The 56,445-nt window shown below is 69.7% G+C and carries 51 protein-coding genes (2 of these 51 cut by a window edge); 29 read left to right on the forward strand and 22 right to left on the reverse strand.

The genetic code is table 11. The annotated features are described in order from the left end of the window. A protein-coding gene (locus HBB12_RS27970; RefSeq protein WP_236992356.1) for an alpha/beta hydrolase crosses the window boundary here: on the forward strand, positions 1-348 show its 3' portion. It extends 309 nt beyond the left edge of the window; only the last 348 of its 657 coding nucleotides appear in the window; its start codon lies off the left edge, out of view; its stop codon occupies positions 346-348. A 137-nt stretch (positions 349-485) separates the two neighbouring features. Here HBB12_RS27970 and HBB12_RS27975 read toward each other — a convergent pair whose 3' ends face one another. From HBB12_RS27975 to HBB12_RS28000, 6 genes are all read right to left on the reverse strand, one after another. Further along, positions 486-968 carry a nucleoside deaminase gene (locus tag HBB12_RS27975; RefSeq protein ID WP_236992357.1) on the reverse strand — a complete coding sequence of 161 codons (483 nt, stop codon included), beginning with the start codon at positions 966-968 and terminating at the stop codon, positions 486-488. Positions 969-1,000: 32 nt separating this feature from the next. After that, positions 1,001-1,939 (reverse strand): antibiotic biosynthesis monooxygenase, encoded by a 939-nt coding sequence (locus HBB12_RS27980; protein WP_236992358.1) that lies wholly within the window; start codon positions 1,937-1,939, stop codon positions 1,001-1,003. A 207-nt stretch (positions 1,940-2,146) separates the two neighbouring features. Further along, positions 2,147-2,506, reverse strand: a complete 360-nt coding sequence (locus HBB12_RS27985) for a hypothetical protein (RefSeq protein WP_236992359.1) — start codon at positions 2,504-2,506, stop codon at positions 2,147-2,149. After that, positions 2,506-4,074 carry a GMC family oxidoreductase gene (locus HBB12_RS27990; RefSeq protein ID WP_236992360.1) on the reverse strand — a complete coding sequence of 523 codons (1,569 nt, stop codon included), beginning with the start codon at positions 4,072-4,074 and terminating at the stop codon, positions 2,506-2,508. The genes HBB12_RS27985 and HBB12_RS27990 overlap by 1 nt, the downstream gene beginning before the upstream one ends. A 100-nt stretch (positions 4,075-4,174) precedes the next feature. Next, positions 4,175-4,723, reverse strand: a complete 549-nt coding sequence (locus HBB12_RS27995; protein WP_236992361.1) for a twin-arginine translocation signal domain-containing protein — start codon at positions 4,721-4,723, stop codon at positions 4,175-4,177. 93 nt (positions 4,724-4,816) lie between these two features. Beyond that, complete coding sequence (locus HBB12_RS28000) at positions 4,817-5,212, reverse strand: VOC family protein (protein WP_236992362.1); 396 nt, start codon at positions 5,210-5,212, stop codon at positions 4,817-4,819. A gap of 311 nt (positions 5,213-5,523) precedes the next feature. On the opposite strand from HBB12_RS28000, the gene HBB12_RS28005 reads away from it, so the two are divergent. From HBB12_RS28005 to HBB12_RS28025, 5 genes are all read left to right on the forward strand, one after another. Further along, a complete protein-coding gene (locus tag HBB12_RS28005; RefSeq protein ID WP_236992363.1) occupies positions 5,524-5,787 on the forward strand; it encodes a hypothetical protein in 264 nt (87 codons plus the stop codon). Between the two features lie 261 nt (positions 5,788-6,048). Beyond that, complete coding sequence (locus tag HBB12_RS28010) at positions 6,049-6,345, forward strand: hypothetical protein (RefSeq protein ID WP_236992364.1); 297 nt, start codon at positions 6,049-6,051, stop codon at positions 6,343-6,345. Between the two features lie 61 nt (positions 6,346-6,406). Further along, on the forward strand, positions 6,407-7,123 hold the full coding sequence (locus HBB12_RS28015) for a YidB family protein (protein WP_236992365.1): 717 nt from the start codon (positions 6,407-6,409) through the stop codon (positions 7,121-7,123). Positions 7,124-7,170: 47 nt separating this feature from the next. After that, positions 7,171-7,878 carry a glutathione S-transferase gene (locus HBB12_RS28020; RefSeq protein WP_236992366.1) on the forward strand — a complete coding sequence of 236 codons (708 nt, stop codon included), beginning with the start codon at positions 7,171-7,173 and terminating at the stop codon, positions 7,876-7,878. Positions 7,879-8,348: 470 nt separating this feature from the next. After that, positions 8,349-9,032 carry a response regulator transcription factor gene (locus HBB12_RS28025; protein WP_236992367.1) on the forward strand — a complete coding sequence of 228 codons (684 nt, stop codon included), beginning with the start codon at positions 8,349-8,351 and terminating at the stop codon, positions 9,030-9,032. A 111-nt stretch (positions 9,033-9,143) separates the two neighbouring features. Here the strand turns inward: HBB12_RS28025 and HBB12_RS28030 are convergent, their stop codons facing one another. Together HBB12_RS28030 and HBB12_RS28035 are read right to left on the reverse strand one after the other, a co-directional pair. Continuing rightward, the gene (locus HBB12_RS28030) at positions 9,144-10,910 is read right to left on the reverse strand and encodes a flagellin N-terminal helical domain-containing protein (RefSeq protein WP_236992368.1); all 1,767 of its coding nucleotides are present in this window, start codon (positions 10,908-10,910) and stop codon (positions 9,144-9,146) included. 561 nt (positions 10,911-11,471) lie between these two features. Further along, a complete protein-coding gene (locus HBB12_RS28035; protein WP_236992369.1) occupies positions 11,472-13,238 on the reverse strand; it encodes a flagellin N-terminal helical domain-containing protein in 1,767 nt (588 codons plus the stop codon). A gap of 378 nt (positions 13,239-13,616) precedes the next feature. Between HBB12_RS28035 and HBB12_RS28040 the strand changes: the two genes are divergently transcribed. The 9 genes from HBB12_RS28040 to HBB12_RS28080 all read left to right on the forward strand — a co-directional run bounded on the left by HBB12_RS28040 (position 13,617) and on the right by HBB12_RS28080 (position 20,832). After that, positions 13,617-14,048 (forward strand): flagellar biosynthesis repressor FlbT, encoded by a 432-nt coding sequence (locus HBB12_RS28040; protein WP_236992370.1) that lies wholly within the window; start codon positions 13,617-13,619, stop codon positions 14,046-14,048. Between the two features lie 186 nt (positions 14,049-14,234). Then, positions 14,235-15,107, forward strand: a complete 873-nt coding sequence (gene motA / locus HBB12_RS28045) for a flagellar motor stator protein MotA (RefSeq protein ID WP_060848193.1) — start codon at positions 14,235-14,237, stop codon at positions 15,105-15,107. 19 nt (positions 15,108-15,126) lie between these two features. Next, positions 15,127-16,074, forward strand: coding sequence for a flagellar motor switch protein FliM (locus tag HBB12_RS28050; protein WP_236992371.1), 948 nt, complete (start codon positions 15,127-15,129; stop codon positions 16,072-16,074). Next, positions 16,058-16,363 (forward strand): hypothetical protein, encoded by a 306-nt coding sequence (locus HBB12_RS28055; RefSeq protein ID WP_236992372.1) that lies wholly within the window; start codon positions 16,058-16,060, stop codon positions 16,361-16,363. Before HBB12_RS28050 ends, HBB12_RS28055 begins: the two co-directional genes overlap by 17 nt. A gap of 324 nt (positions 16,364-16,687) precedes the next feature. Beyond that, the gene (fliN, locus tag HBB12_RS28060; RefSeq protein ID WP_236992373.1) at positions 16,688-17,035 is read left to right on the forward strand and encodes a flagellar motor switch protein FliN; all 348 of its coding nucleotides are present in this window, start codon (positions 16,688-16,690) and stop codon (positions 17,033-17,035) included. Between the two features lie 4 nt (positions 17,036-17,039). After that, entirely contained in the window at positions 17,040-18,077 is a 1,038-nt protein-coding gene (locus HBB12_RS28065) for a flagellar motor switch protein FliG (RefSeq protein ID WP_236992374.1), read from the forward strand. 83 nt (positions 18,078-18,160) lie between these two features. Beyond that, positions 18,161-19,225 carry a flagellar biosynthesis protein FlhB gene (flhB, locus tag HBB12_RS28070; protein WP_236992375.1) on the forward strand — a complete coding sequence of 355 codons (1,065 nt, stop codon included), beginning with the start codon at positions 18,161-18,163 and terminating at the stop codon, positions 19,223-19,225. Further along, positions 19,222-19,662: a BspJ family T4SS effector nucleomodulin gene (locus tag HBB12_RS28075; RefSeq protein WP_236992376.1), complete on the forward strand. Its 441-nt coding sequence runs from the start codon at positions 19,222-19,224 to the stop codon at positions 19,660-19,662. Before flhB ends, HBB12_RS28075 begins: the two co-directional genes overlap by 4 nt. A gap of 441 nt (positions 19,663-20,103) precedes the next feature. Continuing rightward, complete coding sequence (locus HBB12_RS28080; RefSeq protein WP_236992377.1) at positions 20,104-20,832, forward strand: response regulator transcription factor; 729 nt, start codon at positions 20,104-20,106, stop codon at positions 20,830-20,832. Between the two features lie 175 nt (positions 20,833-21,007). On the opposite strand, the gene HBB12_RS28085 is transcribed toward HBB12_RS28080, so the two are convergent. The 6 genes from HBB12_RS28085 to fliF are packed head-to-tail and all read right to left on the reverse strand — an operon-like array spanning position 21,008 to position 29,751. Next, positions 21,008-21,622: a transglycosylase SLT domain-containing protein gene (locus HBB12_RS28085; RefSeq protein WP_236992378.1), complete on the reverse strand. Its 615-nt coding sequence runs from the start codon at positions 21,620-21,622 to the stop codon at positions 21,008-21,010. Next, positions 21,576-24,428: a flagellar hook-length control protein FliK gene (locus tag HBB12_RS34330; RefSeq protein WP_272913304.1), complete on the reverse strand. Its 2,853-nt coding sequence runs from the start codon at positions 24,426-24,428 to the stop codon at positions 21,576-21,578. The genes HBB12_RS28085 and HBB12_RS34330 overlap by 47 nt, the downstream gene beginning before the upstream one ends. Then, a complete protein-coding gene (locus HBB12_RS28100; protein ID WP_236992379.1) occupies positions 24,425-25,753 on the reverse strand; it encodes a chemotaxis protein in 1,329 nt (442 codons plus the stop codon). The genes HBB12_RS34330 and HBB12_RS28100 overlap by 4 nt, the downstream gene beginning before the upstream one ends. Further along, a complete protein-coding gene (locus HBB12_RS28105) occupies positions 25,750-27,075 on the reverse strand; it encodes a MotB family protein (protein WP_236992380.1) in 1,326 nt (441 codons plus the stop codon). The genes HBB12_RS28100 and HBB12_RS28105 overlap by 4 nt, the downstream gene beginning before the upstream one ends. A 1-nt stretch (position 27,076) precedes the next feature. After that, complete coding sequence (locus HBB12_RS28110; protein ID WP_236992381.1) at positions 27,077-28,039, reverse strand: hypothetical protein; 963 nt, start codon at positions 28,037-28,039, stop codon at positions 27,077-27,079. Next, positions 28,039-29,751 carry a flagellar basal-body MS-ring/collar protein FliF gene (gene fliF, locus HBB12_RS28115; RefSeq protein ID WP_236992382.1) on the reverse strand — a complete coding sequence of 571 codons (1,713 nt, stop codon included), beginning with the start codon at positions 29,749-29,751 and terminating at the stop codon, positions 28,039-28,041. The genes HBB12_RS28110 and fliF overlap by 1 nt, the downstream gene beginning before the upstream one ends. Positions 29,752-29,963: 212 nt before the next feature. Here fliF and HBB12_RS28120 point away from each other — a divergent pair, with 212 nt between their 5' ends. After that, the gene (locus HBB12_RS28120; RefSeq protein ID WP_236992383.1) at positions 29,964-30,749 is read left to right on the forward strand and encodes an SDR family NAD(P)-dependent oxidoreductase; all 786 of its coding nucleotides are present in this window, start codon (positions 29,964-29,966) and stop codon (positions 30,747-30,749) included. A gap of 250 nt (positions 30,750-30,999) precedes the next feature. Then, entirely contained in the window at positions 31,000-33,015 is a 2,016-nt protein-coding gene (locus tag HBB12_RS28125) for a methyl-accepting chemotaxis protein (protein ID WP_236992384.1), read from the forward strand. Between the two features lie 254 nt (positions 33,016-33,269). Here the strand turns inward: HBB12_RS28125 and HBB12_RS28130 are convergent, their stop codons facing one another. The 3 genes from HBB12_RS28130 to HBB12_RS28140 all read right to left on the reverse strand — a co-directional run bounded on the left by HBB12_RS28130 (position 33,270) and on the right by HBB12_RS28140 (position 36,288). Then, complete coding sequence (locus HBB12_RS28130; protein WP_236992385.1) at positions 33,270-34,595, reverse strand: hypothetical protein; 1,326 nt, start codon at positions 34,593-34,595, stop codon at positions 33,270-33,272. Between the two features lie 461 nt (positions 34,596-35,056). Further along, positions 35,057-35,755: an SDR family NAD(P)-dependent oxidoreductase gene (locus tag HBB12_RS28135; RefSeq protein ID WP_236992386.1), complete on the reverse strand. Its 699-nt coding sequence runs from the start codon at positions 35,753-35,755 to the stop codon at positions 35,057-35,059. Next, on the reverse strand, positions 35,752-36,288 hold the full coding sequence (locus HBB12_RS28140) for a PaaI family thioesterase (protein WP_236992387.1): 537 nt from the start codon (positions 36,286-36,288) through the stop codon (positions 35,752-35,754). Before HBB12_RS28140 ends, HBB12_RS28135 begins: the two co-directional genes overlap by 4 nt. 85 nt (positions 36,289-36,373) lie before the next feature. Here HBB12_RS28140 and HBB12_RS28145 point away from each other — a divergent pair, with 85 nt between their 5' ends. Next, entirely contained in the window at positions 36,374-36,940 is a 567-nt protein-coding gene (locus tag HBB12_RS28145) for a TetR family transcriptional regulator (protein WP_236992388.1), read from the forward strand. 69 nt (positions 36,941-37,009) lie between these two features. Further along, positions 37,010-38,773 carry a L,D-transpeptidase family protein gene (locus tag HBB12_RS28150; RefSeq protein WP_236992389.1) on the forward strand — a complete coding sequence of 588 codons (1,764 nt, stop codon included), beginning with the start codon at positions 37,010-37,012 and terminating at the stop codon, positions 38,771-38,773. Between the two features lie 364 nt (positions 38,774-39,137). Here HBB12_RS28150 and HBB12_RS28155 read toward each other — a convergent pair whose 3' ends face one another. Both HBB12_RS28155 and HBB12_RS28160 read right to left on the reverse strand, forming a co-directional pair. Next, positions 39,138-40,184 carry a YeiH family protein gene (locus tag HBB12_RS28155; protein ID WP_236992390.1) on the reverse strand — a complete coding sequence of 349 codons (1,047 nt, stop codon included), beginning with the start codon at positions 40,182-40,184 and terminating at the stop codon, positions 39,138-39,140. Positions 40,185-40,259: 75 nt separating this feature from the next. Then, positions 40,260-40,580, reverse strand: a complete 321-nt coding sequence (locus tag HBB12_RS28160) for a PetM family of cytochrome b6f complex subunit 7 (RefSeq protein ID WP_236992391.1) — start codon at positions 40,578-40,580, stop codon at positions 40,260-40,262. A gap of 166 nt (positions 40,581-40,746) precedes the next feature. On the opposite strand from HBB12_RS28160, the gene HBB12_RS28165 reads away from it, so the two are divergent. From HBB12_RS28165 to HBB12_RS28180, 4 genes are all read left to right on the forward strand, one after another. Then, a complete protein-coding gene (locus HBB12_RS28165) occupies positions 40,747-41,442 on the forward strand; it encodes an HAD family hydrolase (protein WP_236992392.1) in 696 nt (231 codons plus the stop codon). A 151-nt stretch (positions 41,443-41,593) separates the two neighbouring features. Further along, positions 41,594-42,172, forward strand: a complete 579-nt coding sequence (msuE, locus tag HBB12_RS28170) for an FMN reductase (protein WP_236992393.1) — start codon at positions 41,594-41,596, stop codon at positions 42,170-42,172. A 904-nt stretch (positions 42,173-43,076) separates the two neighbouring features. Next, positions 43,077-44,756 carry a methyl-accepting chemotaxis protein gene (locus tag HBB12_RS28175; RefSeq protein WP_236992394.1) on the forward strand — a complete coding sequence of 560 codons (1,680 nt, stop codon included), beginning with the start codon at positions 43,077-43,079 and terminating at the stop codon, positions 44,754-44,756. 308 nt (positions 44,757-45,064) lie between these two features. Next, positions 45,065-46,582 (forward strand): sensor domain-containing diguanylate cyclase, encoded by a 1,518-nt coding sequence (locus HBB12_RS28180; RefSeq protein WP_236992395.1) that lies wholly within the window; start codon positions 45,065-45,067, stop codon positions 46,580-46,582. 147 nt (positions 46,583-46,729) lie between these two features. Here HBB12_RS28180 and HBB12_RS28185 read toward each other — a convergent pair whose 3' ends face one another. Further along, positions 46,730-47,776, reverse strand: coding sequence for a gamma carbonic anhydrase family protein (locus HBB12_RS28185; protein WP_236992396.1), 1,047 nt, complete (start codon positions 47,774-47,776; stop codon positions 46,730-46,732). Between the two features lie 143 nt (positions 47,777-47,919). Here HBB12_RS28185 and HBB12_RS28190 point away from each other — a divergent pair, with 143 nt between their 5' ends. The 3 genes from HBB12_RS28190 (at position 47,920) to HBB12_RS28200 (ending at position 50,108) form a co-directional block, all read left to right on the forward strand. After that, positions 47,920-48,375, forward strand: a complete 456-nt coding sequence (locus HBB12_RS28190; protein WP_236992397.1) for a molybdenum cofactor biosynthesis protein MoaE — start codon at positions 47,920-47,922, stop codon at positions 48,373-48,375. A 79-nt stretch (positions 48,376-48,454) separates the two neighbouring features. Continuing rightward, positions 48,455-48,859, forward strand: coding sequence for a hypothetical protein (locus HBB12_RS28195; protein WP_236992398.1), 405 nt, complete (start codon positions 48,455-48,457; stop codon positions 48,857-48,859). 94 nt (positions 48,860-48,953) lie between these two features. After that, a complete protein-coding gene (locus HBB12_RS28200) occupies positions 48,954-50,108 on the forward strand; it encodes an AI-2E family transporter (RefSeq protein ID WP_236992399.1) in 1,155 nt (384 codons plus the stop codon). A gap of 21 nt (positions 50,109-50,129) precedes the next feature. On the opposite strand, the gene gshB is transcribed toward HBB12_RS28200, so the two are convergent. Both gshB and HBB12_RS28210 read right to left on the reverse strand, forming a co-directional pair. Further along, a complete protein-coding gene (gene gshB, locus HBB12_RS28205; RefSeq protein WP_236992400.1) occupies positions 50,130-51,086 on the reverse strand; it encodes a glutathione synthase in 957 nt (318 codons plus the stop codon). Positions 51,087-51,311: 225 nt separating this feature from the next. Further along, positions 51,312-51,854: a YcgN family cysteine cluster protein gene (locus tag HBB12_RS28210; RefSeq protein ID WP_236992401.1), complete on the reverse strand. Its 543-nt coding sequence runs from the start codon at positions 51,852-51,854 to the stop codon at positions 51,312-51,314. A 312-nt stretch (positions 51,855-52,166) separates the two neighbouring features. Here HBB12_RS28210 and HBB12_RS28215 point away from each other — a divergent pair, with 312 nt between their 5' ends. The 3 genes from HBB12_RS28215 to HBB12_RS28225 form a co-directional block, all read left to right on the forward strand. Next, positions 52,167-54,332, forward strand: a complete 2,166-nt coding sequence (locus HBB12_RS28215; RefSeq protein WP_236992926.1) for a transglycosylase domain-containing protein — start codon at positions 52,167-52,169, stop codon at positions 54,330-54,332. Positions 54,333-54,561: 229 nt separating this feature from the next. Then, positions 54,562-55,293, forward strand: a complete 732-nt coding sequence (locus tag HBB12_RS28220) for a class I SAM-dependent methyltransferase (RefSeq protein ID WP_236992402.1) — start codon at positions 54,562-54,564, stop codon at positions 55,291-55,293. Between the two features lie 234 nt (positions 55,294-55,527). Next, a protein-coding gene (locus tag HBB12_RS28225; RefSeq protein ID WP_236992403.1) for a glycosyltransferase family 61 protein crosses the window boundary here: on the forward strand, positions 55,528-56,445 show its 5' portion. The gene runs 633 nt beyond the window's last position; 918 of the gene's 1,551 nt are visible here — the first part of the coding sequence; the start codon lies at positions 55,528-55,530; its stop codon lies beyond the right edge, outside the window.

Consider the following 56,445-nt stretch of genomic DNA (forward strand, 5'->3'; position numbering starts at 1 on the left):
ATCGCCGGCGTTTCGTTCGGCTCCTGGATCGGCATGCAGCTCCTGATGCGCCGCCCGGAGATCGAGGGCTTCATCTCGATCGCCGCGATGGCCAACCGCTACGATTTCAGCTTCCTCGCCCCCTGCCCGTCCTCGGGCCTGTTCGTGCACGGCTCCGAGGACCGGGTCGCGCCGGCCCGCGAGGTGATGCCGGTGATCGAGAAGGTGAAGACCCAGAAGGGCGTCATCATCGAGCACCAGATCGTCGACGGTGCCAACCACTTCTTCGACGGCAAGGTCGACGAGCTGACCCAGACGGTGGACACCTACCTCGACAAGCGGCTGGGCAAGCGCGACGAGGCGGCGTGAGGAAGAGGGCATCCCGGAGCCCGAAACCTCGGAGTCCATGATACTGCTTCGACACTCTTCGTCATCCCGGGCCCGGCGCAGCCGGGAACCCGGGACGACGAAGAGGATGTCAGGATCGTGGAGCAGGTCGGACCGGCTCAGTACGGCACGCGGTCGGCCTTGTCGTGGTACTTCTTCCAGACCTCGACGGCCTCGACCCGCATGATCTGGCGGGTCGGGATCGAGCGCTCGTCGACCGGCTTCTTCAGCTCGCCGTAGATCATGCTGTCGTCGAAGTCGCCGTAGCGCAGCGCATCCTCGTTGGTCGAGGCGTAATAGATCTCCTTGATGCCGGCCCAGTAGGCCGCCGCCATGCACATCGGGCACGGTTCGGCGCTGGTATAGAGCGTGGCGTCGCGGAGCTTGAAGCTGCCTTGCGCCTTGCAGGCCTTGCGGATCGCCTCCATCTCGCCGTGCCAGGTCGGGTCGTTCTCGGCGACGACGCGGTTCGCACCCTCGGCCAGGATTTGGCCGTCCTGCACGATCACGCAGCCGAACACCCCGCCGGCGCTCTCGACGAGCGAGGTCTTCTCCGACAATTCGATGGCACGGGCCATGAACGTCCTGTGGTCGTCCGTCATCGTGAAGTCCTTTCGCCTTTCGGGCGGGAGCGCTACGGCAGGAAGGTGAACAGGGCGATCTCGGCCGCGTACAGCCCCAGCATGACGCAGGCGCCGAGAAACTCAATCCGCCGTCGCGCTTGCGGCGCCGGGGTCAGCCACCAGCCGAGGGCGGCGGTGGCGAGCCCCATCAGCAGCCAGGAGACCAGGGCCACGCTGATCGCGTTGCCGATGAAGGTCGCGACCGCCACCGGCAGCCCGGCGGTGAGCGGGCTGAGGAAGCGGATCTCCAGCATCACCACCGGAAACAGCACGAGCAGCACCAGGGCCGTCTGCTTCCAGGCCGGCGGGGTCGCGCCGCCCTCCTCCGGGAACCAGCCGGCGAAGGGCGCGGCAAGGCGTCGGCTGGTCCAGGTCGCGACCGCCGGATCGGCCTGGCGGAGCAGCGCCCGGCGCTCGGGCGAGGCGAGCCAGGCATCGAGCTCGGCCGGCGTGGCGAAGCGCACCAGCGCCGTCCAGTAGGGGATTTGCGGCGGCAGCGGCGCCTGGACGAGGGTGCCGGCATAGCCGGGGAACCGCGCCTGCGCGGCCTGCGCCGCCTCGGCCCAGGCGCGGAACGCGGGCTCGCGCCCGGGTTCGACCCGGGTGGCGACCACCTCGGTCACGCAGGCGAGGTCGTGGACGTCGGGAGCCGCCTCGTCGTCGGCGGGATGATCGGGATCGAGGAGCGGCGCCAGGGCCGCCAGGTACTCCGCCCGGGCCGGGCCGTCGCGCCAGGCGCCAAGCGCCGCCGAATCGCGAAAGCGCTGGACCACGTGCCAGTCCGGCGCCTGGGGTGCGACCGGAACGATCTCCAGGCTGACGAAGCCCGGCGCCTCGCAGGCCGCCCGGGTCAGGGCGGCCTGCCATCGCGAAAAGTCGTCTTCGGCGCCGGAGCGGAGAGAGATCCGCGTCACGATCGCCGTCACGCCGGCGTGGCTGGGTAAGATCATCGGGAGATCGCGACCGACGGGAAGCGGCGGGACAATGCGCAGCGGCCTGTTACCGGTGCCCTAACGCCGAAGGTCCGGCTTATCCTGACAGGTTTGCGGTCACGTCCCACCGCCGAATGACACGGCGCCAGCCATCGTTGCTGCGATTCCTCGCCGAAACGTCTCACCCGGACGCGCCGCCGCCGCGCCCGGGTGAGACGGACCGCGTCAGCGCGGCGCCGCACCATCCGGGCGGTTCGACGGCATCCCGCCGGGAGCGTCCGGGTAGGCGGTGCTCGGCACCGGCCCGGGCTTTCCGACCGAGCTGCTCGGCACCGCCGTGCGGCTCGCATCCGCCGCCCCCGAGGGGCCGGGCGCCGCCGGGCACGGGCCGCCGGCCGGACAGGCGCCGTGATCGGTCGCGACCGATCGGCCGCCCCGCTCGGCCGCCGGCTGGCCGCCGGGGCTGTCGGGATAGGCCGCCGCCCCGCCCGGCTGGCGCGAGGGGGCGGCGGGGGTCGGTGAGCCTTGGGCGAGTGCGGGGCCCGCCGCGAGGGACGCGAGCAGGGCGAGGGCGAGGGCGCGCATCAGATGTCCCGCCTCTGCATCGCACCGGCGATGTGGTCGGCCTGGCGGAGCGCCAGGGCGACGATGGTCAGGGTCGGGTTGCAGGCCGCGCCGCTCGTGAACTGGCTGCCGTCGGAGACGAACAGGTTCTTCACGTCGTGGGTCTGGCCGAACTTGTTCAGCACCCCGTCCCGCGGCTTCGCGCTCATCCGGTTGGTGCCCATGTTGTGGGTGCTCGGATAGGGCGTGACCGGGTAGGTGACGGTGGCGCCGACCGCCTCGTAGATCGCCGCGCCCTGCTTGTAGGCGTGGTTGCGCATCGCGACGTCGTTGGGATGATCGTCGTAATGGACGCTTGCCACCGGCATCCCGTGCTTGTCCTTGACGGCGGGATCGAGGGTGATGCGGTTCGTCTCCTGCGGCATGTCCTCGCCGACGAGCCACATCCCGGCCATGCGCGGATATTGCTCCATGGCGCTGGTGAAGGAGCGGCCCCAGGCACCGGGATTGAGGAAGGCGGCCATGAACGGCACGCCGAGCGAGACCGTCTCCATCTCGTAGCCGCCGGAGAAGCCGCGCTTGGGGTCGTGATGCGCCTCGTCGCGGATGATGCCCGCCATGGTGGTGCCGCGATACATGTGCACCGACTTCTCGAACACGCCGTAGACGCTGCCGGTCATGTGCCGCATGTAGTTGCGGCCGACCTGGCCCGAGGAATTGGCGAGCCCGTCCGGGAACATGCTGGAGGCGCTGTTGAGGAGGAGCCGCGGGCTCTCGATCGAGTTGCCGGCCACCGCGACGATGCGGGCCTTCTGGCGCTGGAGCTTGCCGTCGGCATCGGCATAGACCACGCCGGTCACCTTGCCGGAGGCGTCGTGCTCGATGCGGAGCGCCATGCAGTTCGGGCGCACCTCCAGGTTGCCGGTCTCCTCGCCGCGGGGGATCTCGGCGATCAGGGTCGACCATTTCGCCCCCGACTTGCAGCCCTGGAAGCAGAAGCCGATCTGCTGGCAGGAGCCGCGGTCGTGGCGCTCCTCGCTGTTGATCGCCATCCTGCCGGTATGGACCTCCTTGTAGCCGACGCGGCGGGCGCCGGCCTCCATCACCTTGAAGTTGTTGTTGCCCGGCAGGCCCGGGATGTTGTTGGTGCGGGTCACCCCCATCCGGTCCTCGGCCTTGGTGTACCAGGGATCGAGCTCGGCCCGGGTGATCGGCCAGTCGAGGAGGTTGGCGCCGGGCAGCGCGCCGTAATGGTCGCGGATGCGGAATTCGTGCTCCTCGAAGCGCAACGAGGCGCCGGCCCAGTGCACGGTGGAACCGCCCACCGCCTTGACGATCCAGGCCGGCAGGTTGGGGAAGTCCCGCGCCACCCGCCACGAACCCGAGGTGGTGCGCATGTCGGTCCAGGCGAGCTGGGCGAAGCTCGCCCATTCGTCGTTGACGAAATCCTCCATGTTGTGGCGGGCGCCGGCCTCGAGGATGACGCAGCGGATGCCCTTCAATGCCAGCTCGGTGCCGAGCGTGCCGCCGCCGGCGCCCGAGCCGACGATGACGACGAGCCCGTCGTCGTTCAGGTCGAATGTGGCCATGGTTTCCTCCGGGTCCGCGCGGCCGGTCGCGGCCGGTCCGGCGCGGCTGTTCATTGATTGTTCTTTGGTGGACGGTCGGCGTGAGTGCGTGTGCCGGCGGCTAGACCTTCGGCAGCCAGTCGATGTCGTTGAAGCCGCGGTTGATGTAGCCGCCCTTGTCGGCGGACGACCCCTCGTAGCCGAATTTCGGCCAGATCTCCGGCTGGTTGTAGAGCGAGACGACGAGGTCCGAGCGGATCTTCTTGAAGAAGTCCGTGTGGCTGATGCCCTCCAGCACCGCGACCCGGTCGGCCTCCCAGCCGATCTGGGCGTAAGCGACCTTGTGGCGGGCCTGCGCGTCCTCGTCGAGGCGGCGCACCCCGGAGGTCAGCAGCGTCTTCACCGACGGGTCGGCGGCGGCCTTGCCGTCCCAGGGCTTGATCGCCGTGATGTAATAGACGTCGCCGAGGAAGTCGTGCGGGTAGATGTCCCGCGCCATCTTCACCAGGGTCTTCAGCTCGGCCGGCGACAGGGCGGCGCCGTTCTCGGCCCAGGCTTCCGAGACCTGGAGCCCGGCGGCGCTGGCGAGGGCGGCGGCCGGCGCCGCGGCGGCGGCGCTCTGCAGGAAGCCGCGGCGGCTGAACCGCACGCGCGGATCGACTTCTCTCATGGGCTTGTCTCCTCTGATGTCGTTTTTTATGCCGTGCACGTGTCGGCCGGCGCGGGGCGCGTCTGTCGCGCGCTCCCGCACCCGCCGGGGATGTCAGCGGAAGCGGCCGCCCTTCTGGATCACCTCGATCTTGTAGCCGTCCGGATCGGTAGCGAAGAAGAAGCGGGCGAGCGTCTTGCCCTGGTGCTGGAAGTCCTTGACCGGGGTGGCGGGCAGGCCTTCCTGCGTGAAGCGGGCATGCTCGGCATCGACGTCGTCCACCACCACCGCGAGGTGGCCGTAGCCGTTGCCGAGATCGTAGGGCTCGGTGCGGTCGAAGTTGACCGTCAGTTCCAGCTCGAACGGCGACGAGGGATGGCGCAGGTAGACGAGCGCGAACCCGTCGAAGCCGACGCGCTCGGCGAGTTCGAGGCCGAAGGCGCGGGCGTAGTAGGCGCGGGAGCGCTCCTCGTCGAGGACGCGGATCATCGAGTGGACGGGCTTGGCCATCGGCAGCAGGAACCTCGTTTCGCGTAAGCCACCGCTCGGGTGTCGCTGTTGAGAATAGCTCCAGGGACGGAGCCGGGGTGGTAGCGGGCTGTGACGCGGGCGGGCCGATCGGGGCGTCCGCCCGCGCCCTCCCGCAAGCGACGGCGCACGATGAGCGTCGGCCCGCCACGGAGACCGGCCAGTTCTTGTTCCGCTCCGCCGCGTGCGCGAGGACACATCGCAACGGCCTTCGCCCACCTATCTTCCGATCATCGCAACGGAAGCAGCCACCAACCCGGACCTGCACTGCGAATAAGGAGCCTGAATACCAGATGAAGACCCGTATCGCCGCCGTCGTCACCGCGATTGTCCTTGGCGCCGCTCCGATCTCGTCCGCCATGGCATTCGGCCCCACCTCTCCCGCCACCCCGTTCGGCCCTCGCGACGTCGAGACCACCGGCTCGATCGGCTCCGCCAATACCAGCGTGCCGTTCTACGGCGCCTGCCCGATGAGTTCGGCCTCGGAGGGCAACGCCAACCAGCAGAACTTCCCGGTCAAGCAATACGGCCAGACCGCGGGCGGGCACCGCTGCTGATCCGACAGGAGACGGGACATGAGTGACATGAAGCTTCTGCGCGCCGTTTCCTACGGCATGATCGGTGTTCTGGCCGGGGGCCTCGCCATGACGGTATTCGGCACCGCCAGCGCCCTGATCAACATGTAATCCGCCGAAGGGCCGCTCCTCGGGGGCGGCCCTTCTCGCATGAGCCGGAAGCGCGGGGTTTTTCCCGCGCCCCCGCCGGAACCGCAGAGCTTCGGTTCGCTTTGCCCCTGCAAACCCTCGCAGGAGACAGCCATGCCCCCGCTCGCCCGCCTGCTTTCCGCCTTTCTGATCCTGGCCGCGAGCGCCGCCCCGGCCCTCGCGATCTCGGACCGGCGCGACCAGCCGACCCAGGCCGACATCCCCGACGGCAAGGGCGGCGACGCGTCGGGAATCGCCCCTCCGCAGGCGATCAAGCCCGAGACCAAGGTGATGCCCGGCGACACGGGCCTGAGCGGCAGCACCCGCGCGCGCACCAATCCCCTCGACCAGCTCGAGCCCAAGGACCGGCGTGCCACCGGCGGCGGCGACGGGGCCGGCGACCGACGCTGAGGCAACTCCTTGCCGGCCACCAGGGTTAACCCCCGCGCAACGCACGCGAGGGGAGTCGCCCATGGGTCTGCTCGATCAGGTCATCGGTTCGGTGCTCGGCAACGTCCTCGGAGGCGGGGGCCGGCATGAGGAAGGCCGCGAGGGCGGCTCCGGGGCGATGTCGCCCCTGGTCAAGGCGCTGCTGATGCTGCTCGCCGCCAAGGCGATGCAGGGCGGTTTCGGCGACATCTTCGGCGGCGGCCGCCGGCCGGTGCCGCAGGGCGGGCCCGACGACGGCGACGCCCCGGATCCGCACGGCTACGGTGCGCCGGACCCGCGCGACGACGCGCCCCGCGGCCGGCGCGGCGAGGATCCGGACAATCCCTATTCCGACCTTGCCGGGATGCTCGACGGCCCCGGCGGCGGGACCCAGGCGCCCTCCCCCGGCAGCGGGGGCATGCAGAACCCGTTCGACCAGGGCGCCGGGCCGTATTCCCGCCTCGACCGGGAGCAGCCGGAGGATGCCGCCGGCGGTCTCGACCAGCTCATCGACCGCTTCCGCCGCGGCGGCCTCGGCGAGATGATCGAATCGTGGATCGGCCCGGGCCACAACCGGCCGATCCAGCCGCAGCAGCTCGCCCAGGCGCTCGGCCCCGACACGGTCGAGACCCTGAGCCGACAGACCGGAATGGGCCGGGACGACCTGCTGGCACAGCTCGCCCAGGTGCTGCCGGGCGTGATCGACGGGTTGACGCCGCAGGGCCGGCGTCCGAACCACGACGAGATGCGCGGCTGGTGATTCGTCACGGCGCCCCCGGGCGCCGTTTCGCGCGAAGGGTGACGCCGATGGCCTACGAGCTCCATTACTGGCCGATGATCCAGGGCCGGGGCGAGTTCGTCCGTCTCGCCCTGGAGGAGGCCGGCGCGCCTTACGTCGATGTCGCCCGCGAGGACGGCATCGACGGCCTGATGGCCGGGCTCGACGCGCCGCCCCGCCCGCCCTTCGCCCCACCCTACCTGCGCGACGGCGATCTGGTGATCGGCCAGACCGCCGCGATCCTGCTCCATCTCGGACCGCGCCTCGGCCTCGTCGGGGAGCGCGAGGCCGACCGGATCTGGACCCACCAGATCCAGCTCACTATCGCCGATGCGGTGGCCGAGGCCCATGACAGCCACCACCCGATCGCCTCCGCCCTGTACTACGAGGAGCAGACGGAAGAGGCCGCACGCCGGGCCGCGGATTTTCGCGAGAGCCGGATCCCGAAATTCCTGCACTGGTTCGAGCGGGTGCTGGCGACGAACACCGTCGGTCCGCGCCACCTCGTCGGCGAAAGCCTCAGCTACGCCGACCTCTCGCTGTTCCAGCTGGTGGAGGGCCTGGCCTACGCCTTCCCGCGGGCGACCGAGCGGGCGCTCGGGTTCACGCCGAAGGTCGTCGCCCTGCACCGGCTCGTGGCCCGCCGGCCGCGCATCGCCGCCTATCTCGCGAGCGACCGGCGCGTACCCTTCAGCGAGGACGGGATTTTCCGCCGCTACCCGGAACTCGACGCCTGACGCAGCAGCACCGGAAGGGCCGAGACCGGTCCGCCCGGGGCACCATTCGCGAATCAGTTCGGCCCGGACATCCTCCCACCGGCCTCCCTCCGGGCGATCGGCATGGGGGCCACGCGCGATGCCGCAACGGAATGTCGAAACGTTGCGGATGCGCAACAGGCTCACGGGGCGGCAGGCTTTTTCCTAAACCGTTGATTTCACGCGCCTCCCAAGACGCACGTTGCCGTGGCGCAACGGAGTGTGGCCTCAGATGGACAGCCGGGGGGCGTCCTTAACAAAAAATTAACCATTTCGGCGCGAAAGTCCGTTAACCAAATCGTTAACCAAACCGCGCCTCGACGCGCATGCCGGCCGACAACGCAAGTCCACTGCGAAGTTCCGGTAATTTTCGACAATCAAGAACCAAGCAACCCCGCTGCCTTCTCAGGCAACGGAACAGAAGAACTCGTCAAAAAATCTTGGGGGCTGGCGTGTACATCGTCGTCGACGAGCGGGAAAGCGTGGCTGCACACTACGTGGAAGGCTTCGGCGTGGAGGGCGTGGCGGCCCGGGGGCTGGACGTGCGGGACGTCCAGACCTGGATCGACGCCACGCCGGCCCAGGACCTCGCGGCGGTCCAGGGCTTCGTCATCGGCGATTGCGCCGACCGGGCGACCTTCACCGGCCTGCTGCGCAGCCTGTCCGGTGCGCCGATCATCGCGCTGAACGAGACCCGCTCCCTGGAGCAGACCCTCGCGCTGTTCACCGCCGGCATCGACGACGTGGTGCGCAAGCCGGTCCATGTCCGCGAGATCATCGCCCGAGCCGGGGCGATCCGCCGCCGGACCAACCGCAGCGAGGCAAAGCCCGCGAGCACCCCGGACAAGAGCGGCCGCCTGACCGTCCATACCGACGGGCGCGATCCGGAGATCGACGGCCAGAGCCTGCTGCTGCCCCGGCGCGAGCGCGACATCCTGGATTATCTCGCCCGCAACCGCGGCCGGCCGGTGACCAAGGGCCAGATCTTCAAGGCGGTCTACGGCGACCTCGACGCGGCCGTCGACGAGAGCGTCGTCGAGGGCCACATCAGCAAGCTGCGCAAGAAGCTGCGGATGCGGCTGGGCTACGACCCGATCGAGGCCAAGCGTCTGGCCGGCTACACCTTCGTCGGCTGATCCCCTCTCTCCTTTCAGCGACCGGAATGCAACGAAGCCCCGGGCGGTCGACCGCCCGGGGCTTCGTCGTCATCGGAGTGACCGCCGCCGGGAGGGCGGCGGTCGGTCATCTTAGCGGAAGAGCGAGAGGACGTTCTGGCTCGCCGAGTTGGCGATCGAGAGCGCCTGCACCGCCAGCTGCTGCTGCGTCTGCAGCGCCTTCAGCTTGGTCGACTCCTCCTCCACGTCCGCATCCACCAGGATGCCGATCGTGCGGTCGTTGGCCTTCATCAGCGTGTCGACGAAGGTCTTCTGGCCGTCGATCTGCGTCTTGTTGGCACCCAGCTTCGTACCCGCATCCGTCACCTTGCCGATCGCCTTGTCGACCGCCGAGATGATCGCCTGCAGGTCCGCGTCGCCGTTGGTGCCCACCAGCTTCGAGATGTCGAGGTTGGCGATCGAGTACGAGCCGCCGCCGAATTGCGGGTTGTAGGTCCCCGCGGCCGTGTCGAGGATGCCCTGCGCCTGCGTCGTCCCGGCATTCGTGCCCGAGGCGCTGCGCACCACCACCGTGCCGGCCGCAACGTTGTTGAACGTCGTCGCGGTGAAGCCGAAGGCCGCCACGTCGGCGCCGCCCGTCGCGATCGTCTTGGTGTTGTCGGAGTTCGACAGCGTGATCTTGCCGTTCGAGAACGACGCGGTCACCGTGCTGGCCGTCGCCGCGGCGAGCTTGGTGTTCATGATCGCAACCAGGTCGGCGCCGTTCACCGCGGTGTTGCTCGCCGAGGTCGCCGAGGCGCCCAGGGCGGTGAAGTCCGCCGCCACCAGGGTCAGGGTCTTGGGCGTGGCGCCGTCGTTGATCGTGATCACCTTCGAGCCCGTCGACAGGTCGAGGGTGGTGATCGCGGTGCCGGTCGCCACGGCCGACTGCGCGCCCGTCGTGACGGTGCCGAGGCCGATATCGAGCACCCGCTTGCCGCCCGCGGACGGGTTGGCGAGCTGGACGTTCAGGGTCGAGGCTGCACCGGTGCCGGTGGTGGTGAAGTTGAGCCGGCCCGACGAGTCGAGGCCCGCCGTGACCTTGCCGGCGAGACTGCCGTTGGCGGCGATCTGGTTGTTGAGGGCGTTGAGGAACTCGCTGGTGGTGACCTTGGACAGGTTCTGGGCGGCCGACTGCATGTTGCCGGCGTTGAGGGTCAGCGTGCCGGCGACGCCGCCGACCGTCACGGTCAGCGAGACCTCGTTCGGGCCCGAGAAGTCCGCCGTACCGGTGCCCGAGCCGAAACCGGCGGTGCCGGTCAGCGAGGTCGAGCCGACGATCTGGGCATTGGTGGCGGCGGTGTTCACGCTGGTCGAGTTGACGTCGTAGAGCTTGATGCTCTGCACGTTCACGGCGATCTGCGAGAAGGTGATGGTCCCGCTGGCGGTGCGCGAGAAACCGCCGACCACGTTCTGGGTCGCCAGGTAGGCGCTGTTGCTGGCCGAGGAATTGACCGAGAGCCAGTTCTGGCCGCTCGAGTTCGAGGAATCGGCGGTCGCCTTCATCTTCGACTGGATGGCGGCGATCTCGGTCTGCACCTTCGAGCGGTCGACGCCCGGGGTCATCGCGGTCTGCAGCTTGGCCCGCATGTTCTGCAGGTCGGAGATGATGCTGTTGAGGCCGTTATAGGCGGTGTCGACCGACGAGGAGCCGAGGCCGAGCGAGTCCTTGACCGCGCCGAGCGAGGCGTTGTCGGTGCGCACCGTGGTGGCGATCGACCAATAGGCGGCGTTGTCGGAGGCGGCCGAGACGCGCTGGCCGGTCGAGACCCGGTTGCTGGTCGTGTCGAGGTTCTGGTTGATGTTCTTGAGGGTGGTCAGCGCCGTCATCGCGGCGTTGTTGGTCAGCAGGCTGGTCACGGCTGGTCGTCCTGATCTACACGTTACTGGCTAGGGCGATCGTGATCCGGGCTCGCACCGGTACAGCAGAACGGCCTCATGCCGTCGGGACGACCGAGCGGAGGCGCGCTGGATTGCCCAGCCCGCGGCCGATCCGGTCGGTCTCTCTTGATCCCCCCGGGACGACGGCATCGCCGTCCAGGGCTCGCTCAAGCCCGACTCGCTGCGCGTTAGACATCCGGACTCTCACCGGGGTCAGCGGTTCGACATCATGTCTCTGGGCTCGTCGGAGCCCATCCGCTGCACCTGCCTCGCCGGGGGAGCAGCCTCGCTGCCGCCCCGTCGATGAAGCCAATCTGCACCCAGAAGGTTATTCGACGATTAAGCTTAAGAGCGCAGATCGGAAAGGCGTCGGTTTTTACCGAACCCGCGCCGGTCGATTGTCAAGATCTCGTTAACCATAGATTTTCATTAACCACAAGACGACGATGAGCAAAAGAAAAAGGCCACGTCCCTGAGGACGTGGCCTTGTATCGTCGCGCCGGTCGGCGGACCGCTCGGCGGTCCGCCACCCTCCGCCGCTTAGCGGAAGAGCGAGAGGACGTTCTGGCTCGCCGAGTTGGCGATCGAGAGCGCCTGCACCGCCAGCTGCTGCTGCGTCTGCAGCGCCTTCAGCTTGGTCGACTCCTCCTCCACGTCCGCATCCACCAGGATGCCGATGGTGCGGTCGTTGGCCTTCATCAGCGTGTCGACGAAGGTCTTCTGGCCGTCGATCTGCGTCTTGTTGGCACCCAGCTTCGTGCCCGCATCCGTCACCTTGCCGATCGCCTTGTCGACCGCCGAGATGATCGCCTGCAGGTCCGCGTCGCCGTTGGTGCCCACCAGCTGCGAGATGTCGAGGTTGGCGATCGAGTACGAGCCGCCGCCGAACTGCGCGTTGTAGGTCCCCGCCGTCGTGTCGAGGATGCCCTGCGCCTGCGTCGTCCCGGCATTCGTGCCCGAGGCGCTGCGCACCACCACCGTGCCGCCCGCAACGTTGTTGAACGTCGTCGCGGTGAAGCCGAAGGCCGCCACGTCGGCGCCGCCCGTCGCGATCGTCTTGGTGTTGTCGGAGTTCGACAGCGTGATCTTGCCGTTCGAGAACGACGCGGTCACCGTGCTGGCCGTCGCCGCGGCGAGCTTGGTGTTCATGATCGCAACCAGGTCGGCGCCGTTCACCGCGGTGTTGCTCGCCGAGGTCGCCGAGGCGCCCAGGGCGGTGAAGTCCGCCGCCACCAGGGTCAGGGTCTTGGGCGTGGCGCCGTCGTTGATCGTGATCACCTTCGAGCCCGTCGACAGGTCGAGGGTGGTGATCGCGGTGCCGGTCGCCACGGCCGACTGCGCGCCCGTCGTGACGGTGCCGAGGCCGATATCGAGCACCCGCTTGCCGCCCGCGGACGGGTTGGCGAGCTGGACGTTCAGGGTCGAGGCTGCACCGGTGCCGGTGGTGGTGAAGTTGAGCCGGCCCGACGAGTCGAGGCCCGCCGTGACCTTGCCGGCGAGACTGCCGTTGGCGGCGATCTGGTTGTTGAGGGCGTTGAGGAACTCGCTGGTGGTGACCTTGGACAGGTTCTGGGCGGCCGACTGCATGTTGCCGGCGTTGAGGGTCAGCGTGCCGGCGACGCCGCCGACCGTCACGGTCAGCGAGACCTCGTTCGGGCCCGAGAAGTCCGCCGTGCCGGCGCCCGAGCCGAAGCCGGTCGTGCCGGTCAGAGAGGTGGCGGCGAGAACCTGGGCGTTGGTGGCGGCGGTGCTGACGCTGGTCGAGTTGACGTCGTAGAGCTTGATGCTCTGCACGTTCACGGCGATCTGCGAGAAGGTGATGCTGCCGCTGGCGGTGCGCGAGAAACCGCCGACCACGTTCTGGGTCGCCAGGTAGGCGCTGTTGCTGGCCGAGGAATTGACCGAGAGCCAGTTCTGGCCGCTGGCGTTCGAGGAATCGGCAGTGGCCTTCATCTTCGACTGGATCGCCGAGATCTCGACCTGCACCTTCGAGCGGTCGACGCCCGGGGTCATCGCGGTCTGCAGCTTGGCCCGCATGTTCTGCAGGTCGGTGATGATGCTGTTGAGGCCGTTATAGGCGGTGTCGACCGACGAGGAGCCGAGGCCGAGCGAGTCCTTGACCGCGCCGAGCGAGGCGTTGTCGGTGCGAACCGTGGTGGCGATCGACCAGTAGGCGGCGTTGTCGGAGGCGGCCGAGACGCGCTGGCCGGTCGAGACCCGGTTGCTGGTCGTGTCGAGGTTCTGGTTGATGTTCTTGAGGGTGGTCAGCGCCGTCATCGCGGCGTTGTTGGTGAGCAGGCTGGTCACGGCGAGGGATTCCGGTTTTTGAGCGTGGCGGGAATGTGCAAGGTTCCGGGCTCACACCGGTGCAGCGGAACGGCTTCATGCCATCGGACGCGAGGGGTCCGACCGACTGCGCTTCGACACATCCGGATTCTCACCGGGGGCTGCGGCTCGACATCATGTCTTGGGCTCGGGGAAGCCCATCCGCTGCACCTGCCGGGCGGCCCTGCTGGGGCGCCGCCGACAGATGCACTATCGGGGGGGCCCCCTTAGCAAGCGATTAAGCCCTCGGTAATACCCGCTATCCACACCCCGGCCGCCCGGCAGGAATGTCCCCGGGAGGCCGGCAGGAATTGCCTTTCGGACAGGCCCGGGCAAGGCAGCGCGGCTATTCCGGCTCGCATGAGCGGACATCCCGGGCCCACCCCGCGCGGCGGCAAGGCCGAGACGACACCGACGCGCATCGTCCTCAAGAAGGGCGGCACGTTCTTCCTCAACGGCGCCCTGATCCGGGCGCACGATGCCTTCGGCGCGGAGATCCACCTCGCCGAAGCCCTGCTGCTGCCGAGCCAGATCCTGTCGGCGGAGGCGGCGCGGACGCCGCTGCAGCGGCTCTATTACTGCGTGCAGCAGGCCCTGATCGAGCCTGAGGCGGCCGCGACCTGGCGGGAGGCGTTCACGGCGGGCCTGCCGCCGGTGCTCGACCCTCACTCCACGGTCGGGCCGGTCCAGCGGGACAGCCTGGAGCGGGTCGCCGCCCTCGTCGAGGCCGGGCGCCTGATCGAGGCCCTGGCGGCCCTGCGCCGGGCGATCAAGGCCGGGCCGGCGACCTGACTCGGGCGGTCCGGGGCTGAAAAAGCCCCGCGCAAGCCACCGGTCTTACATCCCTGGAGAGCTTCACGATCGCGCGGCGATCGCGAAGCTTCTCTAGATCCTTGATTTTGCCGCATTTTCTACGCCGAGCCGGTATCCACCTCGTCGGAAAATGCTCTAGCCCATCAAGACGGAGCATTGCGGGATATGGGAATCCTCGTCGGCCTTCTCATCGCCATCGGCTGCATGCTCGGCGGCTTCGTGGCCATGGGCGGCCACCTGATCGTGATCTGGCAGCCCTGGGAGTTCGTCATCATCGGCGGCATGGCGGCCGGCACCTTCGTGATCGCCAACCCGATGAAGACCGTGGTCGATTCCGGCAAGGCGACCATGGAGGCGTTCAGCGGCAAGGGGCCGAAGCGCAAGGACTTCCTGTCGCTGCTCGGCCTGATCCACGCCCTCCTGCGCGAGATCAAGACCAAGCCGCGCAACGAGGTCGAGACCCATTTCGACGATCCGGCGAATTCCGAGATTTTCAAGAACTACCCGGACGTGACCAAGGACCAGGGCCTGGTCCTGTTCATCTGCGACTATTGCCGGCTGATCCTGATCGGCGGCGCCCGCTCGCATGAGATCGAGGCGCTGATGGAGGAGGAGATCGGCACGCACAAGAAGTACGCGCTCAAGCCTTACAACGCGATCAACACGGTGGCGGAGGCGCTGCCGGCGCTCGGGATCGTCGCGGCGGTGCTCGGCATCGTGAAGGCGATGGGTGCGCTCGACCAGTCGCCGCAGATCCTCGGCGGCCTGATCGGCGCAGCCCTCGTCGGCACCTTCTTCGGGGTGTTCGCCTCCTACGGCGTGCTGGCGCCGCTCGCCATCAAGGTGAAGGGCGTGCGCGAGAAGCAGTGCTCGGTCTACACCATCGTGAAGCAGAGCCTGATCGCCTACATGAACGGCGCCCTGCCGCAGGTGGCGATCGAGCACGGCCGCAAGGGTATCGCCGCCGCCGACCGTCCGACCATCGACGAGGTCGAGGCCGCGACCGTGCCGGGCGCCCAGAACCGCGAAGCGGCCTGAGAGCCGGGACACGCGAGCCATGACCAGCCTCTCCGACCAGACGATCCTCAAGAACCCCGCCGACATCCGCGCCCGCATCCAGGAGGCCGCCGGCCTCTCCCTGGACCGGCTGCCGATGCTGCAGCTCATCTTCGACCGCCTGGCCACCGCCTGCGGCGACGGCCTCAAGCACCTCGCCGCCTCGTCGATCCTCTACTCGCTCAACGGCGTCGAGACCGGGCGCTTCGGCGAGTTCCTCGACGCCTACGACGCGAAGGCGGTGGTGGGCATCTTCCAGGCCCCGGCCTGGGACGGCCACATCCTGGTCGGCCTCGACCGCGACTTCGTCTTCACCATGGTCGAGGTGCTGTTCGGCGCCGACGGCACGGAGCAGCCGGTCGACGACGAGCGCGCCTTCTCGGCGATCGAGCTGCGCATCGCCCAGATCGTGCTTGAGCAGGTCGGCCGGGCGCTCGAAGCCTCGTTCGGCCTCGTCTCGAAGACCGCGTTCACCCTGGAGCGCACCGAGACCCGGATGGAATTCGCGGTGATCGGCCGGCGCACCAACAAGGCGATCCAGGCCAAGTTCAACCTCCAGGCGTTGAGCCGCGGCGGCGAGATGTTCATCATCATCCCGCAGACGGTGCTCAACCCGCTGCGCCCGAGCCTTGCCAAGGTGCTGACCGGCGAGACCAGCACCCGCCGCGACCCGCGCTGGACGAGCCAGATCGCCGCCGAGGTGCAGAAGACCACGGTGCACCTGCGCGCCGTGCTGGAGGAGCGCCACCTGAGCCTCGGCGAGATCGCCGGGCTGAAGGTCGGCCAGGTGATCGCCCTCGACGCCACGCCGGCGACGCGCATCAAGCTCGAGGGTAACGACAAGCCGCTGTTCTGGTGCCATGCCGGGCAGTCGCAGGGGGCCTACGTCCTTCGGATCGACGAGGCCATCCAGGACAAGGAAGGGGCGGAGCATGGTCTCGCTGGTTGACGGAGTGCTGCTCGCCGCCCTGGTGGGCACCAATGCCTGCGTGCTGCCGCTCTACCTGAAGCTCAAGCGCCTCGACCGCGCCCAGGCCGAGTACGGCCGGGCGGTCGCGGCCTCCGGCCATGCGCTGGCGAGCGCCGGCGAGGCGGTCCGGAGCTTTGCCGGCGAGGGCCGGGAGATCCTCGAGGCGCTGGGCGCCAAGATCGAGGAGGCGAAGGCGACGCTCGACGCCCTGGAGGCCAGCCGGCGCGCGGCGGCGCCGGAGAGGACGGCGGCCGAGCGCGGGCGCTGAGGGCCGAGCCTCGTCCGACGACACGGTCGGCCGGATCGAGCGCCCGACGCCGCCTCCCCCGATGGCACCGCCATCGGGCGCAGCCGCCCGCGCGTCGATTTCGCCGCATCGCTTGAACCAAACGGTATGATTTTCGTCGGATCGTAGAGGTCCCGCTGCGTTCCCTGCGGGCCGCGGCGGGGCGGGACGGCGCCCGGCCCGGGCGGCCGGGCACGGCGCATGTCCCGGCCTCGGCGAGGAGAGGCCGGCATCGCCGCAAGCCTCGGATCAGCTTGGGGCTTTAGGACTGTCAGCAACACGTCGAGACCCGCACGCGAGCCCGCGATGAGCACCAGCCCCTTCCCCGATGCCGGCGCCAGCCCCGCCTTCCCGAGCCAGGGATCCCAACCCGGGTCGGCCGAGGACGGGCGCAACCTCGATTCGATCCTGCGCATCCCGGTCCTGGTGCAGGTGGTGCTCGGCTCGGCCACCATGCCGGTCGCCAACCTGATGAAGCTCGGCCGCGGCGCGATCGTCTCCCTCGACCACCGGGTCGGCGAGCCGGTCGACGTGATGGTCAACGGCCGGGTGATCGCCCGGGGCGAGATCGTCATCGTCGAGGAGGAGAATTCCCGCTTCGGCGTCTCGCTGACCGAGGTGGTCGGCCCGGCCGACGCCGCACAGAACGGCTGATCGCGTGAACTTTGCGGCGTCCCCCCCGGCCCTGCGCAGCGGCTCCCGCCAGCTCGCGCCCGTCGACCAGGTCGCGACCTTGCTCCTGGCCATGGGCAAGCCCGCGGCCGGGCGCCTGCTGAAGTACTTCGAGCCGGACGAGATCAAGCGGATCACCCACTCGGCCTCGCGGCTCGGTGCGGTGAGCCCCGACCTGCTCGACACCGTGGTCGAGAGCTTCGCCGAGGAATTCGCCAGCGGCTCGAGCCTCGTCGGCACGGTGTCGGAGGTCGAGAAGCTCCTGACCGGCCTGCTCCCGGCCGACCAGGTCGCCGACATCCTGGCCGACCTGCGCGGCAACGCCAACCGATCGGTCTGGGAGCGGATGGCGACGGTGTCGGAGACCTCGCTCGCGAGCTACCTCGTCAAGGAGCACCCGCAGACCGCGGCCCTGATCCTGTCGAAGGTCAAGCCGGCCATCGCCGCCAAGGTGATGGGGCACCTGCCGCTGCCGGTGCGCAACACCGTGATGCGGCGGATGCTGAGCTTCAAGCCGGTGACCGACGACGTGATGCAGGCGGTCGAGCGCGCCCTGCACGAGGACTTCCTGATCAACGGCTCGCGCAATTCCGGCGCCGACACCCACGCCAAGATGGCCGACATCATCAACAAGATGGATCGCCAGCAGATGGACGAGGCACTGACCAGCCTGTCCGATACGCTGCCGAAATCGGTCGAGATCCTCAAGGGCCTGCTCTTCACCTTCGACGACATCGTCAAGCTGGCGCCGCGCGCGCGCACCACCCTGTTCGACGCGGTGCCCAACGACCGCCTGGTGCTGGCCCTCAAGGGCACCGATGCCGAGTTCCGCACCGTGGTGCTGAGCGCGCTGTCGGCCCGCGTCCGCCGGATGGTCGAGCACGAGCTGAACGGCGGCGAGCCGGCCGCCCAGCGCGACGTGATGGAGGCGCGCCGCAGCATCACCGACCTCGCCATGGACATGGCGGGCCGCGGCGAGATCGAGATCAACCCGGGAGGCGAGGATGAAGCCCTCATCCGCTGAGCGGCGCACGATGACCGGGGCGATGTCGGGCCGGCGGTTCGTCGCTCCCGCCGGGGCGGGGCCCGCGCTCCGCGCGGCGTCGCATGTCTGACGAGACCGACCAGGAGAGCAAGACCGAGGCCGCCACCGAGCGGAAGGTGCGCGACGCGATCGAGAAGGGCGACGTGCCGTTCTCCCGCGAGGCCCCGGTCTTCGCCTCGATCCTCGGCCTCCTGGTCTGCCTGAGCCTGGTGGTGCGGGGGCAGGCGGCAGAGCTCGCCCGGGACCTCTCCTCGTTCCTCGACCATCCGGGGGGCTTCTCCCTGGCCTCGGCCGAGGACGCGCTGACCCTGATGCAGGCGACCGGCTTCGCCCTCGCCCGTTTCCTCACGCCGATCCTGCTGGTCCTCTCCGGCTTCGGCCTCGTCGCTTCCCTCGCCCAGAATGTCCCGAGCCTCGTCACCGACCGGATCGCCCCGAAATGGAACCGCGTCTCGCCGGCCTCGGGCTGGGGACGGATCTTCGGCCGCTCCGGCCAGGTCGAGTTCCTGAAAGCCGTCCTTAAAGTCTCATCGGTCAGTCTCGTCGTCCTCCTGCTCCTGCGCTCGGAACAGGCCAAAGCCGTGAGTGCCATGTTCGTCGACCCGAGCCAGCTCCCCGAGCTGATCCTGACGACCGCGATCCGCCTGGTCTCGGCCGTGAGCATCGCCACCATCGTGATCGTGGCGGGCGACCTCGTCTGGGCGCGCCTGCGCTGGCAGCGCTCGCTCAAGATGTCGCGCCAGGAGATCAAGGACGAACACAAGCAGATCGAGGGCGATCCGACCGTCAAGGCGCGCCTGCGCTCGCTCGCCCAGGACCGCAACCGCAAGCGGATGCTCGGCCAGGTCGACCGCGCCACCGTCGTCATCGCCAACCCGACCCATTTCGCGATCGCGCTCCGCTACGAGCCCTCCGAGGGCCCGGCACCGATCGTGCTCGCCAAGGGCCAGGACCTCATCGCCCTGCGCATCCGCGAGATCGCCGAGCAGAAAGGCATCCCGGTGATCGAAGACAAGCCTCTCGCAAGATCGCTGTACGATGCTGTCCAAGTCGACCAGATGATCCCTGCGGAATTCTACCGCGCGGTCGCGCAGATCCTGTTCTTCCTGTTCGCGAGACAACGATGATCCCTCACGACCACGATCTCGCGCAGGCCCGGCCGATCTCCCGGGACGTGATCGCGGCGGCCGAGGAGGTCTTCGCGACGACGCTCCGCGACTTCATCACCGAGTTCTGCCTGCTCGACGGCAGCGTGCTGATCGGCTGGGTGCGGGGCGAGCGCCACGGCAACATCGCCGACCTCGTCGCCTCCTCGGCCGAGCCGTTCTTCAAGCACGCGACCCTCACCTATGCCGATGCCGCCGACGTCTGCCTCGACTGGGGCCGCTCGATGCAGGTGGTGCTCGACATGGAATTCGCGGCCAAGCCCGTGACGGTGTTCTTCAAGCTCGTCCTCGACGGCTGCTTCGTCGGCGTGGCGATCCAGCGGATCCTCGCCGAGGAAGGCCCGCCCCTGCACCTCGACACCTTCGCCCGCGCCCTCTCGGAAGCCCGGCTCTCCTGACGAATCGGTGCCCGGTCCGACCTATCAGAGATACCCGCGACCTGCGCTCCGTTCCTTGATTCCGCCGCAATGTCCGCCGCTGCCCGAGGATTCTCCGGCAACCGGGAGCGGGCACGGAAAGAGGCGCGAGATCAATATCTTGAGGCCGAATCAGCCGTGTCCGCCTCCGGCCGGGCTAACCCCCGTCTAACGCGTCCGTCCGCACACACCCCCGGGGTTTCCTAAAAAAGTCCTGCGAAGCGGGCTTGCTGCGGTGCGGCGGTCATTGACCCGCCGCAGCCGCCCGGACATGAATTCGGTCAGGGCAAATCGGACGCCGATGGAATTCGGGCCGGCGCGGGCTTCGTCATGCGTCGGACGACCCAAGGTTCCGGTCGGTACGGCAAGATGGGCGCAGGTCGGTGCGGCACGGTCCGGCCGGGCTCGATGAGGGTGCGACAGATGTATTTCTTGGTTGATGCCAGGAAATCGGTGAATGCGGGCTTCAAGGCCGGGTTCGACAGGGAAGGAGTATCTTCCTTTTCCCTTTCTCCCGAGGAGTTCACAAGCTGGATCGAATCGGCCTCCCGCAGCGACCTCGACGCGGTGCAGGGCTTCCTGCTGGGTGATTTCGACGAGCGTGCCCGCTGCGCCAGCACGATCCGTCGACAATCCCGCGCCCCGATCATCGCGCTGGCCGATTCGCGCTCGCTGGAGCAGACCCTGGTGCTGTTCGATGCCGGCATCGACGACGTACTGCCCAAGCCCGTCCATGTCCGCGAGATCCTGGCCCGGGCCGAGGCGATCTGGCGCCGGGTCAACGGAGAGGCGGCGCAAAGCCCCGAACCGGCCCCCGCCACGCCGGACGAACTGCCGGGCGCCCCTGCCGCGCAAGGCCGGGGACCGGAGCGCCTGAAGGTGTTCTTCGACGGGCGCGACCCCGAGATCGACGGCGTGCCGCTGTCCCTGCCGCGGCGGGAGCGGCACATCCTGGAGTTCCTGGTGCGCAACCGCGGCCGGCGTGTGACCAAGAGCCAGCTCTTCAACGGCGTCTACGGCGTCTACAGCGACGGCGTCGAGGAGAGCGTGGTCGAGGGCCATGTCAGCAAGCTGCGCAAGAAGCTGGCGCAAGCCCTCGGCCACGACCCGATCGAGGCCAAGCGCTATATCGGCTACACCTATGTCGGGTGAGAGGCGTCCACCCCGCGCTCCCGGGCACCGCGTGGTTCCGGCATGACGTAGCGGACGGCCCTCTTCCCGGGCATCCGCGCAAAATACCGACGGCTCGCAACCTCCTCGTCGGCCCAACCTTTCGGTTGCAGAACGCCCTTTACTCTCAGAACGTCCCTTACTTGCAGAAATTCCTTTACTTGCAGAAATTTTTGGCCCCCGGCGTCCACTGGCCGAATCCGGAAGCCACCATGTTGGCGATCACCCGGCAGACATACTGCTTCTGGGCCGGGTTGTTGTTCGGACCGGCGTGATAGCGGGCCACCGCCAGGGTCCAGCTGCCCTCCCGGGCCTTCAGCTCCTTGAGGAAGACCGTCGCGTATTCGACGTTCTGGCGCGGGTCGATCATCGCCTCGAGCGAGGCGAACTTCGCCCGGTGATAATAATGGTTGATCTGCATGCAGCCGAGATCGACCAGGCGCACGCCGCTGGCCTGCGCCTCGCCGAGGCGCCGGATCACGTCGGCGGCGTTCGTGCCGAAATAGGCCTTGCCGCCGATATTCATCGCATAGGGCTGCAGCGAGCCGCGGTTGCCGCTCTCGGTCAGCCCGACGGCGTAGAGCATGCCCAGCGGCACGCCGTGGCGCGCGGCGGCCTGCGCCATCTGCTGCTCGCAGACGTTGCCGGTCGCGGGCAGCGGCGCCTTGGCGGCCCCGGAGACCGTGGCGGCGGCCTGCGCGCCCGAGACGGCGCCGAGGGCGGCGCTAAAGGTAAAGACCGCCGCGGTCGCGATCGCCGGTACGCGCATCATCTCTCTGCTCCATGGTCCGGCGCCCGCCTTCCTCTGGCGCGTCGGGGGTGCGGCGGGCCGGCTGGTCCGGGCTCGCGCCGCCCTGCTGCTGCCCGCCCGCGAAGGACGGCAGGGATTGGCCGCCGCCTGGCGGCGCCCCTTGCGGCGACGCATCGGGCTGGCCCGGCAGGCGGCCGGCCTGCACCGTGACGAGATCGGGCTGGTAGCCGGCCTCGCGCACCAGGGCGCTCAGGAGCCCGCCGTCGCGCCGCAGGAGATCGGCGGTCTCCTCGCGCTCGGCCCGCAGGCTCATCTCCAGGCGGCCATCCTGCAGCCGCATCCGGACCAGGACCTGGCCGAGCTCGGCCGGGCGCAGCTGCAGCGTCAGGAGCCGCACCGGTCCGTCCGCCTGGGCGGCGGCGCTCCAGGCCGCCGCGACCGCCCCGGCTCGGACCGGGGTGGGATCGGGCAGGGTCGCGGCTCCGGTCGCCACCGCATCGGCGATCTGGCGCAGGGTGGTGAGGGGCAGGGCCGCCGGGGCATGGGCCGGAATAGGCTCAGCCGCGGAGACGGGGGCGGACACGCTCGCCGCCGCGTCCTCGGCCCGGCGCTCGCCGGGCGTGGCCGGGGCGGCGATCCTGGTCTCGGAAACGGATTTGATCTCTTGATGCGGCTTGGCGTCCTGCGGAGCCCTGGCGTCCTGCGGAGCCCTGGCGTCCTGCGGAGCCTTGGCGTCCTGCGGAGCCTTGGCGTCCTGCGGAGCCTTGGCGTCCTGCGCAGCCCTGGCGTCCTGCGGAGCCTTGGCGTCCTGCGGAGCCTTGGCGTCCTGCGGAGCCTTGGCGTCCTGCGGAGCCTTGGCGTCCTGCGGAGCCTTGGCGTCCTGCGGAGCCTTGGCGTCCTGCGGAGCCTTGGCGTCCTGCGGAGCCTTGGCGTCCTGCGGAGCCTTGGCGTCCTGCGGAGCCTTGGCGTCCTGCGGAGCCTTGGCGTCCTGCGCAGCCTTGACGTCCTGCGCAGCCCTGGCGTCCTGCGCAGCCCTGGCGTCCTGCGCAGCCCTGGCGTCCTGCGGAGCCTTGGCGTCCTGCGGAGCCTTCGCGTCCTGCGGAGCCTTCGCGTCCTGCGGAGCCTTGGCGTCCTGCGGAGCCCTGGCGTCCTGCACGGCCTTGACGTCCTGCAGAGGCTCCGCCTCCGGCGACGGCCTGGCATCGGATGCCGGCGCGGCGGATGTGGCTCCTCCGTGCCGCAGCGGCTCCGCCGTCCCGGCCAGGCCGGATGTCTTCGGTTCGGAGGCCGTATCGTCCGGAGTCCCGGCAGCCTCGAATGACGGCGCGCCGCCCGCCGCGGCGGGCATCGCAGCCGGGCGGCCGGTGGCCGGCGTGCTCGTTTCGGGCCGAGGCGTGGCCGCCGCCACGCGATCTGCCGGGACCGGCGACGCCGCACCCGCAGGCGGCCCCGTCACGGCCGCACCCGGCGGGAGAGTGGCGCCCGGCACGGCGGGGGCTTGGTCGACGGAGGCCTGGCGGGCGGGCGGCGGCGGCGTCGCAGCCTGGCTCGCCTGGACCGGATCACCGGCCGATCCGTGCTGCGGCATCGCGGGCTGCGGCGATGCCGCGGCCACGGCCTCCTGAAGCGAGGGGCCGGCCGCGGGGCCCGCCGCCTCGCGCGGGCCCGGGACGGGGGGTGTATCGGCCGTGACCCGATCCTCGGCGGCACCGGGAGCCGACTCGCCCCTCGGTGGCAGCGCCGTCGCGGCGGCAGGCGGCGACGCGGCCGGCATGGGAGCGGCAAGGACAGGTGCGGCGAGAACGGGGGCGACAGCGACCGGCGCGGGAGCCGACGGCGCAGCACCCGATCCAGTGGCCGGAGAACCCGTCGTCGCGGTGGCGGCCGGGCGCGCCGCAAGGCTGGGCGTCGCGACAGGGGCGAAATGCGTCTCCTGCGCGATAACGGTCATGGCCGGCCGCGTCGCAACGACCGACGCGACCGTGTCGACCTCGAATCCCGACGCTCGCGACGGCATCGCGGCGGTGGGCGTGCCGGCCGCGGCCGGCGGCGCGATTGGGGCCGGCAACGGGATCGCCGCATCGGTGCGGGTCGGCCACGGGACGGCAGCGAGCGGAGCCGCATCGGCCGGAGCGAGATCCGGTGCGGTCTCCGGGTCGGGGGCGGCGCTGTCCTGATCCGGGACGGCTGCGGCGATCCTGGGGCTCGGCGCCGGATTCGGGGCCTCCGCCACGGCGCCCGACAATGCGGGGTGAGGCGCCGCCTCCCGCTTCGATCCGGCGGCCGACGCCTCCCGCGACGCCGGGCTCGGCAGGGTTGCGAGTTGCGGAGCCGTCGGCGGCACCGTCGGGAGAGATTCCGGGACTGCGAGCGGTGGGGCGAGCGGGGATGCAGGCTCGGCGACCGTCACCCGGGCGGCAGGCGGCGGCGCGGCTGGGGTGGCGGGCGCTCCAGGCACGGCGGCGCCCAGCCCTGCCGGGGCGTTCGCGGCCGGGCCCGGCGCGGGAATCCGGCCGGCGGCCCGCTCCATCAGGGCGGCGAGGTCGGCGTCGCCCGGACGGACGGACCCGGCAGGGACCACGCCGGCGAGGAGCGCGCCCAGGGTCGCGGAACGCGGGGACGCATCGGCGCGCGCGGAAGCGGTCTCGGCGGCCGGACCGGTGCCGGCCTCGGGCGGGGTCGCGGGTGCGGGGCGCTCGCCCTTCTCGAGGAGCCCGAGCACGGCATCGAAGCCGGCACCGGAATTCTGAGGGGTCGGGTCGCCGGCATTGCGGGCGCCGTCGAGGCGCGGCCGCGGGCCCGTCAGCATCGCGTCGAGGGGAGTCACGGGTCGGTCCTGTCGATCATCCGGTCGACCTGCGCGAGCGCTTCGCGCGCCCGGGCGATCGACGCGGCCTCGGGAATCTGGCGCTTGCCGTCGGCGGGGGCGGCCTCGGCGGTCGGTAGCGGGGGCTCCACCGCGGGTACCGGCGGTGCGCCGCCGCGGATCTGGCGGGCGGTGGAGAGGGCGGCCTCGAGGAGGGCACGGTCGGGCGCGTCGAGCCCGGCCCGGTCGACGGCGCGCAGGCCCTCGAGCCCGTCCTCGTAGCGCCCGTCGACCACGATCAGGGCGGCGGCGCGGTAGAGCCGGGCCCGGGCGGCGGCCTCGCTGTCGGGCGAGGCGAGGCTGAGCGCCCGCTCGGCCGCGAAGGTCGCGGTCTCGCGCCGTCCCTGGTCGAGCCCGGCCCGGGCGACCAGGAGATAGAGGTCGCGCCGCTCCCCCGGCTCGATCTCGTCCAGCATCCGCTCCAGCCGGTCGACGCGCGCGCGGTCGCTGTCGAAGTCGAGGCGGGTCAGCGCCGTGGCGAAGCGCTGGCGGAAATTGCCGGCATAGACCGAGCGGCGGAACCGCCGCAGGTACTGGATCGACAAAGCCTCGAAGCGCCGGGAATCCCCGCCCTGGGCGTGGATGAAGATCTCGCGGCGCAGGGCCCCCTCCTCCACCAGGGTGCCGGGGGCGAGCAGGCGGGCGAGGTCGAGAAGCTCGATCGCCTTGCGCGGGGCCTCGCGCACGGTGACCGCGGCGAGAGTCAGGGCGAGCTGGCCGGCGAGGCCGGGGGGCTGGCTGCGCGGATCGAAGCGGCCGAGCAGGGTCCGGGCCTCGCGCTCGCGGCCCTCCAGATAGGCGAGCGCGCCGCGCACCAGGGCCGAATCGTCCTCCGACAGCTTGGCCGCCTCGCGCATCCGCCGCAGGACCGCCGGACCGCCGCCGCTGAGCGCGAAGGTCACCGCCGCCCGCACGTTCTCGGGCGCTGCCCACGTGTCCGGATCGAGGGCGAGCAGGCGCTGCTCGATATGGCCGAGGAGCTGGCGCTGGGCGAGATGGGCCTGGGTCGAGCCGCGGGCGATCCGGTCCTGCAGGAGCTGCAGCGTGCGCACCAGCTCGACCGGCAGACCGCGGGGCGCCACCGGCAGCGGCTCGATGGGCTTGGCCGGCGCGCCGTGGCCGCCATGGCCGTCCCCTCCCCCGCCATGGGCATCGGCGGCGGGCGCGGCATGGCCGTCGCCGCCGCCATGGCCGTCCCCGGCGGCGCGGGCCGGCAGCGTCGTCAGGAGACCGGCGGCGAGGAGAAGTCCGGCCGTCGCGAGGCCGGCTTTGCGGCGGCGGCTCATTCGGGCAGCCCCCGGACCAGGATCTCGATGCGCCGGTTCTCCGCCGCCTTCGGGTCGGCGGGGTTGCGCGGCTGGCGGTCGGCATAGCCCTCGATGCGCTCGATCCGGGACTCGTCGACGCCGCCGCGCACCAGCATGTAGGAGGCCATCTGCGCCCGGGCCGTCGAGAGGCGCCAGTTGTCGTAGGTGTCGGAGCGGAACGGCCGCGCATCGGTATGGCCGCGGACCACGATGCGGCCCGGCCGGCTGTTGATCACCTTGGCGATCTTCTCGATCGCCCGCACCACCTTCGGCGTCGGCTCGGCCGAGCCGACGCCGAACATGCTGAAGTCGATCTCGTCGGTGATGCTGATCAGGATACCCTCGCCCGAGCGGCGCACCTCGACCTTCGGGGTCGGCGTGCCGGTGGTGGCGAGCGGCGCCACCGCCTTGGCGATCTCGGCCTTCATGGCGGCGACCGCGGCGGTCTCGGCGGCCTTCTCCTTCGTCGAATCCTTCGGATCCCTGGCAAGATCCTTGGCCGCATCCTTCGGGGCGTCCGCGGGCGCCGGCACCTTGAGGGCGGCCGACTTCGCGGCGTCCTTGGCGTCCTTCGCCGGATCCTTGGGGGTGAGCGGCAGCCCGTCATCGGCCGAGGCGACGCGGGTGGGCGCGTCCTTCGGGTCGCGCGGCTTGGCCGCCGCCACCTGGCCGGCGGCGTCGAGGCGGTTCTCGGACGGGGCCGAGACCGCGGTGCCGACCTTGCCCGGCCGCTCGGTGCGGTGGCGCGGCAGCGGCTCGACCTGCCAGTAGAGCGGATCGAACGGATCGCGCGCCGCGTCGCCGCCGCTGATGCCGGGCTGGCCGGATTCGACCGCGGCCGCGTCGGAACTCGCCGTGTCGCCGCGCTCGCCCTCGGAGGCGAGCCGCGCCAGCACGGCGTAGGGGTCCTGGAACAGCGCCGATTCCCGCGCCCGGCTGCCCGGCGCGGCCTCGCTCGCCTTGTCGCCGGCCTTGCCCTCGCCCTTGCCTTCCCCCTTGCCCTCAGCCCCCTTGCCCTCGGCCTTGCCGCCCTCGGCACCGGGCTCGGAGGGGGTGTCGTGGGGATCGCGCAGACCCTTCTTGTCGTGGGTGACCTCGGCGAGCTTCACCGGGTTGAAGTACTCGGCGATGGTCTGCTTCTGCTCCTTGCTGGTGGAGTTGATCAGCCACATCACGAGGAACAGCGCCATCATGGCGGTCATGAAGTCGGCGAGCGCGATCTTCCACGCGCCGCCGTGATGGCCGTCCTCGTGGTCGCCGTGCCGCTTGATGATGATGATTTCCTGGTGGCCTTCGGACATCTCAGGTCTCCGCCACCGCCGCCGCGATGAGGCGCGTCCAGGCGCCGAGCTGGGTATCGATCACGGTCTGGTCGGCGCTCACCTGCACCTCCGCGATCTCCGCCGTGGTGAACGAGACGGAGGCCGAAAGCGGCCCGAGGCGGGCAGCCAAGGCCGCCAGCAGGTCTTCCGGGCCGCTCACCCGGATGGTGGCCGCCTGCGGCTCGGCCAGCAGCCGCGTCAGCGCGCCGCTCAGCTCCGTCACCGCCTGGCGGCGCAGGGCGTCGGTCAGGACCGGCACCAGCAGCCGGGCGATCCGGTCCGACAGGGTCGCGTCGAGGGCGCGGAGCGCCGCCGCGAAGCCGTCGGCCAGGGCCTCGGCCTCGGCCTCGCTCCAGTGCCGGCGCGCCTCGGCGAGGCGGGCTTCCGCGGCTTGCGCCGCCCGGAGGCGGGCGATCTCCGCCTCCTCCCGCGCCTCGGCCAGGCCCTGCTGCCGGCCGCGCTCCTCGGCGGCGGCGAGCAGAGCGGCGCGCTCCTCCGGCGTCTCGCGCTTGGGCGCGGCCGGCTTGACGAAGGGCGAGGCGACGGCCGCCGGCTCGGCCGCGGGCGGGGCGGCGAGGGCCTGGGCCGCGATGGCGGCCAAGACGGGGGGCAAGACGGGGGGCAGGCCGGACGAGGCGGCGACGGGGGGTATCACGATCGAGGGCGTGTCGATCGAGGACTTGACCGGACGCGGCAGCAGGCCGTCCTGCCAATCCGCCGGGGGGCCGTCGAGCAGCCCGGCCGCCGGACGTTCCGTCGCCGGACGTTCCGTCCGGGCCGGCTCGACCCGGATCGCGTCCGGGGTCTCGGGGACGGGGATGGGTGCGCGGGGGGCCCGGGCGAGGCCGGCCCAGGGGTCGCCGAAGGCCGGGGTCGACGCGGCCTGGGACGGAACCGGCGCGGGTGCGAATTCCGGCAGGTAGCGGGCGATCGGCGCGTCCATCACGCCATTTCCTCACGCATCAGCCAGCGCTTGAGGATCGCGGCGACCTGCTCCTCGTCGAGGTCGATCAGCTGCTCCAGGCGCTTCTGCGGCGAGTTCTTCGCCTTCTCGGCCATGTCCTCGATGAGGCTCGCCATGGCGGGCATCCCGTCGGGGCCGGCGAGCGCCGCCTGGCCGGGCACGGCGCCCGGCAAGGCCTGTCCGGGAGCCGGCAGGGCGCCGGCCTCGGCCATCGCGGCGCCCGGTAGCGCCGCGGCACCCGCCGCCTCCAGGGCCGCGATCTCGGTCTGGGCGGCTTCCGGCGGCGCCAGGATGGCGCGGAGCGCCGGGCGCAGGCCGAACCAGATCAGCAGACCCGCCACCACCAGGATGGTGGCCGCGTTGATGAGGGTCGCCGACTGGCGCATCATCACGTCGGCGATGCTGAGCGGCGGCACCGGCTCGAGGGCCTGGCCGTCGTTGATGAAGCTCACCGCCGCGACCTTGACCGTGTCGCCGCGATCCTTGCTGGCGCCGGCCGCCGAGGCGACGATCTGCTCGATCTCGGCGATCTGCTTGTCGAGGTTGACGGTGGCGGCGTCCTTGTCCGTCTGGCCGGCCTGCGCGGCGAGGCGCGAGCGGTTGACCAGCACCGCGACCGAGAGGTGCTTGACCGCGTAGCCGTCGCTCACCGTCTGGACGACCTTCTGGCCGATCTCGTAGTTGGTGAGGTCCTCCTTCTTGGAGGTCTCGTTGCTGGCAGTGTCGTTGCCGTCCGAACGGGTGCGCTGGTCGGGCAGGTTCTGCTGGGCGGAAGTCGGCCGCTGGGCGCTGCGGTTCTGGCTGTTCTCGTTCTCGCGCGTCGAGCGGACCGAGCGGGCGACCTGCTGGTCGGGGTTGTAGATCGTCTCGCTGGTCGAGGTCTTGTCGGTGTTGAGCTGGGCCGCGACGCTGACCTCGAAGTTGCCCAGCCCGAGATAGGGGGTCAGCGCCCGGCGGATGCGGTCCTGCACCTCGTGGCTCATGTCCTTCTCCAGGCTCGCCATCTTGCCGGTCGGGGCCTGGCCGCCGTCGTCGCCCGACAGGAGCAGCGTGCCGTCGGCGCCGATCACCGTGACCCGGTCGGGCTTCATGCCGGGGATCGCCGAGGCGACGAGCTGGCGGATCGCCTGGGCGCCGCTGCGGTCGTCGGCCGGCTCGGTGCGCACCACCACGGAGGCCGAGGGAGGCTGCTGGTCGCGCCGGAACGAGCCGCGCTCCGGCAGCACGATGTGGACGCGCGCCGCGCGCACGCCCTTCATGCCCTGGATCGTGCGGGCGATCTCGCCCTCGAGCGCGCGGACCCGCGTCACCTCCTGCATGAACGAGGTCATGCCCAGCGACCCGAGGTCGTTGAACAATTCGTAGCCCGACTTCGAGCTCTGCGGCAGGCCCTTCTCGGCGAGCAGCATCCGGGCTTGCGCGGTATTGCCGTAGGGCACCAGCACGGCGGCGCCGTCGGCGCTCACGTCGAAGCGGATGCCCGCATCCTTGAGCACGCCGCCGATGCGCGCCACGTCTTCGCGGGACAGGCCGGTATAGAGCGTCTCCTGCGCCGGCCGGCTCAGGTAGTAGGCGCCCAGGCCCACCGCCAGGAACACCACGAGGCCGATGAGCCCGAGCGCGGCGAGGCGCCGGGGGCCGAGTTCGACGATGTTGCTCCAGAGCCTTTCGGCTTGCTCGCGACCGGACATCTCTTTTCGCCAATCCCGTCCCAGCGCAGGCGACACTGCCTCATCGCTCTCTTGACGCCCCTGCCTTGTGCGGAGGTTGCGCGCCCCTTGTGCGCCGGCGCACCCGGCGGCGGACCGGTCGGTTGACGGCTTCGATGATGATCGTCATCAATACAAACATGACGGCGGTCATGAAAAACCGCCGATCCGGAGCACGACCCAGGAGCTTTGCCATGAGTGACCAGACGCCCGCCGCCCTGATCACCGGTGCCTCGTCCGGCATCGGAGCGACCTATGCCGACCGTCTCGCCCGGCGCGGCCATCCCCTGGTGCTGGTGGCGCGCGACGCCGCCCGGCTCGAGGCCCTCGCGACGCGGCTGCGGTCGGAGACCGGCGTCGCGGTCGACGTGCTGCCCGCCGACCTCACCGATCCATCGGGCCTCGCCGCGGTCGAGGCGCGCCTGCGCGACGATGCGGGACTCGGGCTCCTCGTCAACAATGCCGGCGCGGCGGCGCCGGCAGGCTTCGCCGACCCCGACCTCACGCCGCAATACCGCCTCGTCGACCTCAACGTGGTGGCGCTGACGCGGCTCGCCGGCGCCGCCGCGCAGGGGTTCCTCGTCCGGGGCAGCGGGGCGATCGTCAATATCGGCTCGGTGGTGGCGCTCGCGCCCGAGTGGCTGCCCGGCGTCTACGGGGCCACCAAGGCCTACGTGCTGACCCTGTCGCAGGCCCTCCGGTCGGAGCTGGGGCCGCGCGGCCTCTACGTCCAGGCCGTGCTGCCGGCCGCGACCCGCACGGAAATCTGGGAGCGCTCGGGACGGGCGGTGGAGAGCCTGCCGGGCGTGATGGCGGTCGGCGAACTGGTCGATGCCGCGCTCAAAGGTTTCGACCGGCGCGAGGCGGTGACGATCCCATCCCTGCCGGACGAGGGCCAGTGGGAGGCCTTCGAGGCCGCACGCCGGGCGATGGTGCCGAATTTTTCGCAAGAGCACGCCGCCGCGCGCTACCGCGACTGACGATGAGACGGCGCCGCGATTCGCCCGGGGTAAGACGAGTCCTGGGTTTGCGGATCGCGCGCCGTCCGGCAATGGAGCAAAACGGAATTTCGCCTTGCAACGGCTTCCCATGGGGAACGCCCGATGCAATCGACCGACGGTCGTTCCGCCGGTCGTGACCGGGGATGGCCCGGGCTTCACGCGCCCTTAACGTCGGATCGACAGGCTCGAATCGGTCGCCCCCGGCCTGCCGAGCCCTTTGCCCCCCGCCATGACCTCGCGACGCCTGCCCGCTCTGCGCTCCATCGGAGGCAAGCTCACCGCCGCCCTGCTCGCCTGCTCGCTGACGGCGACCGCGCTCCTCGGATGGACCGCCTACCGGCAGCAGCACGAGGCCGCCGACGCCGCCATCGCCGCGGCCCTGAACCAGCGCTATCGGGCGGTGGCGGATGCGATGGCCGACCAGGGCCAGCGGGCGCTGGCGGTCTCGACGGGCCTCGCCCACGACCCGGCGATCGGCGAGGCGATGCAGGCCGGCGACCGCCCGGCGATCCTCGCGCGCTACGCGGCGCTCGGAGCGCCGCTCGCCGACGGCCTGAACCTGCGGCTCGTCAGCTTCTTCCGACCCGACGGCCTCGCGCTCGCGCGGCTGCACGCGCCGAACGCCCACGGCGATTCGGTGCTCGCCCGCCGCGCCACCGTGCGGGCGGTGTTGCAGAGCGGCAGGCCCGCCACCGGCATCGAGCCCGGGCGGGACACGATCGCGATCTTCGCCACGGTGCCGGTCGTGCGCAACGGCGCCACGGTCGGCATCGTCGATGTCGGCAGCCCGCTCGGCGCCGGCTTCCTCGCCGACCTGAAGCGGCGGCTCGGCGTCGACCTGGCCTTCCACCTCGTCAAGGACGGCACGCGCACGACCCTGGCGGCGACCTTTTCGGACAAGACCCTGCTCGACTCTGCCGGTCATGCGGAGGCCCTGGCCGAGGCGACCGCCCAATCGATCGCCGAGGCGACGGCCAAGGCGATCTCCTGGCGCGAGACCGCCCTCTCGGGGCGCGAGACCGCCGTGACGGCCGGCCCGCTCGTCACCTTCGCCGGCCAGGCGATCGGCACGATCGAGGTGGCGCTCGACATCTCGGACCTGGTCGCCGCGCGGCACCGGGCCGCCCTGACGCTGCTGGGCGTGCTCGCCCTCGCCGCCCTGGCGGCGCTCGCCGTCGCCTGGGCGCTCGCCCGGCATATCGGCCGGCCGCTCGCCGCCCTCGACCGTACCATGCAGGCCCTCGCCGAGGGCCATCTCGACGCGGCCGTGCCGGGGACGGAGCGGAGCGACGAGGTCGGCACCATGGCCCGCTCGGTCCGGCTGTTCCGCGATGGCCTCGCCGAGGCCGAAGCCTTGCGCGCCGCGGAGGAGACGGGCCGGGCGCAGCGCGAACGCCGGGCCGGCGCGGTGGACGACCTGGTGCGGGGCTTCGACCGGGCGGTGGGCGAGGTCGTCGGCATGGTCTCGGCGGCGGCGACCGAGATGCAGGCGACGGCGGCCCAGCTCACCGCCACCGCGGGCGAATCCGCCCGGCGCTCGGCCTCCGTGGCGGAAGCCGCCGGCGATGCCGCCCGCAACGTCCGGATGGTATCGGACGCGGCCGGCACGCTGGGCGCCTCGGTCAGCGAGATCGACCGCCAGGCCGCCGCCTCGGCCGAGCGCTCGAAGGAAGCGGTCGCGGAGGCCGCGCAGGCCGGCACGATCGTGGCGGACCTCGCCGGTGCCGCCAACCGGATCGGCGACGTGCTCGCCCTCATCTCAGGGATCGCCCAGCAGACGAACCTTCTGGCGCTCAACGCGACGATCGAGGCGGCCCGGGCCGGCGAGGCGGGGCGCGGCTTCGCGGTCGTCGCGGCGGAGGTCAAGCAGCTCGCCGGCCAGACCGCCAAGGCGACGGCCGAGATTTCCGAGCAGATCGCGTGGATCCAGGCCTCGACCGGGCGGGCCGTGACGGCGATCGCCGGGATCACCGAGACGATCCACGCGGTGAGCGACACCGCCGAGGTCATCGCCGGCACCGTGCGCGAGCAGGGCAGCGCGACCCGGGCGATCGTCAGCTCCGTCGGCCAAGCCTCGACCCGCACCGGCGACGTCACCGCGACGATCGCGGGCGTGTCGCAGGCCGCCCGGGAGACCGGCCACGCCGCCACCCAGGTGCTCTCCACCTCCTCGGAGCTTGCCGGCCAAGCCGAGCGCCTGCGTGGGCAGGTACAGGGGTTTCTGGAGGCGGTGCGGGCGGCGTGAGGGTTGTCCGTCCAGGGTCAGCGCCGGTGGCTTGGGTTATGCGATGGGCTGCTGTGGATAGAAATCGGCGGTCGACGCTTGCATGTACGGAAAACCTCCCAAGCTAGATTTCCGTACATGGCGTCAATCCGACAGGGTTTGTCGCGCACAGTCCACGGCGGAGATCGGCCAGCTGTCCGGCAGCCGACGCCCTGCCGTGAAATACATGTTTTCCGGCAGGGTGTGGCATCATACGACTTCGCTAGTTGGCACCATTAACATCCACAAGGGGCGATATTAGCAGCAGTCAAATCCTGTTCGGCTAAGAGGATAAGTGATTGGTAAAAATATCCTTCATTCGTATCTGTTGTATTCAGCTGGGGCATAGGATGTTCACCATCAAGATAGTCATAAGTAGTCGTTGCTTGTATTAGGTTGTCAGAAGACACCGCCTGCTGCATAATGGAATTATTTACTCCTGCTTGGTTATTATAATAATCTGAAAGACTGGAAACTGTATTAAATGTCACAGATGTAGAATTTTTTCCGACCAACGGAATATCAAACATGAGTGTGCAGGTATACTTGACATTCCCCTGATCATCAACAAGTTGTATCTGCATAGCGTAACCGATACCATTGGTTTGGCTATTACTATTAAAACTTATATCGCCATACATAGCTTGATTTACTGGCAAGGCTCCTGGAACGGGAGAACCAGAGCATACTGGAATAAACGGTGTATAGCTTTTTATGCTGCTATCGCTGTTGAATTCTACCGGCCCACTAACGAGCTTCCCCTCATCAAAATATAGCGACCATATCGCCTTGTAGCGCGTCACGTTCCAAAGTCGTACGCGCTGAGCCGAAGAATGAAAAATAAACGATAGAACAATGAATACAGCGGCAATACCGAGGCCTATCCCGATAAAACTCCACGAAAGCGAAATTTCTATTTCAACCGTTCCCTCCGTTCCCTCAGTAATAGCGGTGCTGGCGTCAGAGTCTGCCTCGCTGATGCTATCATCGAGATCTGCCGGGTCTGTAAAGTCTCCCAATCCGATGTTTGCAATTTGCGCAGCATATTGGCTTGCGACGTTATCAATACATCCTTTGATAATACTTTTCAGAATTGAAAAACCGACAGCACCGACGGAAGTCATTCCCAGCCACCAGAGTACCTGTGACGTAGGAGAATTGTTGTATCCGATACTCATTGTTAGGGCGCCGATACCATTGAAGGTTACGCCGTTGATTGTTTGCGTGGTATCGTTGGGATTGAGATCGCCGTTACTATCAACCGTCAAATTGGCTTGCATAGATATATAATATGAATTACCGGCGCCATCGCTTGATTTGATATAGTAAATCGGCAGTCCGTTTTCGTCCTCGGCTGTCTCCCAAGCGTTTACACCACCTTGTATAAGCTGCTGAAACAGCTTGCTAGTTTGATTTGCATTGTTAAAATAGTTTACAGTCGCTGCACCGCCTTTTGCAGCTGCGAATACGCTATTAAGGGTTCTATCTGTTGCAAAATCTCCCGACAGTGGATTTGTCATTCTCGCTGCGCCAAGCCCAATCTTGAGCGATTGATCAGACATTATTATCCCCTACGTTGGATATTGTGAAAATTATTTCACAAGGCTTTATAACTAGAAAGCAAACTACGTACAAGCCATATATAATATAAAAATATTTTGCTTTTCTGAGGCAATTTTTTTAATATGTTTGATCTTGTTATAACAATAATATACGGTTGAAACTAGCATGGTATTGGGACTATCAATTTTGTTCATGTTGTAGCTAAGTCATATCTTCGAGGAAGTCAGCGGAAATACGTCAAGTGGGAAGCATTTATTGGGGAAATTTCTATAGATGTTCACTATCCGCTCAAAGTCAAAATCAGACTCGGTATGTGCCCTTCAGGGGCTAGCTGGCATCCTCAGCGGGCATCTTAGATATCGGAAAACACCTGTTTTCCGACGCTTGGTTGGGCATCCGAAATGGCCGAGAGGGGCCGAGTATGGCTCATCCAGCGTGGCCGCGCCACTTGGCCTTCCCCTCAAAACCGCTCCACCCAAGGCCGCAACTCGACCTCGAACGACCACGCATCCCGCGGCTGGCGCAGCAGGTCGAGATAGGCGCGGGCCACGCCCTCGGGCGTGAGGGTGCTGTCGGGCTTGTCCGCCGGGTCGGGGCGTCGGGCGCTGCGCACCGCGCCGTCGACGACGATGTGGGCGACGTGGATGCCCTTGGGCCCGAGTTCGCGCGCCGCACTCTGGGCGAGGCCGCGCAGGGCGAACTTGCCCATCGCGAAGGCGGCCGAGAGCGGAAACCCCTTCACCCCCGCGGTGGCGCCGGTGAACAGGAGCGCGCCGTGGCCCCGCCTCTCCATGCGCCGCGCCGCTGCCTGAGCGACCAGGAAGGCGCCGAAGGCGGTGACGTCCAAAGCCCGCCGCACGGCCTCCGGATCGAGGGCGGCGAGCGGGCCGGGCGCCCGGGCGCTGGCGTTGTAGATCACCACGTCGGGCTCACCGATCCGGGCGTCGGCCTCCGCGAACAGCCGCTCGACCGCCCGGGGGTCGGCGGCATCGGCCGCGAAGGTCTCGGCTCCGGTCTCGGCGGCGAGGTCCGCGAGTTTGTCCACGTCGCGGGCGGCGAGGCCGACCCGCAGCCCCTCGGCGGTGAGTTGCCGGGCGAGCGCGGCGCTGATGCCGGCGCCGGCGCCGACGATGAGGGCGGTGCGATAGGGCAGGCTCACGGGCGCTCCTCCCGGGCGGGGGGCAGGTCGAAGACCAGGCAGGTGGTGCTGGCGGTGGCGCAGAGCCGGCCGGCCTCGTCGGTCAGGCTCGCCTCGGCCACGGCCTGGCGGCGCCCGGCATGGACCACCCGGCCGACCGCCGTGACGCGGCCGGAGCCCTCCGTCACCGCCCGCAGGTAGTTCACCTTGATCTCCAGCGTGGTGTAGCCGCGCCCGGCCGGCAGGGTGGAGTGGACGGCGCAGCCCATCACGCTGTCGAGCAGCGTCGCCAGCGCGCCGCCATGGACGCTGCCGATCGGGTTGTAGAGGTATTCGCCCGCCGGCATCCGCATCGTCACCCGGCCCGGCTCGGCCTCGTCGAGCGTGATGCCCATGAGGGCCACGATCGGCGGCGGCGGCACCTCGCCGGCGATCAGCGCCCGCAGGAAATCGAGCCCGGCCAGGCCCTGTCCGGCCCGGGCGGTCGCCCGCGGATCGGACCAGGTCACGCGGCGCTCCCGCAAAGGCGCGTCCGGCAATGCGCTGGATGCCATGCTCCCTCCTTCTTACATGACGTCAATCATGATACAACATTGATGATCGTCGTCCTCAATGATGTCAACGGGAGCGGATCGTCGGATGCGGGTGACGCGCGAGCAGGTCCAGGAGAACCGGCGCCGGATCCTCGAGGCGGCCGGCCGCCTCTTTCGAGAGAGGGGATTTTCGGCCGTGACGGTGGCCGAGGTGATGGAGGCCGCCGGCCTGACCCATGGCGGCTTCTACGGCCACTTCGCCTCGAAGGAGGATCTGGCCGCCCAGGCCCTGGCCCAGGCGCTGGCGCCCGCGCCGCGGGAGGCCGGGACGGCACCGGGAGAAAAGGCGCAGGACTTGGCCGGCTTCGTCGCCGCCTACCTGTCGGCCTCCCACCGCGACCGGCCGGGCTCGGGCTGCGCGCTCGCGGCCCTGGGCAGCGAGGCGGCGCGCCAGCCGGCTCCCGTGCGGCGCGCCTTCACGGAGGGGCTGGAGGCGCGGCTCGCCCGGATGCAGGAGGCGATGCGAGGGGCCTTTCCGGAGAGCGACCGGGCGGCGGCGCTCGCGGCGATCTCCCACCTCGTCGGCGCCCTGGTGCTCGCCCGGGCGGTGGACGATCCCGCCCTGTCCGACGAGATCCTGGCGGCGGCGCGCGGCGCTCTCACGGAACCTTGAGGCAGGCCGGCAGGATTTTGGTAACCCTCGCGTGACCATCCTGGGGGGCGTCCTTGCCCGAGGCCGGTGATGGTGTTGCGTGTTGCGTTTCCGTACCTGCCCTCGGCGGCGATCATGGCCTGGATGCTCGGCACCGGGCTGGCCGCGGCCATCGAGCCCCCGGGCCCGCTGCCGCCCGCTTCGGTGCCGGGCCAGAGCCCTCCGGCTCAGGCCGCCCAGATTCAGCCGCCGGCCCCGCCGGCCGAGCCCGCCCGGCGCGAGGTGACGGGTGCGCCCGAGCCCCTGACGGGCGGCGCGACACCGCTGCCGGTCGGCCCGATCAAGCCCGCCGCGGCCCCGAAGACGAGCGAGACCAGGCCGGCCGAGCCGAGTACGGCCGACGGCAAGCCGGCGCCGAAAAAGGTCTCGCGCGAGTTGCCGCCGCTGGTGGTGGCGCGGATGTCGCAGGACGCGACCCCGACCCTGACCCCGGCGACCTTCCTCGACACCCTGCGGGCGGCCGAGCGCTACCAGGCGCTGGTCGAGGCCGGCGGCTGGCCGTCCCTGCCGCCAGACCTCGCGGTGAAGCCCGGCGAGCGCAACCCGGCGATCCCGACTTTGCGCCGCCACCTCGTGCTGACCGAGGATCTGGCCCCCGGCGGCCCGGAGACCGACCAGCTCGATCCCGGCCTCGTCGCAGGGCTCAAGCGCTTCCAGGCCCGGCACAACCTGCCCGAGACCGGCCTCCTCGGCCGCCAGACCGTGGCCGCCCTCAACGTGCCCGCAGGCGTGCGCCAGCGCCAGCTCTCGGCCTCGGCCAACCGGCTGATCGGGTCGAGCTTCCCGTTCGGCGAGCGCTACGTGGTGGTCAACATTCCATCGGCGGCGGTCGAGGCGGTGGACCACGGCAGCGTAGCGCGCCGCTACGTCGCGGTGGTGGGCAAGCCGGACCGCGCCTCGCCGATGGTCGAGACCAGGATCACCAACATCAACTTCAACCCGACCTGGACCGTGCCGGTGTCCCTCATCAAGAAGGACATCATCCCGCACATGCGCAAGGACCCGGGCTACCTCGCCAAGATGCATATCCGCATGCTCGACGGGCAGGGCCAGGAGGTGCAGCCGACCGCCGTCGACTGGTCGACCGAGCGGGCGGTGAACTACACCCTGCGCCAGGATCCAGGCTTCGACAACTCGCTCGGCCAGGTGCGGATCGACATGCCGAACCGGCACGCGGTCTACATGCACGACACGCCGTCGAAGGGGCTGTTCTCCCGCGACGTGCGCTTCCACTCCTCGGGCTGCGTGCGCGTCGCCGACGTGAAGGCGCTGGTGGGCTGGCTGCTCGACGGCACGCCGGGCCCGAACGGCCCCGGCTCGGCCTGGGGGCCGATGGAGATCGAGACCGGCATCGCCACCGGCGAGCGCCGCGACATCAAGCTGGCCAAGCCCATTCCGGTGACCTTCGTCTACCTCACCGGCTACGCCACCCCGGACGGCCGGGTGCATTTTCGCGACGACGTCTACGGGCTCGATACGGGCAGGGATACGGGCAAGCCGGGGGATGTCGCCGTGACCGGGGCCATCGCGAAGCCGGGGGCGGCCAAGGCCGCTGCGGGGCAGGCGGATGCGGGGCAGCCCAGGTCCGCGGCCGCCAAGCCGGCCGCCACCACGTCGACGGCCCCGAAGCCGACCGGCGCCAAGCCCGTCGCCAAACCCGTCGCCACCAAGGCTCCGCCGGCCGAGAAGGGCCCGGCCAGCGAGAAGCCGGCCATCCGACCCGCCGCCAAGGCTCCGCCGGCCGAGAAACCCGCGCCGGCCGCCGAAGGCCGGAAAGGCGCCCCGCCGACCTGACCCGGCGCGGACGCAACGCCGGCTGCTCCTGCATATCTGCCTGCCCGGCCGGCTCGTCACCGACATCAGTCGGCCGGTCGCCGACCAATCGGCCTATGCGGTGATCGTGGCCCGGCAGATCAAACTCGACGAGGGGCCGAACCTCCACCTCATACCAACGGTCGTTGGAAACGACCTTTGGTTCCGCTCTCGAATTTTTGCCAAGCCTCTGGCTTGAAATTGAAAATTCGAGATGGATCAATGGCCCGATGCGTCAGCATCTTGGGCCATCGGTATCATTGCCAGTCATGGCGCGACCTCGGTGCCGGTCCCGGACGGGTTGGGCCCGAAATCCGGCGTGGCGGCGCTCCAGCGCTGAGCGCCGTCAGGAAATCCCCAGGCCCCGCACCAGCGCGATGCTGACGAGGAGCAGCACCGCCAGGGAGGCGGTGACCGCGAGCGTCACCCGGCCGCCGACCCGGGCCACCACCCGCACGTCGACGCCCAGCCCGAGCGCCGCCATGGCGATGACCGTCAGGATGCCGGCGATGCGGGTCAGGGGCGCCAGCGCCGCATCGGGCACGAGGCCGAGCGACCGAGCGGTGGCGAGAGCGAGGAAGCCGAGGATGAACCACGGCACCAGCTTGAAGAAGCCGAGCTTCTTCCTCGCCCCGGCCGCGGCGCCGGGCTCGTCGCGCAGGCGCGGGGCGAGCAGCGACAGGCCGAGCACGACGGGACCGAGCATCAGCACCCGCACGAGCTTGACCAGCGTACCGACCTGGGTGCTGACGAGACTCACCGGTACGGTGGCGGCGAGAACCTGGGGCACCGCATAGACCGTGAGGCCGGCGAGCACGCCGTACTCGGTCGGGTTGGTGCCGAGGAGCGGGATGAGGAGCGGCAGGCCCAACACCACCAGCACGCCGAGGATCGCCGTGAAGGCGATCGAGGAGGCGACGTCGTCGCCGCTCGCCCCGATCACCGGGGCCACCGCCGCGATGGCCGAGTTGCCGCAGATCGCGTTGCCGCAGGCGATCAGGATCGACATCCGGGCCGGCAGCCCGAGCAGGCGGCCGATGCTGTAGCTGGCGACGAGCGCGATCACCACGGTCGCGACGATGCCGGCGAGCAGCGCCGGGCCCGAGGCGACGAGCGCCGCGAGGCTGATCGAGGCGCCGAGCAGCATCACGGCGACCTCCAGCAGCTGCTTGGCGCTGAAGGCGATGCCGATGCGCCACCGCGGCCCCGGCTCCCAGACCGAGCGGATCGCGATGCCGGCGAGGATCGCGATCACCAGCGCCTCGACATAGGGGTGGTGGACGAGGTGCTCCTCCGCCGCCTGGACGAGGCTCGCCGCCGCCGTGACGGCGACGCAGAGGGTGAGGCCGGGCAGGACCGCGATGGCGGTCCGCCCCAACGTGTCAGGCCGCATCGCCGGGCATGCTCGTGGGTAGGAGAGGTCGCGGGCTCCCGCCGCGGGGGCGCCCGGGTTTCGTCGCCGGAGGTCTCACGGGCGGAATCGCGTGCCGATGCCGGTCCGCGGCTTCTGGCCGAGCCAGAGCAGGACCAGGCCGAGGACGAGCGCGATCGGGGCCGCCGGCGAGAGGGTGAAGGGCAGGCCGAGGAGCTTCCACAGGGTCGGCTGCCCGCCCTCGGCCATCGCCTGGAGGCTCGCGGCCCGGTCCTTCATCAGCGCCACGGCGACGTCGCTGACCGAGGTGACGAGCACCGCATTGTTGGCGATCGAGCGGGCGCCGTCATAGACGATCCCGACGAAGCCGGCGGCGAGGAGCAGCAGGCCGAGGCAGCGGCACAGGAAGCGGATCATCCAGGGCTCCGGACCGCGCCCTCGACGGGACGCGCGCGACCTTGAGTAGAGAGAGCCCCTGGTCCGCGCAAGCTTGAGCGCGGCATTGTGGCAGGTTGATCCCGGGCGGGTTGATCCCGGCCCGCCCCGCATGCCACGGCGCTGGCGACCGAAGAAGGGGAACGGCATGAACGGCAGGACGGGCGCACGGCCCGAGCTGGTGATCTTCGACTGCGACGGGGTGCTGGTGGACAGCGAGCCGATCAGCCTCGCGCGCCTGACCGAAGCCCTGCAGCGCATCGGCGTGCCGATCGACCTCGCCACGGTGGCCCGCCGCTTCACCGGCACCAGCATGACTTCGATCATGGCGCATGTCGCCACCGATTACGGCGTGCCGACGCCCGAGGGCTTCGTCGACGCGGTGCGGGCCGACACCCTGCTGGCCTTCGACGCCGAGCTGCAGGCCATCGCCGGGGCGGCCGCGGTGCTGGCGGCGATGCCCGACCGCCGGTGCGTCGCCTCGAGCAGCGACCCGCAGCGCCTGCGCCACGCGCTCTCGCTCACCGGCCTCCTGGAGCATTTCGACGGTCACGTGTTCAGCGCCACCATGGTGGCCCGGGGCAAGCCCTTCCCGGACCTCTTCCTCTACGCCGCCGAGCGGATGGGGGTGGCGCCCGAGGCCTGCGTGGTGATCGAGGACAGCGTGCCGGGCGTCACCGCGGCGCGCGCCGCCGGCATGCCGGTTCTGGGCTTCTGCGGCGGCGGCCACTGGGCGCATGACCGGGCCGGGGCGGACCTTTTGGCCGCAGGGGCGCTGCGGGTCTTCGACGAATTCGCCACCCTGCCCCATCTTCTGGAGACCTGGGACGCTGCGTCCCGTTAGGGGACGGGGAGCCCTGGCACCGGTTTCGCATTGACCTGCCGCGCGCCGGCCCCGATCGGGACGGACGCGACCGGCCGGGGACCTGCTCCGAGACCGTTCCAGGATTCCCGTCCAGGATTCCCGTCGCCCCGAAATTCAACCGGAGCCCGCCGTGAGACCAGCCCGCATCGTCGCCTTCTCGGGCAACGTCCGCCGCCCGTCCCGGACCCGCGTGCTGGTGGAAGCGGTCGCCGCCGAGCTCGCCCGCCGCCGCCCGATCGACCTGAAGGTCTACGACCTCGCCGAGATCGGCACCGGGCTCGGCGCCACCACCCGGCAGGCCCTGCCCCTGCCGATCGGCCACATGATCGAGGCGATGGAGGGCGCCGACGGGCTCATCGTCGGCTCGCCGGTGCATAACGGCTCCTATTCGGGCCTGTTCAAGCACGTGATCGACTTCCTCGACCCCGCTTCGCTCGCCGGCAAGCCGGTGGCGCTGACCGCGACCGGCGGCGGCCCGCGCCACGCCCTGATGGTCGAGCACCAGTTGCGCCCGCTCTTCGGCTTCTTCACCGCCCACGTGGCGCCGACCGCGGTCTATGCCGGCGAGGCGGAGATCGCGGACGGGGCGGTCAGCGATCCGCGGGTGGCCGAGCGGGTCGCGGCGGCGGCGGGCGAACTCGCCCATCTCCTCGACGTGGCGGAGGCGGCCCGGCGGGCTGCGGGCGGGCGGGCGGTGGCGGGGCTATAGGCTTCACACGCGTGAGCGAAGCCGGCTCCTGCATCGCGAAGCAATCGATTGGACTTCGTATAAGTTGTTCACCGGCTTCGCCGTCCCTGGCGGATGAAGCCAGGGCACTCGCGAGCTGATCCTTGCCATGATACGGCGTCCGGAAGATTCCTTCCGGACGCCGTCTCACCAGCCCGCGCGGCGCCTGAGCGAAGCCGGTTTCCGCATCGCGAAGCGATCAAGCGGAAACCGTATGACACGCTCCATCTTCCCCTCTCCCCGCCCGCGCCATTTCATTTCCCCGGACAGCCATGCGCCCGCGGGGAGAGGGGATCCCGCGCTCGAAAATCTGCATGTAGAATCAAGCGCTTGGAGTCGACCTCCATTCAGCGACGACCGGCTCAGGCTTCGCCTCCGTGCCGGTCGACCCCGGATCGTCGTTCGTAGTCCCGGCGCGCTCGACCGCTCCGCCGGGACATCTTTGCGAGATCCAACCCGACAGGCAATCCTTGCTCATCCGTGATGATTGTCGGGTTTCTTGCCCTTGATTTTCTTGAATGAACCTTGGTTGACGCAGTCGCGCCAGGTGTCGCGCGTGCGAAAAATATCGATATTTCATCGACAACCATGGCACCCCGCCACATTGGCTCACGAACAAAGCTAATTACTGCGCAAAATCTATCGACATAATTCGATTTGTAAGAATTTGAAATTTTCTCCAAATCCAAAAAACCCAAAGCCGTGGATGGCAGCGCTCTCGCTTATCGTTGCTTGTTGATTTTATCGGCGCGCGAATGCGCGTCAGCCCGCTTTTCCACCTGTTTATAGCGGTACGAGGCGGATTTTCAGCGGTTTTATTCCTAAAATAAAGATTCATTAAGGCCTGTGCAACCAAGGTTCGCCGTCAAACATCAGGACAGGGAACATGCGCCTCCACGTCTCGATCAGGGCCCGTCTCGTCGCATCGCTACTTGTTCTGCTCTCCTTGACGCTCGGCCTCGGCGGCTTCTGCTACGACCGCTTGAGCGAGTTGCGCGTCGCGGTCGGCGACCTCGGCGACACGGCGCTCCCCTCGTCCAGGATCATCGGCCGGCTCGCCACCAACTTCGAGGCCCTGCGCAGCCGCCAGCTCGCCTACCTGCTCTCCAGCCCGCAGCGCCGGCCGCAATCGCTGGGCCGCCTGCGCGAGACCATGGCGAGCATCGAGACCGACCTGAAGGAATACGCCCCCCTCGTCAGCCCCGGCGAGGAGGTGCTCTGGGAGGCGATCCGGAAGACCGTCCCGGCCTATTCCAGGATGGGCGAGGAATACCTGCGCCGCCTGGAGGCAGGCGACGAGAAAGCCGGCTCCGACTACCTCCTCGACGGCATGCTGCCGGCCCTCAACGCCGCCCGCGCCGCCATCAGGGCCGACGTTCAGTTCAACGACGGCTTCGGCCGCAAGGCCGCCGAGACGGCCAACGCGCTGGGTGACGGCGCCCGCGTCGCCATCGTCGTCGTGCTCGCGGTCGTCGTCGCCGCCACCCTGGCGATTTCCTGGATGGCGATCGCCACCGTGTCCCGTCCCGTCCGGCACATGGCCGGCGTGATGCGCCGGATCGCGGTGGGCGACCTCGGCGCACCGGTGCCCGGCACCGGCGAGCGCAGCGAGATCGGCGAGATGGCTGCCGCCCTCGCGGTGTTCAAGGACAACCTCGCCCGCACCCGCCAGATCGAGGAAGACGCGGCGCTCGCCCGGGCCTCGGCCGAGGAGCAGCGCAAACGCGCGATCCGCGAGATGGCCGCCGGCTTCGAGGCTGCGGTCGGCGACGTCATCGGCATGGTCGCCGCCGCCGCGACCGAGCTGCAGGCGACGGCCGCCTCGATGAGCGGCACCGCGGCGGAGACCGCCGCGCAATCGACGGCCGTGGCGGCGGCGGCCGAACAGGCCGCCTCGAACGTCGGTACCGTGGCGGTCGCCGCCGAGGAACTCGGCGCCTCGGTCCAGGAGATCGGCCGCCAGGTCGGCGGCTCGACCGATCTGGCGCGGCGGGCGGTCGTGGAGGCCGACCAGACCGGCGCCCTGGTGCAGGAACTCAGCGCCGCGGTCGCGCGGATCGGCGACGTGGTCGGCCTGATCTCGTCGATCGCCAGTCAGACCAATCTTCTCGCCCTGAACGCCACCATCGAGGCGGCGCGCGCGGGAGCGGCCGGCAGGGGCTTTGCCGTCGTGGCGGCCGAGGTGAAGGCACTGGCCGGCCAGACCGCCAAGGCGACGAGCGAGATCTCCGGCCAGATCGAGCAGATCCAGGCCTCGACCGGGCATGCGGTCGCCTCGATCCAGGGCATCACGGCGCGCATCCGCGAGATCGACGCGGTAGCCGCCTCGATCGCCGCGGCGGTGGAGCAGCAGGGCGCGGCAACGCAGGAGATCGCCCGCAACGTGAGCCAGGCGGCGATCGGCGCGGACGAGGTCACCGGCAATATCGCGGGCGTCGCGGGCGCGGCCGAGGAGACCGGGGCGGCGGCCGCCCAGGTGCTGGCGGCGTCCTCGGAGCTGTCGCGACACTCCGAGCACCTGACGTCCGAGGTGGGCCGATTCCTCGCCACCGTGCGTGCGGCTTAGTGTCTCTCACAAAACTCCCGATCGCCGTCGTCGCTCGCTGTGGCAGCATCGGTGCCACGGGAGTTTTGTGAGGTGCACTTAGAGCGTAGCCCGATCGCGCTGCAACCGGGCGACGCTCTAAATCTCTGGTTTCACGGAACTTTCTAGGACGAACCGGCATCCACTTCGCCGGACCATGCTCCGGGCCATCGCGGCGAGCACCGTCCCTTCGCGATCCCGGATATCGTCAAGATCCGTCTCGAACCTCGTTCTCGTGGCCGCCTCGCCCGTGCTCGCCACGGCGTTTGCCCCTCGTTTCCCAGTGACGCATGAGACCGACGCGCTTCATCCGCAGGCCCGGCTGGCTGCGCTCGACCCGGGCGTGGATCGGGCTCGGGATCCTGGCCCCCCTCGGCATGGTCGCGGTCTGCTCGGCCATGCTGCTCGATCTGCGCCGGGACGCCTGGGACAAGGCCGAGCAGACCGCGCAGAACCTGCTCCAGGTCATCGAGCGCGACGTCGATCGCAACGTCGAGATCATCGACCTGGCGCTCAGGGGCGTGATCGAGAACCTCACGCTGCCCGAGCTCGAGCAGATCGCCCCCGAGTATCGCCAGCGCATCCTGTTCGACCGCGCCGTCAACGCCAAGGATCTCGGCGTCATGCTGGTGCTGGACGAGAACGGCGACGCGGCCTACGACGCGGCCAACTGGCCGGCGCGGCGCCTCAACAATGCCCAGCGCGCCTACTTCCAGGCGCACAGGGCCGATCCCGCGCTCGGGCTACGCTTCAGTGAGCCGCTGGTCTCGAACCTGACGGGAAAGCCGATCGTCGTGCTCAGCCGGCGGATCGACAAGCCCGACGGGTCGTTCGGCGGCGTGGTCCTCGGCAGTCTGTCCCTGTCCTATTTCGACCGCCTGTTTCAGCACATCAAGCTCGGGCCGAACGGCACGATCGGCCTGTTCCACAAGGACGGCACCCGCATCGTGCGCCATCCCGTCCCCAATCCCGTTGTCGCCCCGAACTTCGCCGACTCGCCCAACGTCCAGCGCTTCCTGCGCGAGGAACGGGGCAGCTTCGTCGGCGTCACCCCGAGCGATTCCATCGAGCGCCTCTACACCTTCACGAAGGTCGGCGACACGCCGCTCTACCTGACGGTGGCGCTCTCGACGGACGAGATCGAGGCCGAATGGCGCCGGAAGGCCCTGGTGATCGGCCTTCTCGTGCTCGCCCTGTGCGGGGTGGCGATCGGGCTGGCGCTGCTGGCTGGACGGGAGCTACGCCGGCGCGCCGCCGTCGAGGCGGAACTGGCGCAGATCTCGCGTACCGACGCGCTCACCGGCCTGCCCAACCGGCGCGCCTTCGATGACGTGTTCGGACGGGCCTTCGCCGAGGCCTGCCGCCGCTGCGACCCCGTCACCCTGATGGTGGTCGATGCCGACCACTTCAAGCGCTACAACGACCTTTACGGCCACGCCATCGGCGACCGGGTGCTCCAGATGCTCGCACGGGCGCTGGCGTCGGTCGCGCGCCGGCCGGGCGACCTCGTCGCCCGCATCGGCGGCGAGGAATTCGCTGTCCTGCTGCCGGGCACCGACGCCGAGGGCGCGGCTCACGTCGCCGAGCGCGTCCACGAGGCGGTCGCCGGGCTGGTCGTCGAGGCCGCCGGCGAGAGCGTCGGCCGGATCACGGTGAGCATCGGCCTGGCCTTCGGCCTGCCGCGCGAGAGCGGCACACCGGCCGACCTGTTCGGCATGGCCGACGCCGCCCTCTACGAGGCCAAGGCGACCGGGCGCAATCGGACCTGCTACGCGGTCATGACGGCAAAGCGGGGCTTGGCGGCCTAAGCAGATTTCGCAAAAGCGGCCGCCGGTTTTGCGGAAAAAATCTGCGACAAAACAAGGATCTAAGCGGACAAAGCGTTGGCCTGCCAACGCAAGTCTGCTTAGATCTTCCGACTCCGCTCGCCCCTGCCGGAAGCGACCGACCGACCCTCAGCGGCCCGCTCCCGTCTGCTCCCCTCCCTCGGCCCCGGCCTGCAACCTCCGATAAGCCCGCCCATACGCCGCATACCCCGCCACAATCCGCGCCATCATCGCCCGCCGCTCCCCGTCGAGGCGCGACAGGGCCCGGGCCGGGCGCCCGCCCCAGAGCCAGCCCGCTTCGAGCACCTGGCCGGGATCGGTGGCGCTGCCGGCGGCGAGCAGCACGTCGGCCTCCACCACCGTGCCGGGGCCCAGGCGGGCGCCCATGCCGATGAGGCAGTTCGGGCCGATGCGGCCGTCGCCCACGGTCACGTTGTGGCCGAGCGTGGTGTCGCGCTCGATCACCAGGCCGTCGGCCCGGGTGTGGATCGCGCAATTGTCCTGCACGTTCACGTTCGCCCCGATCACGATCGGCCCGACCGCGGCATCGAGGATGCAGGAGAAGAACACGCTCGCCCCCGGCGCCAGGGCGACCCGGCCGTGCAGCCGGGCGGTGCGGGCGACGAAGACCGAGGGATCGGGCGCGAACGCGTCGCCGGGGCCCACGGCCGGCTCGCTCGCCGCCGCCTCGCGCAGGCGCTCGGCACGCTCGGCCAGTTCGCCCGGTTCGAGGCGGCGCAGGGGCCGGGCCGGGCTGCCGGCATAGACGAAGCCCGACGGCAGGGTGCTGCGCGGAAACACGGTGCTGCCGGCCTCCAGCAGCACGCGATCCTCGATCAGCGAGCCGTCGAGGACCACGCAACCGTCCTCGATCACGCAGTCGTCGCCGACCGTGCAGGCATGCACCACCGCGTCGCGCCCGACCGTGACCCGGTCGCCGACGATGCACGGGTACATCTCGGCGGCGATGTGCAGGGTCGAGCGGGCGCCGAGCCAGAACCGGTCGCCCACCACCACGTCGTGCCCGTCGGCGCGGATCACCGCTTCGTCGCCGAGCCAGGCCTGCGCCCCGAGGCTCGCCCGCCCGATCACCGCGCTGCCGCGGCCGCACCAGACCGGCCGGGCCGCGAAGGTGGGCTCGGTGTCGTGGAAGGGGAGGAGGAGGTCGGGGGTCATGGGGCGTTCCTCCATCCGGCCGGCCGCGGGGCCGGTCGTTCAAGCCCGCGACATTGCCGCCGTTCCGCCGCCGCCGCCAGCCCCGGATCCCCGCACCGGGCCTTCGTGCTAGAAAGCGGCCAGACCGACAGCCCGGACCCGCCATGACCCTTCGCCTCTCGATCCAGCCCGAGCCCTTCGACGTCGCGGCGGAGATCGCCGCCCTCACGGCGGAACTGGCTGGGCGGGCGGGCGCCATCGTGAGCTTCACCGGCCTGTGCCGCGACGAGGACGGCCGGCTCGCCGCCCTGGAGCTCGAACATTATCCCGGCATGGCCGAGGCCGAGATCGGCCGCGTGCTCGCCGAAGCCGCGGAGCGCTGGCCGCTGCAAGGGGCGCTGGCGATCCACCGCCACGGCCTCGTCCGCCCGGGCGAGGGCATCGTGCTGGTGCTCGCGGCCTCGGCGCATCGCACCGCCGCCTTCGAGGCCGCGAGCTTCCTGATGGACTACCTCAAGACCCGCGCCCCGTTCTGGAAGCGCGAGCACCACACCGACGGCACCCTGGGCGGCTGGGTCGAGGCGACGGAGCACGATGCAGCGGCGGCGGCGCGCTGGTGAGGGTGTGAATCGGGGATTGCGGAGAATTCGACCGATCGCACAGAGGAATCGCTGACCGGCCTGCGGCAGGATCACGGTCATGCTCCGCGATCACAGACAGCCCGATCCACTCCCCTTCGACCCGCTGAGCGCGCGCAGCCTCGCGATGGCCTGCGCCCTCATCGGGCTCGTCACCCTCCTCCTCTCCGAGCGGCCGACGCCCGGGGGGGTGCTCCTCGCCTGGGCCGGCCTCATCGGCTGGGTGCTGCTGCGCGTCTTCGGCCGCCGCCCGGCGCAACCGGCGCGCCGCAAGGTCCGCCCGCGGCCCGAACCGGTCATCGAGATCGTCGAGGTCCAGGACTGGGCGCCCCGGCGGCCCGAGCCGGTGCTGGCTCTCCCCAAGCCGATCCTGGCGCCCCCGCCGCCGGAATCGACGACGGGCTGGAAGACCGACGCGCATCCCGCCGTGCTCGCCAGCGTGCGGCGCCGGCGCGAGGAGGGGTAAAGGCGGGAGATTACCGGTCGCCGAACGGCCGCGCGCGGCTATCTGTCCTGCACGGCGGCCCTTCGAGCGCCGCCGGCGGAGAGAAGCGTCGGACATGCCCGTTATCCCCTCACAGGACATCGCTCCGCAGGGAGCCGCCCGCCTCGGCGGGGCGAGCGCCCGCTCCCTCGTGCTCGCCGGCATCGGGGTGGTGTCGTTCACGGCCCTGCTGCTGCTGGCCTGGCACTCGGCGGACACGCTGCTCCTGATCTTCGCCGGCATCCTCTGCGCGGTCTTCCTCGACGGGCTCACGCATTATCTCGGCCGCATCGTCCCGCTCGGGCACGGGGCGCGGCTGGCGATCGTGAGCGTGCTGCTCGCGCTCCTGGTGCTCGGCATGGTCGGGCTCGGCGGCGCCACCGTGGCGGGGCAGGCCCAGCGCCTCGGCCAGACGCTGCAGCAGCAATCCGGCACGGTGAAATCCTGGCTCGACGCCCGCGGGATCGACACCCGCTTCCTCGATTTCGGCAAGCTGAAGGACGCGGCCGCGCAAGGAGCCGGCGACGCGCAGGACGGGCGGCGGACCACGCCGACGGCCGGCGGCCTGCCGAGCCCCGGCACGCTGCTCTCGGGCGCGGGCAGCGTGCTCGGCCAGGCCTCGACGGTGGCGCTGGCGGTGTTCGGCGCCATCGGCAACGTGTTCATCGTCGTGGTGCTCGGCCTGTTCGTGGCGGCCGATCCGCGGACCTACCGCGACGGGCTCCTGCGCTTCGTGCCCTCGCGCCACCGCACCCATGCGGCCTCGGTCGCCGACGACATCGGCATCACGCTGCGCCACTGGCTGTTCGGCCAGCTCGTCGTCATGGCGGCGATCTTCGTCTGCGTCTGGCTCGGGCTGACGCTGGTCGGCATCGACGGAGCCCTGGTGCTCGGGCTCCAGGCGGGCCTGCTCTGCTTCATCCCGACCATCGGGGCGCTCGTCGCCGGCATCATCATCGTGCTGGCCTCCCTCGCCTCGGGGCTGAAGGGGGTGATCGCGGGCTTGTGCGTCTACCTGCTGGTGCAGACGCTGGAGAGCTACGTGCTGACGCCCTTCGTGCAGAAGCGGGCCCTCGACATCCCGCCCGCCACGTTGTTCGCCGGCCAGATCCTGCTCGGCGTGCTGTTCGGCCTGTGGGGCGTCGCCCTGGCGCTGCCGCTCATGGCGGTCGCCAAGGTGCTGCTCGACCGGCTCTACATCGAGGACACGCTGGGGGAGGATGCGGGCTGAGGGCGCCCTCCCCCGTTCACGCTACGCGCTCTGCGGCTTCGTCACCTTGGCCTCGATCGCGTCCCAGACGGGAACCGCGAGATCGGGGCCGCCGAGGCGCTTGATCGCCCGGATACCGGTCGGCGAGGTGACGTTGATCTCGGTCAGGTTGCCGTCGATCACGTCGATGCCGACCAGGATCAGGCCGCGGCGGCGCAATTCCGGGCCGATCGCCGCGCAGATCTCCTGCTCGCGCGGGGTCAGCGCCGTCGCGCCCCCTTTGCCGCCCCGCACCATGTTGGAGCGGATGTCGTTGGCCGCCGGCACCCGGTTGACGGCGCCCAGCGGCTCGCCGTCGACCAGGATGATGCGCTTGTCGCCCTCGGTGATCCGCGGCAGGAAGCGCTGCACCACCCAGGGCTCCCGGAAGGTGACCGAGAACAGGTCGAACATCGAGCCGAAATTCGGGTCCTCGGGCAGCACCCGCAGCACGGCCGCGCCGCCGTGCCCGTGCAGCGGCTTCATCACCACGGCGCCGTGCTCGGCGCGAAACGCCTCGATCTCCTGCTTGTCGCGGGTGATCAGGGTCGGGGGCATCAGCTCCGGATAGGCGGTGACGAACAGCTTCTCGGGGGCGTTGCGCACCTCGAACGGGTTGTTCACCACCAGCGTCTGGGGATGGATGCGCTCGAGCAGGTGCGTCGCCGTGATGTAGGCGAGGTCGAAGGGCGGGTCCTGGCGCATCAGCACCACGTCGACCGTCGCCAGATCGATCCGCTCCTGGGCGCCGAGATGGGCGTGATCGCCCTCGACATCCTGCACCCGCAGGGGCTCGACCCGGGCGGTGACGCGCCCGTCGCGCATCGAGAGCCGGTCGGGGGTGTAGTGCAGCAGCGTGTGGCCGCGGCTCTGCGCCTCCAGCAGCAGGGCGAAGGTGGTGTCGCCGGCGATGCGGATCGCCTGGATCGGGTCCATCTGGACCGCGACGGTAAGGGCCATGTCGGGGGTTTCTCCGGTCGCCCGGTTTATCGGGCGGCCCGCGCCCGATGGCAACGGCCGTCGAGGAAAGGAGGCCCCGCGGCCTGAGCGCAGCGGGGCCTCAAGTCAGGGAGGAAACGCCCATGAGCGTCCAACAGGCCCTCGCAAGCCTCGTGCCAGAGCGGGCGAAAACCGGTCCTCGCGCGGCCCGGGCGGCCTTGCCGTCGACCCGGCTCTCGGCTCCGGTCAGGCGCCGTCCTGCGGCACCCGGCCCCGCGGATCCTCGCTCCCGGGGTCCTGACCCGGCCAGTCGACGATGCGGTCCGGCAGTTCCTCGGTCTCGAACTCCTCCTCGGTGCCGCTGACCTTGCCGCGGACCGAGATGCCGGCCTCGTGGACGGTGCGGCGCGTGCCGGAGACCAGCGGATGCCACCAGGGCAGGTCGCGCCCGTCCCGTACCAGGCGGTAGCCGCAGGTCGGCGGCAGCCACGGCAGGGAGCGCACCGCCTCGGGCGTCAGCCGGACGCAATCTGGCACCTTGCGCTGGCGCCTTGGATAGTCGCGGCAGCGGCAGGTACCGGCATCGAGGAGCGTGCAGCCGATATCGGTGTAGTGGATCTCGCCCGAATCCTCGTCCTCGAGCTTGAGCAGGCAGCACCGGCCGCAGCCGTCGCACAGGCTCTCCCACTCCTCCGGGCTCAATCCCTCCAGGGTCTTCTCGCGCCAGAACGGGGTCGCGGCCTTGAGGGAGGCGGGCGGGCGCGGGGGGGTGAGGCGGGCTTTGGCCACGGCTGTTCTAAGGCCTTCGAGGCGCCGGATCGACGGCGCGGACGGGGATATCGGGAACGGAAGGTGCCCTCCTCTGCCGCGCCCTGGCCGCGGGGGCAAGCGGGACGGAGGGGACCTACGCAAACCTGCGACGTCGTGTCGGCGTGCCAGCGCCCCATATGGGCCTTGGAAGCCTGCGAACGGCTTACCGTCTCGCGCTAGGATGCGAGGCTTGCTAGACCTCGAATCCGCGCTGCCCGAGGACCCGTCACAGTGCCCGAGAACCGGCCCACCAACCGGCTGACCCAGCTCCGGACCCGCCTGTCCCACGGGATGCTCGGCTTCGACGCCTGGATGAACGACGGCCTCTACAAGGGCGGGCGCGCGTTCGGCGAGGCCTATGGCCGCTACGCCGAGAAGATCCAGCGGCGCTTCCGGGTCACCGGCGTCAAGCGCCTCGCCCTCGACCTCACGAGCGAGGCGGTCACGCTCGGGCTCGCCGGCGGCGTGGTGATGCTGACGCTCGCCCAATCGGCCTTCAACACGACCAGCGAGAACTGGCTCAAGGCGCCGGACCTCGCCGTGACCTTCCTCGACCGCTACGGCACCGAGGTCGGGCGGCGCGGCATCAAGCACGACGATTCGCTGCGCATCGACGAATTTCCCGACATTCTCATCAAGGCGCTGATCTCGACCGAGGACCGGCGCTTCTACGAGCATTGGGGCATCGACCCGATCGGGACGCTCCGCGCCGTCACCGTGAACGCGCGCGGCGGCGGCCACGTCCAGGGCGGCTCCTCGCTGACCCAGCAACTCGCCAAGAACCTGTTCCTGTCGAACGAGCGCTCGCTCGAGCGCAAGGTCAACGAGGCGTTCCTGGCCCTCTGGCTCGAATGCCACCTGACCAAGAACGAGATCCTGAAGCTCTACCTCGACCGGGCCTATATGGGCGGCGGCACCTTCGGGGCGGCGGCCGCGGCGGATTACTATTTCGGCAAGAACCTCAAGGACATCACCCTGCCGGAAGCCGCCATGCTGGCCGGCCTGTTCAAGGCGCCGACGAAATACGCGCCCCACGTCAACCTGCCGGCGGCCCGCGCCCGGGCGGCGGACGTGCTGCACAACATGGTCGAGGCCGGCTACCTGACGGAGGGCCAGATCCAGTCGGCCCTGCGCAACCCGGCGACCCCGGTGACCCGCTCGCGCGACATCAGCGCCGACTACTACCTCGACTGGGCCTTCAACGAGATCAAGAAGCTCGTCGACGAGGGCAAGCTGAAGAAGGAGCGGGTGCTGGTCGTGAAGACCCCGCTCGACCTCGCGATCCAGAAGCGGGCCGACCAGGCGGTGGAGAACGTCCTGCGCCAGTTCGGCGACGCCTTCGACGTCGAGCAGGCCGCCCTGGTCACCATGGATCCGGATGGCGCCGTACGGGCGATGGTCGGCGGGGCCGATTACGGCCAGAGCCAGTTCAACCGCGCCACCGACGCTTTGCGCCAGCCCGGCTCGTCGTTCAAGCCCTACGTCTACGCCGCAGGCCTGGCCACCGGCCAGTGGCGGCCCGACAGCAAGGTCGTCGACCGGCCGGTCTGCATCGGCAACTGGTGCCCGGCGAATTACGGCCGCTCGTTCGCCGGCACGGTGCCGCTCTGGGTCGCGGTGGCGAAATCGATCAACACCATCCCGGTGCAGTTCTCGATCGCCATGGGCAAGCAGCTCGGCGAGACCCACGACGCCCGCGCCGCCAAGCTCGGCCGGGCCAAGATCATCGAGCTCGCCCACAAGATGGGCATCACCTCGAACCTGGTCGATTCGGTGTCGCTGCCGATCGGCTCGGCCGAGGTGACGGTGATCGACCAGGCCGCCGGCTACTCGGTCTTCGCCAATGGCGGCAAGCGGGCCAAGCCCTACGCGGCGACCGAGATCCGCACCGGCGCCGGCGAGGTGATCTACCGCCACGACACCAGCGAGGCGCCCCCCGAGCAGCTGCTCTCGACCCGGGTCGTCGCCGACATGAACTACATGCTCAACAAGGTCGTCGACGAGGGCACCGGCCGCAAGGCGGCGATCGAGGGCGTGCGCACCGCCGGCAAGTCCGGCACCACCAACGCCTACCGCGACGCCTGGTTCGTCGGCTATACCGGCAACCTCGTGACCGCGGTCTGGTACGGCAACGACGACCATTCCTCGACCAAGAACCTGACCGGCGGCTCGCTGCCGGCGATCACCTTCCACGAGGTGATGGCCCCGGCCCACCAGGGCATCGAGATCAAGCCCCTGCCCGGCTTCGACTCCGACAAGGCCGGCGCCCGCACCGCGCAAGGTCCCGCCCCGACCACGCCGCCGCCCGGCGCGCCGGCCGGCGCCCTGTCGCGCCGCTCCTTCGAGGTGCTGGGGGGACTGGGGAGCCTGTTCCGCTCGGTCGAGAGCCCCCCACCGGGACGGGCGGCGTTCAACGTGATCGACCGGACCGGCTCGCCCGGCAGTTCCTCGAACTAGTGCATTTTCCGACGACGTGGAAACCGTTCGTCGCAGAAAATGCGACAAGACAAAGACTTGGAGAGCTTCGCGATTGCAGCGCGATCGTGAAGTGCTCTAGAGCGGCAGGACCCGCACGGGCGCGCCCGACCGTGGTGGCCCGTCTCGATCAGGCCGGCCTGCGCGTGTCGGGTGCCGCGGCAACCCGCATCACGAAAAACCACCCGCGACGGATCCGGAACAGACGACGATGGCCTTCACCCACTGGCATTCCGGCCCCCCATACTTCGATTTCATCGCCAGGGTCACGCGCGCCAAGAATGCGAGGGGCTATCTCGAAGTCGGCGTCCGGGACGGCACGACACTGTCGCGGATCGACTGCCCGAGCATCGGCGTCGATCCGGCCTTCCAGCTCGGCGGCAACGTCATCGGGAAAAAGACGAATCTTCATCTCTACCAGATGACGAGCGACGAATTTTTTCGTGATTACGAACCGAGCAAGATCATCAATGCGCCGATCGATGTAATTTTCTTGGATGGGCTGCACCAGTTCGAATACCTGCTGCGCGACTTCATCAACAGCGAGAAGGCGGCACATCGCAACAGTCTGATCATGCTGGACGATTGCCTGCCCGCCAATGCCGAGATGACCGAGCGCACCCACAACCCGGAAGGACGCGCGAACCGGGATCTGGCGGGATGGTGGACCGGCGATGTCTGGAAGCTGCTGCCGATCCTGGAAAAATACCGCCCCGACCTGCGCGTGACCGCTGTCGACGTGCGCCCGACGGGCAATATCTGCATCACCAACCTGGATCCGTCCTCGACGATCCTGGAGCGGAACTACTACGCCATCATCGACGAATATCGCGGGATCGAGATGGACGATGCGCTCTGCGCGCGCTTCTACGAAGGCCGCACGATCATCAAGGCCGAGAGCATCCTTCACGGATTCGAGGCGTCGCTGTTCGTCGGTGCCTGAGCTGCGACGGCCGCCATCCATCGAGCTGACGGCGATGCCCCACCGAGGATCGGGATCGCGCCCTCGCGGCTTCGCATCCGGCAAGCCCACCCCGCCGGCGGCAACAGTTCGATGCAGTCGACAAGCGGCACGGAACGCTGTGGCAAGCCTATTCACAGTCTCGGGCCAGGCGGCTACGTCCGGGTGTCGCCGGGCTCCCGAGACGCCCCGGCTCGAAACGATTCAAGTGGCGACATGCACGCTCTTCTCAAAACGCTGAAACGCGCCGTGACGCTCGCGACCGGGGGCGGTTCGCATCCGTCAGAGCCCCCCATGATCATGCGTGAGGAGGGCGTTCTCGTCCATCGACTTCCGGCGAATACATCCGGCGCCGTCCATTTCGCACACACCATCACGTGCGATAATATCGACACGCAAAAGTCGTATACCGTCTCAGCATCGATCTATATTCCGCAGGGCTTCGCCGGAAAATCGATCGACCTTTCGTTGTATGGCTACCGTACGGTATCCGGTACACCCGTCGATCTGAACAAGCGGGATGCCTGGCAGCATGTCTCGGCGACCGCCGAGATCCCGCCCCATCAACACGGTCTCGTTCCCGCTCTGACCGTCGACCACGACGGGACGCAGCCATCGTCGATCTACTCGAAGGACTGGCGACTCGTCAGTGCCCCGAGGCGACGATCGTTCAAGCACGTCACGTGCGCGGAGCTCGCAGCGATCAGTCCGGACGCGCGGATCATCGGCGATATCCCCGATGTCAGCGTGCCGGTGACTCCGATCCGTTACGGGCAGACGACGAAGCCGGATTTTCCGGTCGTCGAATATCCCCCCGACGGCTGGACCCCCCGCACCATGGAGTTCCGCGACCAGAAGGTCTACGAGCTTCACGGCGCCGTCATTCACGGTGAAGAGGGCATCGTGACCGTCGGCGATCACGTCCTCGAAGAGACATATCTTCTCGCCTCGCTCGACAAGATCAAGCTGCGGTGGGCCGGTGACGGAACCGCCAGCTTCGAATGCACCGAGCCTACCGGCATCATCAGCAAAGGCTCGCATCATTTCTCGGGGTATCCCGGCAATCGCAACTACGCACATTGGATGGTCGACATTCTGCCGTCGATCGAGACGCCTGCGACGAGCGGCGATTCA

It is taken from the genome of Methylobacterium sp. SyP6R (genome assembly GCF_019216885.1).
Taxonomy (GTDB): Bacteria; Pseudomonadota; Alphaproteobacteria; order Rhizobiales; family Beijerinckiaceae; genus Methylobacterium.

Excerpts from the sequence above, each read along its gene's own strand:
- HBB12_RS27975 (WP_236992357.1), bottom strand. The coding sequence starts at position 968 with ATGACGGACGACCACAGGACGTTCATGGCCCGTGCCATCGAATTGTCG.
- HBB12_RS27980 (WP_236992358.1), bottom strand. The coding sequence starts at position 1,939 with ATGATCTTACCCAGCCACGCCGGCGTGACGGCGATCGTGACGCGGATC.
- HBB12_RS27985 (WP_236992359.1), bottom strand. The coding sequence starts at position 2,506 with ATGCGCGCCCTCGCCCTCGCCCTGCTCGCGTCCCTCGCGGCGGGCCCC.
- HBB12_RS27990 (WP_236992360.1), bottom strand. The coding sequence starts at position 4,074 with ATGGCCACATTCGACCTGAACGACGACGGGCTCGTCGTCATCGTCGGC.
- HBB12_RS27995 (WP_236992361.1), bottom strand. The coding sequence starts at position 4,723 with ATGAGAGAAGTCGATCCGCGCGTGCGGTTCAGCCGCCGCGGCTTCCTG.
- HBB12_RS28000 (WP_236992362.1), bottom strand. The coding sequence starts at position 5,212 with ATGGCCAAGCCCGTCCACTCGATGATCCGCGTCCTCGACGAGGAGCGC.
- HBB12_RS28005 (WP_236992363.1), top strand. The coding sequence starts at position 5,524 with ATGAAGACCCGTATCGCCGCCGTCGTCACCGCGATTGTCCTTGGCGCC.
- HBB12_RS28010 (WP_236992364.1), top strand. The coding sequence starts at position 6,049 with ATGCCCCCGCTCGCCCGCCTGCTTTCCGCCTTTCTGATCCTGGCCGCG.
- HBB12_RS28015 (WP_236992365.1), top strand. The coding sequence starts at position 6,407 with ATGGGTCTGCTCGATCAGGTCATCGGTTCGGTGCTCGGCAACGTCCTC.
- HBB12_RS28020 (WP_236992366.1), top strand. The coding sequence starts at position 7,171 with ATGGCCTACGAGCTCCATTACTGGCCGATGATCCAGGGCCGGGGCGAG.
- HBB12_RS28040 (WP_236992370.1), top strand. The coding sequence starts at position 13,617 with ATGAGCGGACATCCCGGGCCCACCCCGCGCGGCGGCAAGGCCGAGACG.
- motA (WP_060848193.1), top strand. The coding sequence starts at position 14,235 with ATGGGAATCCTCGTCGGCCTTCTCATCGCCATCGGCTGCATGCTCGGC.
- HBB12_RS28050 (WP_236992371.1), top strand. The coding sequence starts at position 15,127 with ATGACCAGCCTCTCCGACCAGACGATCCTCAAGAACCCCGCCGACATC.
- HBB12_RS28055 (WP_236992372.1), top strand. The coding sequence starts at position 16,058 with ATGGTCTCGCTGGTTGACGGAGTGCTGCTCGCCGCCCTGGTGGGCACC.
- fliN (WP_236992373.1), top strand. The coding sequence starts at position 16,688 with ATGAGCACCAGCCCCTTCCCCGATGCCGGCGCCAGCCCCGCCTTCCCG.
- flhB (WP_236992375.1), top strand. The coding sequence starts at position 18,161 with ATGTCTGACGAGACCGACCAGGAGAGCAAGACCGAGGCCGCCACCGAG.
- HBB12_RS28075 (WP_236992376.1), top strand. The coding sequence starts at position 19,222 with ATGATCCCTCACGACCACGATCTCGCGCAGGCCCGGCCGATCTCCCGG.
- HBB12_RS28080 (WP_236992377.1), top strand. The coding sequence starts at position 20,104 with ATGTATTTCTTGGTTGATGCCAGGAAATCGGTGAATGCGGGCTTCAAG.
- HBB12_RS28085 (WP_236992378.1), bottom strand. The coding sequence starts at position 21,622 with ATGATGCGCGTACCGGCGATCGCGACCGCGGCGGTCTTTACCTTTAGC.
- HBB12_RS28100 (WP_236992379.1), bottom strand. The coding sequence starts at position 25,753 with ATGAGCCGCCGCCGCAAAGCCGGCCTCGCGACGGCCGGACTTCTCCTC.
- HBB12_RS28105 (WP_236992380.1), bottom strand. The coding sequence starts at position 27,075 with ATGTCCGAAGGCCACCAGGAAATCATCATCATCAAGCGGCACGGCGAC.
- HBB12_RS28110 (WP_236992381.1), bottom strand. The coding sequence starts at position 28,039 with ATGGACGCGCCGATCGCCCGCTACCTGCCGGAATTCGCACCCGCGCCG.
- fliF (WP_236992382.1), bottom strand. The coding sequence starts at position 29,751 with ATGTCCGGTCGCGAGCAAGCCGAAAGGCTCTGGAGCAACATCGTCGAA.
- HBB12_RS28120 (WP_236992383.1), top strand. The coding sequence starts at position 29,964 with ATGAGTGACCAGACGCCCGCCGCCCTGATCACCGGTGCCTCGTCCGGC.
- HBB12_RS28125 (WP_236992384.1), top strand. The coding sequence starts at position 31,000 with ATGACCTCGCGACGCCTGCCCGCTCTGCGCTCCATCGGAGGCAAGCTC.
- HBB12_RS28130 (WP_236992385.1), bottom strand. The coding sequence starts at position 34,595 with ATGTCTGATCAATCGCTCAAGATTGGGCTTGGCGCAGCGAGAATGACA.
- HBB12_RS28140 (WP_236992387.1), bottom strand. The coding sequence starts at position 36,288 with ATGGCATCCAGCGCATTGCCGGACGCGCCTTTGCGGGAGCGCCGCGTG.
- HBB12_RS28145 (WP_236992388.1), top strand. The coding sequence starts at position 36,374 with ATGCGGGTGACGCGCGAGCAGGTCCAGGAGAACCGGCGCCGGATCCTC.
- HBB12_RS28150 (WP_236992389.1), top strand. The coding sequence starts at position 37,010 with ATGGTGTTGCGTGTTGCGTTTCCGTACCTGCCCTCGGCGGCGATCATG.
- HBB12_RS28155 (WP_236992390.1), bottom strand. The coding sequence starts at position 40,184 with ATGCGGCCTGACACGTTGGGGCGGACCGCCATCGCGGTCCTGCCCGGC.
- HBB12_RS28160 (WP_236992391.1), bottom strand. The coding sequence starts at position 40,580 with ATGATCCGCTTCCTGTGCCGCTGCCTCGGCCTGCTGCTCCTCGCCGCC.
- HBB12_RS28165 (WP_236992392.1), top strand. The coding sequence starts at position 40,747 with ATGAACGGCAGGACGGGCGCACGGCCCGAGCTGGTGATCTTCGACTGC.
- HBB12_RS28175 (WP_236992394.1), top strand. The coding sequence starts at position 43,077 with ATGCGCCTCCACGTCTCGATCAGGGCCCGTCTCGTCGCATCGCTACTT.
- HBB12_RS28180 (WP_236992395.1), top strand. The coding sequence starts at position 45,065 with ATGAGACCGACGCGCTTCATCCGCAGGCCCGGCTGGCTGCGCTCGACC.
- HBB12_RS28185 (WP_236992396.1), bottom strand. The coding sequence starts at position 47,776 with ATGACCCCCGACCTCCTCCTCCCCTTCCACGACACCGAGCCCACCTTC.
- HBB12_RS28190 (WP_236992397.1), top strand. The coding sequence starts at position 47,920 with ATGACCCTTCGCCTCTCGATCCAGCCCGAGCCCTTCGACGTCGCGGCG.
- HBB12_RS28195 (WP_236992398.1), top strand. The coding sequence starts at position 48,455 with ATGCTCCGCGATCACAGACAGCCCGATCCACTCCCCTTCGACCCGCTG.
- HBB12_RS28200 (WP_236992399.1), top strand. The coding sequence starts at position 48,954 with ATGCCCGTTATCCCCTCACAGGACATCGCTCCGCAGGGAGCCGCCCGC.
- gshB (WP_236992400.1), bottom strand. The coding sequence starts at position 51,086 with ATGGCCCTTACCGTCGCGGTCCAGATGGACCCGATCCAGGCGATCCGC.
- HBB12_RS28215 (WP_236992926.1), top strand. The coding sequence starts at position 52,167 with ATGCTCGGCTTCGACGCCTGGATGAACGACGGCCTCTACAAGGGCGGG.
- HBB12_RS28220 (WP_236992402.1), top strand. The coding sequence starts at position 54,562 with ATGGCCTTCACCCACTGGCATTCCGGCCCCCCATACTTCGATTTCATC.